This window comes from Flavihumibacter sp., assembly GCF_036676075.1.
In the GTDB taxonomy this organism is placed as follows: Bacteria; Bacteroidota; Bacteroidia; order Chitinophagales; family Chitinophagaceae; genus Flavihumibacter.
In genome coordinates this window covers 115344-173014 of the sequence record NZ_JAKFDQ010000007.1, presented here as the reverse complement: position 1 = coordinate 173014, position 57671 = coordinate 115344, and the positions used below count along the sequence as shown (strand labels likewise).

Genomic DNA, 57671 nt, shown 5'->3' with positions numbered 1-57671 from the left:
CTTTGCCGCCATGGTGCTGGGGGCAGAAGGCGTTCAGGTGGGAACAAGATTCGTTGCTTCTGAGGAAGCATCCAGTCACCCCGATTTTAAAAAGGCAGTGATTAATACGGCTGAGGGCGATACCATGCTGAGCATGAAAAAGCTGGTGCCGGTTCGGCTGATGAAGAATAAGTTCTTCCAGGAGATATTTGAGGCGGAGCAAAGAGGAGCGTCAGATGAGGAACTGAAGACATTGTTGGGAAGGGCCAGGGCGAAGAAGGGTATGTTTGAAGGTGATTTGCAGGAAGGAGAGCTGGAGATCGGGCAGGTGAGCGCCCTTGTAAAAGATATTCTTCCGGCTAAAGAAATTATCCGAAATTTATGGAGAGGCTTTGAAGATGCTGTGAGGACGCCATTCAACTATCAATAAAACGGAGCTAATGAGAATTCCAAAAATCGTGGGACTGTTGGGATTGCTGACCCTTTCACAAGGCGTTTATGCAATAGGTGGAGAAGGTAAACCAAATGAGGGAGTAGTTCATGGTTATGTAGTGGATGGCACTACAAAAAAGCCGGTGGCCGGAGTAGTTGTTTCAGCAAGTTCATCTTCAAAGAGAGGATCATCTGTTGAGGTATCAACCGATGCGGATGGTTATTTCAGATTGAAGCAGGTTCCTCCCGGTGATGTATCACTGCAGTTTGAGAAGAAAGGCTATCGTATGATCCGCAAAGAGCCTGTGGCCGTTAAAGAAGGATTTCTTCATAAGCTCAATGTTGATATGTATACAGATAAATCAGGAATCATACCTGATATTGAAATGGAGTATCCTGCATTGCGATTGATCGATGGGATCTTATGATCCATCATTTCATTTTAATCCATCATTTCCCTTCAATAAAAAATCAGCTTTCGTCTTCCACTTTCCCGGCTCCAGTTGTAGCAGTGTGATCTTATGTGCATTGAACTGCGCTTTGTAATCTATGCTACTGAAATATGCAAATGCATCTTTAAATCCGCTGAGAGGAATATCGCGATTAGCAATAGTTATATGCGGATGGAAAGGTCTTTTCTCCTCCTTAACCAGTTCAGGAAACATGCGATGCATTTCATGAACCAGGTTCTTATAGCATTGGTTGAGCAAATAATTTTCTTTCACTTCCAGGAAGATCACTCTCTTATCAAAGGCGCCGAAACCACCAACGGCAATATCAATCGGACTCAACTCCTGCACAAAATTCTCCAGCAATGCCTCCACTTTTTTTATCGTATCGGGGTCAGTAGAAAAAGGAGCGACCAGGGTTATATGTGCCGGTGATTTCATCGCCACTTTACAACCATAGTGCTCCTTCATCCAATGTTTATATTGGCTGACCTGCTCCTCCACTTCCTCCGAAGCCAAAATCGCTATAAAAAACATTTGCATTTCTTAGTCTCTTCCATCCCTCCATCTCTCCACATCCATCCCTCCATCCCTCTATCCCTCCACATCTATCCCTCCCTTCGCATCGCCCACTTCCACATCTCCTTCCACGTCGGCTTTTTGCCATACATGAGAATAGCGGTGCGATAGATCCTTGCGGCAAGCCAGGTTGTTCCCAGGAAACCCAGCACCAGCAAAGCCAGTGAGAGGGCGATCTGCCATCCCGGAACGCCATAGGGCAGTCGGGCCATCATTACGATAGGAGATGACAAAGGAAATAGGCTGCCGAAAAGTGCGAGTCCGCCATCAGGTTTATTGATAGCCTGGGTCATGATCACGAAAGAAAAAATGATAGGCATGGTGATGGGCAGCATTAGTTGCTGTGCATCCTGCGGATCTTCATTCACGGCACTTCCCACTGCTGCAAACATAGAAGAGTAAAGCAGGTAACCGCCCATGAAGTAGAATATAAACAGCACCAGTATCATCCCGATATTCACTTCGTTGAGGTTGTTCATGATAGAACGCACCATTTCAATTTGTTTGGAATTTCCACCCATGGCCTGCATGCCGCCAGCCTGCGATGCGGCTTGGTCGAGCAGTTGGGGGAATATAACCGGTAATAAAAGTTGCAGGGCCATCATGAGCACTCCCCATATAAGAAACTGAACCAATCCCACTGCGCCGATACCAAGAATTTTTCCCATCATCAGCTGGAAGGGCTTTACGCTGCTCACCATCACTTCGGCAATGCGACTTGTCTTCTCTTCCATCACCCCGCGCATTACCATGGCTCCATAAATAAATAAGATCATATAGATCAGGATGCCGCTGATAAAACCAAGTCCGTAGGCGAAGCCTGTGTTACCGGTTTTACCACCTTCTTTTGAAACCTTCAATGCGATGCCTGCTTTAGAACTATCAACCTGTTGAACTGAAACACCCGGTGCAAGAAGGTGTTGCAGCCGAACCTTATCAAGCGCAGCGTTTAATTTGTCTTCGATCTTATCCTGTGTCATCAATCCAACACTTGATTTGCTGGAGTACACAAGGCTATCACCCTTATTGCCTTTGAAGCCATCCGGAACAACAATGTAGCCGGTATAGGTTTTTGCATCCACTTCCTTTTGCAAGGCAGTCACGTCGGCCGTGGGGAGGAAACTGAATTTTAGGTTGTTGTCGTCTTTCAGGTAATCTTTTAGCTGACCGCTGTTTCCTGCAACGGCAATATGAAGTTTGTCGTCAGATTTTACGCTGAAATAAATGATCATGGCATAGAAGCCAAAGATCAGGACGGGTAATAGTATGGTGGAGAGCAGGAAAGTCTTTTTCTGCACCCTGCTTAAAAATTCCCTTTGTATGATGATGAGTATCTTGTTCATGGATTTCGGTTAGTGTTAAACGTTGGTTGACTGGAATTCTCTTGATGCTACATGACTTCCCTTCACGAGCCTGATGAAGATATCATTCAGGGTGGGGAGTTCTTCCTGGAATCCGCGGATGGGAACGCCGGCATTCATCAGTTGCTTCAACACTTCGTTTGTATTTGCCTGTGGTTGAAGCTGTATCACCCATTCTTCACCTTCCTGCTGCAGGATCTTAAATCCTTCTGTTGCATTCACCTGGTGCGGACCGTCGGTTGTAAGGCGGAATAGGTTTTCCTTGTACTGCTGACGAATGGCATCAACTTTTCCATCCAGTATCTTCTTTCCTTTGTTTACCAGGATGATCTGGTCGCAGATCTCTTCCACCTGCTCCATGCGGTGGGTGCTGAAGATAACGGTAGCGCCTCTTTTAGCGAGTTGGAAGATCTCTTCTTTGATAAGATTAGCGTTCACGGGATCGAGACCGCTGAAGGGCTCATCGAGGATGATCAGTTTTGGTTCATGCAATACGGTTGTTACGAACTGGAGTTTTTGTCCCATGCCCTTACTCAGGTCTTCCACCTTCTTACCCCACCAGCTTTGCATCTCAAACTTTTCAAACCAGTGCTTGACTTTTTCGATGGCTTCTGCTTTTGGTAGTCCCTTAAGCTGGGCCAGGTACACGGCCTGGTCGCCGATCTTCATCTTTTTATAGAGACCTCTTTCTTCTGGCATGTAACCGATCTTGAGGATATCATCGGTAGCATGGAAAGGCTTGCCATCGAAGATTATATCTCCCGAGTCGGGATAAAAGATGCCGGTGATCATCCGGAGCAGGGTTGTTTTACCAGCGCCATTTGGTCCAAGTAAACCAAAGATGGTTCCACGCTCAATGGAGAAGCTGATATCATCCACCGCTTTTTGCGTAGCATAAAATTTCTTGAGGTTGCGAACTTCCAGTAAGGACATAAGCTTGGTTTAGGTTCAAAAGTAAAAGGAACAATCTGTTAGATGCAGAAAGGAAAGATATATTACATAATTGGTCAGGAATCTTTTCTGTTGAAAAGTTCCACCAGTTGAAGGGCGATCTTTTCACCATCCATGGCGGCACTCACGATACCGCCAGCATAGCCGGCACCCTCGCCGGCGGGGTACAATCCTTTAACCTGCGGGTGCTCAAGTGAAAGCGGGTCGCGCGGAATACGAACAGGTGAAGAGGTCCGCGATTCAGTAGCCACTACAATAGCTTCCTGGCTATAGTAACCGCGCATCTTCTGTCCGAAAGCTTTGAAACCTTCTGCCAGGCTCTTATATACAAAATCGGGAAGTACATCCCAAAGGGGGGCAGCATGAACGCCCGGTAGGTAAGAGCAGGGGGGAAGGGTGGAAGAGATCTTCTTATTGATGAAATCGGGCATGCGCAGAGCGGGGGCAACAAATTTTCCGCCGCCGGCATCAAATGCTTTCTTCTCTACGTTCTGCTGAAAATGCATGGCAGAGAGGGCTCCAGTCTTATTGCCATAATCTTTTTCTTCAATGGATACCACCATTCCCGAATTCGCATAAGGGTTGTTTCTTTTGGATGGACTCCATCCATTCACAACCAGTTCACCTGCACTGGTGGCGGCGGGAGCAATGATACCGCCGGGGCACATGCAGAAAGAGAATACCCCGCGACCGCCAACCTGCTGAACAAGATTATAAGAAGCAGGGGGAAGAAATTCGGAGCGGGTGCTACAATGATACTGGATACTGTCGATCAGCTCCTGCGGGTGTTCGATGCGAACGCCCAGTGCAAAAGGTTTAGCCTCTATGAGTATCTGTTGCTGATGGAGCAGTTCAAAAATATCGCGGGCAGAATGACCGGTGGCGAGGATCACTGCATCCCCATCAAAGCGGTTGCCCGATGCTGTTAGTACACCTCTTATCCTTCCCTCATTAATATTGAAGGCGCTCACCTTTTGCTCAAAATGAAATTCCCCGCCGGCAGCAAGGATCTGCTGGCGCATGGCCACCATGATATTGGGTAATTTATTGGTGCCTATATGCGGGTGCGCTTCATACAGAATTCTCTCATCGGCACCAAACTGCACAAAAAGGTTGAGGATGCGGTCGATGCTGCCGCGTTTATTACTGCGGGTATAAAGTTTTCCATCGCTGTAGGTTCCGGCACCACCTTCCCCAAAACAGTAGTTGCTGTCGGGATTAACCTCTCCCTCCTTATTGAGCGCCGCAAGATCGCGCCGCCTCGCCCGCACATCTTTTCCCCTTTCGAGGATGATTGGGCGGATACCTTTTTCAAGAAGTTGCAAAGCAGCAAAGAGTCCGCAGGGTCCGGCACCTACAATAATAACTGAATGCTCAGCCTGATGAACATCTGGAAAAGAGATCCTGTTTATGTTTCGCTGGTGGAAAGGCTCATCAATAAAGGCGTTGAGGGTAAGATTGATGCGCACCTGCCTGCCGCGGGCATCGATAGATTTGCGGAGGATATGATAACCAGTGATGGCTTCGGGTTTTTTTCCAGCCGCAGTGGCCAGGTAAGCGCTGATATGCTGGTGATTCTCTGCTTCTGCAGGAGTCACCTGTATAGTGAATTGTTGTTGCATGGTTAGGTATTTATCCTAAAACAGCAAAATTAACCTTTCGGCGAAATTGGTTGACAGGAAAAAAATAATATGCATAATATTTGTACCTTTTAACACCAGTATGCAATATTCCCTTCGTAAGAAATTTATCGTTTATATAATGCCGTTGGCGGCAATCCTGGTTTCCTGTGGTACCTATTACCAGCCGGCCAGTGTTGCCTATGAAAAAGTGCAGGTAAAGCCTGCTGCCGGTAGTTCAAAAGATATGCAGCAGTTGCTGGAGCCTTATTCAGCTACAGTTGGACAAAGCATGAAAAAGGTTATCGGTCAGATGGGAGAAGTTCATGAGAAGGCATTGCCGCAGAGCAGGCTCGGCAATCTCATGACCGATGCGGTGAAAGCAGAAGCAACGCGACTATATGGAGTGCCCGTTGATGTTGCCTTTATCAATTATGGCGGCATCAGGGTTAACCAGATGCTTCCTGGCAATGTTCATCTTGGTAATATATATGAACTGATGCCATTCGACAACCTGCTTATTATTCAGAAGCTGCCGGGCACGGTATTTAAAGAGATGATGGACAATATCGCTAAGAGAAATGGATGGCCTGCCAGTGGTATCACCTATACAATTAAGGATAAGAAGGCAACAGATATAATGATCAATGGTCAGCCATTTGATGTTTCCAAAACATACGTGGTGGCCAATTCAGATTATGTTGCCAATGGTGGTGATGATATGGAAATGCTGAAAGCCATCCCACAGGAGAATAAAGGATATCTTGTAAGAGATGCGCTGATAAAATACTTCAGTGCATTTGCAGAGCGAGGAGAAAAAATTAATGGACCAGCGGAAACAAGGGTTAAATATGCTGACTAGAAGAAATTTCATACAGAAGACTGCACTCACGGCAGGAGCGCTGGTAGCGGGCAATTCATTAATGAATGAGGTGATGGCGGAAGAAGCATCGCAGCAGTTGGTGATACTGCATACCAATGATGTGCATAGCCGGCTGGAGCCATTCCCGATGGATGGCGGTCGCAACCAGGGCCTCGGGGGTGTAGCTGCGCGGGCTGAGCTGATAAAACAGGTGAGGGCAGAAGGAAAGCAGGTATTATTATTGGATGCCGGTGATATATTCCAGGGAACGCCCTATTTTAATTTCTATAAGGGTGAGCCGGAGATGAAAGCGATGGCAGCAATGGGATATGATGCCTGTACCATGGGCAATCATGATTTTGATGCGGGACTGGAGAACTTCGCCAATCAACTGACGCATGCGAATTTTCCTGTGCTGCTGAGTAATTATGATTTCCGCAATACACCGATGGAGAATAAGAGCATGCCTTATAAGATATTTAAGAAAGGTAAATTAAAAGTAGGTATAACGGGTGTAGGGATTGAGTTGAAAGGTCTTGTGCCCGAGAACTTATATGGTGCAACCGTATATCTCGACCCGGTGAAAGAGGCGACAAGGGTTGCGGAGCATCTTAAGAAGAAGGAGGGATGTGATATGGTGATCTGTTTGAGTCATCTTGGCGCTAAATACAGAGATAATAAAGTGAGTGATGAAGTGTTTGCGAAGGAGAGTGACCACATAGATTTAGTAATAGGCGGTCATACACATACGTTTTTTGATGCACCTGTTGTGTATAAAAATAAAAGTGGGGATGATGTGATAGTGAACCAGGTAGGTTGGGGTGGAATCGTTCTAGGCCGCATGGACTTTGCGTTTCAGCGGAATAAAAGAAAAAATTTGGAGGCTTCGCACACTGTTGTTATTGGCAAAAAAACAAGTGAGTAAAAAATTTTTTTTTCAACGAAAATATTTGATATTCGTCCCCCTACGTTACTTTTTTCTATAACATATTTTGTATGTTGTAGTAGATGAAATTCGGAGAAATAGTTTGCAACACATTATTAAAACTGCTCGTTCAGAAATGACCAAAACCTTAGATACAGTCTGGAATAGTTGTCTGGAGATCATCAAGGATATCGTGGAGTGGCAGCATTTCAAAACATGGTTCGAGCCAATTAAACCCGTTGAACTCAAGAGCACCGTATTAGTAATCCAGGTACCCAGCCAGTTTTTTTATGAGTATCTCGAAGAACATTACGTTAACCTGTTAGCAAAAACATTGCGCAGGGTTTTGGGTAAAGATGCGCAATTGGAATATCGGATCATGGTTGATAGTGGCAATCATAAGAATAAACCTTTGACGATGGACATACCCGCACACGGGTATAAAACTTATTCGAACAATGAGATGGACTTCCCGTTGGTGATCAGCAATCCGGTGAAGAATCCATTTGTTATTCCCGGTCTGAAAAAAATGCAGATCGATCCACAGTTGAATCCTATCTACACATTCGATGCCTATATAGAGGGTGATTGCAACAGGGTAGCCCGCAGGGCCGGTAAAACGGTTGCGGAGAAGCCTGGTGCCAATTCCTTTAATCCGCTGGTGATATATGGAGGGGTTGGATTGGGTAAGACGCATCTTGCTCAGGCCATCGGAAACGATGTAAAGCGATCCAATCCAAACAAGGTGGTATTGTATGTGAGCTCGGAGAAGTTCATCAACCAGTTTGTAGATCATAGCCGCAATAATGCCATCAATGATTTTATCCATTTCTACCAGTTGATAGATGTGCTCATCATTGATGATGTACAGTTCTTCAACCGGGCCGAGAAATCACAGGATGCATTCTTTGCCATCTTCAACCATCTTCACCAGAGTGGTAAGCAGCTGATTCTTACTTCAGATAAGAGTCCAAAGGATCTTGAAGGGGTACAGGAAAGATTGCTGAGCAGGTTCCGCTGGGGACTCTCTGCCGATCTTCAGGTACCTGATTATGAGACCCGTATAGATATACTGGAGCGGAAGATGAAGAATGACGGGCTGGATATGCCGAGGGAGGTAGTGAAGTACCTGGCCTATAATATCAACAGCAATGTGCGGGAGCTGGAAGGCGCGCTGATATCACTTTTGGCACAGTCTTCGCTTAACCGAAGGGAAATAGACCTAGACTTGGCCAAGAAAGTGCTCCGTAACTTCGTGAAGACCTCCTCCAAGGAAATCACCATTGAAGCCATTCAGAAGATGGTATGCGATTATTTCGATGTTCCCTACGATAAGTTATTGCAGAAGACCCGGAAGCGCGAGATCGTGCAGGCCCGCCAGATCACTATGTTCCTGGCAAAATCATTCACCAAGAATTCACTCAAAACAATCGGCGAGCATTTTGGCGGAAGGGATCATACAACAGTGATACATTCCTGCCAGACCGTCAAGGATCTTATGGATACAGACAATGTATTCAGGGAGAATGTGATGGAGCTGCAGCAGAAGGTACAGCTGGCGGCACTATAATTGCAAATACAACTCTCGGTATTTATAATGGTGCAGAGTACTAAAAATATAGCGTAAAATTTTGGGAGATAAATAGTTAAATCCCTATTTTTGCGCTCCCTTGAACCCGTTTCAAGGCAGGTAGGTGAGGTGCCTGAGTGGCCGAAAGGGCCGGTTTGCTAAACCGTTGTACGAGCTTAAACTTGTACCGAGGGTTCGAATCCCTCCCTCACCGCCAGCGACCGCCGAAGCTTTAGCGAAGGCGGTCATTGTTTATCAAACATATCTTCTTTAGAAAGCCTGCAATCAACTTGCAGGCTTACTCTTTTCTATACCCTTCTTCAGAAAAAGCTGATACATTTTAGTTTTAAGGCGTGGCATAATAATTCCGGCAGCTAATAATTGATAATCATTGAATTATCCAGCTTATCTGCATGAAACTTTAATGAAAAATCATTATTCTCTTCTTATTTTTGTACTTTTATGCAAGTAAAAAGTATGCTCCTATGGCGCAAGCAGATTTATTGAGGAAGAGACTAAAACCTGGACACGTGTATCGTCGGGAAGATTTGGAACAATATTCCACATCAATTGACCGTGACCTTAGCAGCCTGGTTGAGGAGGGTGTGCTTTTTAAAGCGGCTCGTGGAGTATATTATGTGCCACGAAAAACTGCATTTGGAATGGCTCCTCCCGATGATAAAGATTTAGTAAGTGGATTCTTAAAAGACAATCGGTTTCTTCTCACCTCAGCAAATGCATATAACAGTCTTGGAGTGGGTACTACCCAGCTATACAATGAGTATATAGTTTATAATCATAAGCGCCATGGTAATTTCAAACTCGGAAACCGTGTTTACAGTTTTAGAATGAAACCACATTTTCCAAAGGAGGTTACTAAAGTTTTTTTGCTGGTTGACCTGGTTAATAACCTGAATCAGCTTGCAGAAAATGAGAAGGATCTTTTAAAGCGTGTTGCAGAAAAAGCAAAAGAAATGGATGGTCCAAAATTAAGAACAGCTGTTCGGCTTTATGGTAATGTGCGCACCAAAAAATTGTTTTCATCCTTTTTGAAGAATGATTCCTGATGGCTTCCCTTTATCTGCACCAACATCCGGAATTCTCAGATTTGATAAGCATTGTTGCTCAGGCCAGAGGAATATTGCCAACGCTGGTAGAAAAGGATTATTGGATCATGCATGTATTGTATGGTCTAAAAAATCAGGGCTTCCAATTTGAACTTAAGGGTGGCACTTCATTATCAAAAGGTTTTGAGATCATACAGAGATTTTCTGAAGATATAGATATACATATACATCCATCGGCAGAGTTGAATGTTGAAATAAATCCAAGGAAAACAAAAGAACAGCATATTCTTTCCAGAAGAGATTTTTATGATTGGCTTGCAGCAAATATGCAGATTGAAGGAATTGTACAGGTAGAGCGGGATACAGTATTTGACAATGTTGATACATATCTCAGTGGGGGAATAAGACTTTATTATGATTCACACACTGTAACAATTGAAGGATTAAAGTCCGGAGTGTTGCTGGAGGCGGGTTTTGATACCGTCTCGCCTAATGTGGAACGAACCATATCATCATGGGCCCTTGATGTTGCCATTGAAAGGGAAGTACCCGGAATAATTAATAATAAGGCGACAGCAATTGCATGTTATCATCCGGGATATACTTTTGTTGAGAAACTCCAAACAATTGCCACAAAGTTTCGAAAAGAAAAAGAAGGTGCTGCTAAGCAGGTAAATTATATGCGTCAGTATTATGATATTTATTGCTTGTTAAATAATTCGGATGTGCAAAGTTTTATAGGAACCCCGGCATATGAAGCGCATAAACAAACTCGTTTTCCAAGAATTGATTTACAGGTTCCGCTTTCCCAGAATGAAGCTTTCCTGTTATCAGATCCTGCCGTTCATGAAGACTTTGTGAAACGCTATAACGCAACAAAGAATCTATATTACCATGGTCAACCTGATTTTGAGGTGGTGCTTGCCCGCATCAGGGAGAGTCTAAAAAGTCTCTAAATACAAATTTGCGGGATGATCTTTTTATACCATTTGGTAACTGGTGCTTCTCATCAAATAACTCACCCCATTTCATTCCGTTGTCCCGCAGTAGCGTCTTATTAATTCATACCCCTCAACCATCTATTCCTGATTCCATCCGGCAGTTGCTGTAATTACCTTGACATCATCAGGGAATTACATTTTTCATTTTAAACCCAACTGTCATGAAACAGGTAAATCTATTTGCAGGAAAACAGGCAATTGTTATCTTATTGCTCCTCGGTTTCCATTACACCATTTCCGGCCAGGGATTTTCGCCCGCTGCGCAGGCAAGGCTGCAGGAGGTGCTGGATGAATTTCAAAACAATCCCGACAATCCCTATGTAGGCGGAATAGCAGCCGCCATCAAAGTGGATGGCTTGGCATTGTGGCAGGGTAGCACTGGCTATGCTGCCAGAAATGTGGATGCGCAGAATAATCTGCAACCCGGTGGAACTGCATTTACTACTGCCACGCTTTCGCAGATCTACAGCGTCACCAAAACATTTACGTCGGCCCTGGTACTGGAGCTGGCAAATGAAGGGAGGCTGAGGCTCGATGACCCGGTCAGCAATTTCCTTCCACTGGCGCAGATCAATGCCGGACTCAATGCATCTGTAACCATCCGCCAATTACTGGCCCATGAAAGCGGTTATTCAGATTACACAGGTGAATTCCAGTTCCAACTAGCGGTCGCCTTCCAGCCCCAACACGTGTGGACGCCCTTTGAAATACTCTATTTTGTTCACCAGGTAAAACAGCCCGGCCTTGATAGAACTTATTCAAGCACCAATTATGTTACCCTGGGAGCAATTGTAGAAATTGTTACCGGAAAATCACTGGAGCAGCATTATCGCGAAAGATTTTTTACTCCGCTTCAATTGGGTTCCATGTACCTGGGCGTGAAAGAGCCACAACCGGCAGGAACCTTACTGGCATCCCCACACGATAATATAAGTGCCTTCAATCCCATCTTCCAGCTTACAGGGCAGCCAACTTTCCCCAATGCATACACGAATATTTCAAGGTTCCCCATGACGGGGATCGTGTCTGCCGCATTTGCTGGCGGCGGTATAGTTTCCAATATTTCAGACCTGGCGGAATGGGGGAATGCATTATTCAGCGGGAGGGCTACCAGTAAAGCCACGCTCGAACAGATGCTGAATTCAATTTCTGCCGTGGGCGATGATGAAGGAGATAAACTTGGCTATGGCATCTGGCAAAGTACCAAAATGAGTGCGGAAGAAAAATTCATTGGTCATGATGGCAATGCGCCTGGCTATCGCTCCGTGATGTTTTATCAACCTGATAAAAAACTAACCCTGGTGATCCTTACCAATTATCATGGAGCTGATATCTATGCGCTGGCCAGAGCCTTGTATGCCGCGGTACCAGCATTTACCTGCGGCAATGAAAACATAAAGGAGGAAAAGATCAGGATTTGTTTCAATGGAAATGATCTTTGTGTAGACCGCTCAGCTGCTGATGGCTTTATAGCAAAAGGCGCTGTACTTGGCAATTGTCCGGAGGTTCTTACCAAGGCGGTAAAGGAGATGCCTGTACAGGAAAGCAATTCAGGGTTCAGTATTTCACCCAACCCTGTAACTACAACCTCCCGCATACATTTCAGGATGGCGGAAGCAGGACGAGTAGTGATGAAGGTGTATAATTTATCGGGACAGGCAATCGCAACACTGGCTGATGGAATGTATGCACCCGGAATGCATACCATCAACTGGAATGGAAGGGATAATAAGCAACAGTACCTGCCGGCAGGAATCTATTTATGCCAGCTGCAAAATGGAAAGAAGGTGGAGACCAAAAAGATCAGTGTTGTAAGATGAATTAAAACGAGAGCTTGCAATTTTATTGCAGGCTCTCTGCATTTTCAGGTGTTTTTACCGTTTAGTTATTCACCCAAAAAAGGGTAAATTTGAATAAATCCTCCATATGGACAGTTCAGCTTTACGTGATAAATTGCATCATTACATTGATGTTGCCGATGAGCAAAAGCTCCAGGCAATATATGTATTGCTGGAAAATGAAATTGATTGGAGCTATACTTCCAAAGATATTGCCTTACTACATCACAGAAGGCAACAACATTTACAAGGCCTGAGTAAATCGTTTACGATCGAAGAATCTCTTGAGGCCATAAGACCTATCACTGATTAATAATCATCTCCTTTTTATTCATCTTGTTGAAAAGCTCCGTCGCCGTTTCCGGACTTATATATTCCAGTAAAACTGCAGCATATTCTACCGGTCTGCCCTGCTCATCTTTTTTTATGATGGAGAGGCCTCCAAGCAGCCATTGTTTCCTGGAGAAAAGTCGCGCCAGGTAAACTCTCCCTGCTTCATAGCGAGCTGTATGGTATAAGCGCTGGTACATGGTGTGGAACCGGTGTTCACCAGTATCGATATAGAGCAGGGAGGCGCGGTTCATTCTTAGGGGAGTTTTTAACCAGCGAACAGGTTTGCCATCTTCATAAAACTCGGCCCGTCCCAAAGGATGCAGGGCTTCGTTTAATATGATCAATGCTGCTTTATTCCTAAGGAGATTTTTATCAAGTGAGACCGTGAAAGCAGGTGGACATTCATCCAGCGATAAGCCCTGGTAGATAATAACCGAACTATCAATGGTGGAACTATCTTTTTGCTGTGCTCTCAATTCAGTGGCAATTAACAAGAGAGAAATGACCACTGACAGGTATTTTCTCATGATCGATTTTGAAGAAAAGGTAAGCCATGTACTAACCCTAAAATATGACCTGGGTCAGCTAAAAGGAGGACTGTGGTTGCCCAGTCCGGAAAAAAAGTATAAATTATACACTTATTCCATCAAGCAAACAAACTGCCATTATGAGATCCGGATTACTATCCATCATTCTATTTGCATCACTGTCTATTGTCTCCTGCCGCGATGAAGCGCCGGTTGTTCAAACTGCCCAATATGATACGGCGTATACCGCGCGATTTGCTGACTCAGTTGGGAATGTCATCAAGCCCCAACTCGAAGAGGGACTATCCATTAGCTTATGGGGAATAGATTCACTCGTTGTATCGCCTATCGCCATTGATATTGATGACCAGGGCAGGCTCTATTACAATAAAACAAACCGCCAGGTCAATTCCGAGTTTGATATCCGCGGGCACCGCGACTGGGAGATCGCTTCCATCAGTCTGCAAACGGTGGAGGATAAACGAAAATTCCTGCGCACAGAACTCGCCCCTGAGAACAGCCATAAGAATGAATGGCTTACCGATGTGAATGGTGACAGCTCCCGCGACTGGCGCGATATGACTGTGGAGCGTGAAAATGTTTTCAGGCTCGAGGATATGAATGGTGATGGTGTTGCCGATCGCTCGCAGCTGGTGGTGGATGATTTTCATGATGAGGTAACCGATGTTGGTGGTGGCGTGCTGGCCGATGGTGATGATCTCTATGTTGCTGTGGCACCGGATCTCTGGCGCATGCGCGATAAAAACGGTGATGGCATCGCCGATGAAAAAACATCCATCTCCACGGGCTATGGAATACATATAGGATTCAGCGGGCATGGGATGTCGGGCGTGGAAATGGGTCCGGATGGAAAGATCTACTGGCAGATCGGTGATATCGGATTTAATGGCCAGGGACCTGATGGACAGAAATGGGAGTATCCCAACAGTGGCGTGATAGCGCGCTCCAATCCGGATGGATCTGATTTTGAAATATTTGCTGCCGGCTTAAGAAATACACATGAGTTTGCCTTTGATGAATATGGCAATTTGATCAGTGAGGACAATGATGGCGATCATGCGGGCGAGAAAGAAAGACTGGTATATATAGTGAATGGTTCTGATGCGGGATGGCGAGCCAACTGGCAATATGGTAAGTACAATGATCCGCTGAACAATAGTTATAAAGTGTGGATGGATGAAAAAATGTACCTGCCAAGGTTTGAGGGACAGGCAGCCTATATCACTCCCTGCATCAGTAATTATGTTAGCGGTCCGGCGGGATTTGTTTACAATCCGGGTACAGCGATGGGCCCTGCTTACAAGAATCATTTTTTTGTGGCCGAGTTTGTAGGCAATGCCGCCAGCTCGGGCGTGCATAGTTTTACGCTGAAGCCAAAAGGTGCCAGTTTTGAATTGGGAGAAACAAAGAAGATCGCAAGTGGCATATTACCAACGGGATTGGATTTTGGTCCGGATGGCGCACTCTATGTGGCCGACTGGATCGATGGATGGGGGACAGGTGTGTTTGGAAGGATCTGGAAACTGGATGATAAGAGTGGTGCAGCATCAGCGGCGAGGAAGCTCACCAAAACCTTGCTGGCAGCAGATTTCAGTGATTATAAAGCAGAGCAGTTGGGCGAATTACTCGCCAATGAAGATATGCGTGTAAGGATGAAGGCACAGTTTGCATTGGCGAAAAAAGGCAATGCCTCAGCAGAGATTTTCAAAAAATACCTGCAGCAAAAAAGCAGTCAGCTTGCCCGGGTGCATGCCATCTGGGGTATCAGCCAGCTTGCAAGAAAAGATGCAGCGCAGGCAGCCATATTATTACCCTATTTAACTGATGCGGATGATGAGATCAGGGCACAGGTAGCAAAATGGCTGGGCGATATCCGTTATAAGCCAGCGGGAGAAAAGTTGTTGCCGTTGTTGAAAGATTCGTTTAGTCGTGCCCGTTTCTTTGCGGCCGAAGCTCTGGGCCGCATCGCCTATGAGCCTGCCGTCCAGCCGATCATTGAAATGCTGAAAGCAAACAATGATGAGGATGCCTATTTAAGACATGCAGGAAGTCTGGCTTTATCACGCATTGGTAAGGCTGAGCCCATCATCGCACTCGCAAAAGACAGTTCCCGTGCACTTCGCATAGCCGCGGTAGTTGCCCTTCGGCGTATGAGCTATCCCGGTATAGCAACATTCCTTTCCGATAAAGATGAATTTGTGGTAACAGAAACGGCGAGAGCCATCAATGATGATCTCTCCATTGTGGCAGCACTACCGGCATTGGGAAATCTGTTAAATACAACTGGATTTAAGAATGAAGCCCTCACGCGCAGAATGATCAATGCCAACCTGAGGGTGGGAACAGACGCTGCTTTGCAGAACCTGGTGAACTATGCAGCGGGGGAGGCAAACCCTGCACCCATGCGGATCGAAGCCATTTCGGCAATCGGCACCTGGGTAAAACCATCCGTGCTTGATCGTGTTGATGGAAGGCTCAGGGGAAAGATAGAAAGAGACTCTGCCAAGACAAAACCTGTGGTAGAAAAAACGCTGATCAATTTACTTGGTCATCGTGATGAGCAGATCAGGATCGGAACAATAAAATCAATCAGCAGGCTGGGTATCAAAACAGCAGAGCCCAACCTGCTTGCACTGTTGAAAAAAGATAGCAAGCCAGCTGTAAGAAAAGCATCACTGGAAGCAATGGCCGATATGAAATATACAGAGGTTGGATTGGCCATCAAGCAGGCGCTATCCGATAAAGAAAAAATGGTACGCATCACGGGTATTGATCTGCTGGGAAAAACAGAACTCCCCACCGCCATGATGGTTGAATTACTGGCAGGTGTTATCGATACAAAATCAGCGGAAGAAAAGCAGGCAGCATTGCTGACGCTGGGTAAATTACCGGTAGGTGATACGAAAGCTGTATTTGATAAGCAGCTCGCAAAAATGGAAGCGGGGAAATTGAGTCCGGAGGTATATATAGAATTATCCGAAGCCATTGACAGTTCACATTCAGCTGAATTAAAAGACCGCTATGCAGCTATCAGCAAGAAGTTATCGCCCGATGAATTGACTGCCTCTTATGCGGGTAGTCTGATGGGAGGGAATGCAGAGCAGGGGGGAAGGATATTTTTCAGGAGCCAGAGTGCCATGTGTATGAAATGTCATGCCTATGATGATTACGGCGGCAATGCCGGACCGAAGTTAAATGGGATAGCCAGCAAGCTCAGCAGGCAGCAGTTGCTTGAGGCGCTGATCAATCCAAGTGCGCGTATTGCTCCGGGTTATGGAGCGGTAACATTGAAGATGAAAGATGGCAGTTCTGTGTCGGGGATATTGATGGAAGAAAATGCGAAGAGCCTGGTGATCAAATCAGGTGATAGCGGCAACGCAACCATTGCGAAAGATAAGGTGGAAACCCGCACCAATGCTGCCTCCAGCATGCCGGAGTTAAGATATGTGCTGAGCAAAAAAGAGATACGTGACCTGGTGAGTTTCCTGTCGACGTTGAAAGAGAATAAAGGTTAAAGAGAATAAGGTTTAAAAAGAATCGGAGCCAGGTTCAATTTTTCGCGCCTTCACGCGGACTCTTGTATCTGGCTTTGGTTTTTCCATCTCCTCATATATGTCTGCCTCATCTCTTTCCTTTGCAAGAGCTGCATCTTCTTCATCGAGTGTATCAACCTGCATGATGCGCATGGCATTGCATCGCATTAAAGGGTCGTGTATATTATCCTTGCCCTGGCAATGCGCGAGGCAGAGCATGAAGAATCTTGTATCCTTCGGGAGGTCAAAGAAGAAATCGATTACCATATCCTTTGCTGTATAGTGCAGCCATTCACTTTCCTGGGAAAAATGAACAGGTTTTTTTACATTATATTGCCAGCAGATCAGCACCAGTTTATAAGAGTAACAGTTGGTATCATGTCGCATGGCCATATTAGCAAAGGCATTTGCCATAACGTTAACCTCTAACCGTTTCTTTTTCAGTATGCGCGCTGTTATTTGGGTATCGCCCAATGCAGTGAGCGGGTAACGGGGATGGATATCCATTCCCCTTAATCGCCTGTAGAGCAGGAAGGGATTGTTGAGCGGTTCTTTGCGCATCTTCGCCTGTGTACGCTGGTAAAAGTTGGAGACCTTATAATGTTCACCGTGACCTTCAAGTATGCGGTTTAAATCAGCAGCCAGATTATTGATAAGGACGGTGCGCGAAGTTTGCTTTTCAAAATCGGGGTTCCTGGAAATTTTGGAAGATTTGTTGGGGCGGCGGGGTTTTCTATTTGGCGGATCGAATGGGTCAAAATCTTTTTTTGCCATCTGCAATAAATTTATTATATTATGACACGGTAAATTGAAAATAATAAAAAAGGATAATATAATCTACTGATCCTTGCCGAATTTAGTCTGAGTTATTCCCGATGGCTCCCTGATATTTACCTGACATTTCCTGATCTCCACCTGACTTTTCCTGACTTATCCCGACTTTTCCTGATTCATCCTGATTCATCCCGACAATCATCTACTTCAGTCATACTTCAGCCATACCTCAGGCATACCTCAGGCGGCTCAGAGAAGGCTTAGCGTCGGCTTTTGCTCGGCTTTTAGTCGGCTTCTAGTCGGCCTAGTTGACCGCTCAAAGACGCTTCCAGCTATACTCAAACCGCATGGCGCTCATATAATTAAAGAGATAACTGCAACTGGGTGGAAGGCACCCTCCTCGCCGGAACCGTCGCTTTGATATTTTCGGCCGCACTTATCCGGTAAACGGGCGTCTCCACATGCCGGGAGGCCACCACAATCTGGATACCATTGGCCTGGGACTCAAAAAGTTCCTTTACCAATTCGGGACAATTATTATTCTGCGAAAGATGGGAGAGAAAAAGATGGCTCATAAAAGCTGGCCGACAAGCCAGGAAAAGTTCCATCGCCTGCTTATTGGAAAGATGTCCCAGTCCACCCCTGATCCGGTTTTTCAGGTGCCATGGATAACTGCATTTCTCCAGCATGGCCTCATCATAATTCGATTCGAGGAAGGCGGCATGACAGTTACTGAAATGATGGGTGAGGGAATCGCAGGGGCGGCCGATATCGGTGAATACTCCCACTCGTGTACCGCCATGTTCAATAACAAAACTATAAGGGTCGGCGGCATCATGGTGTTTGCGGAAAGCATGGATCACCATCTTGCCGATGGCAACAGGACTGGCGTCACAGAAATCGTTCACCAGTTCATGGGCAATGAATAATCGCCCGTTTTGCATGGTGCCCTGGTTGATGTAAACAGGAAGGGAGAACTTTTTAGAGAGGATCGTTAATCCCCTTATATGATCAGAATGCTCATGTGAAATGAAAATGGCCCGCACCTTATTAATGTCGAGCGCAGCGCGCTGCATGCGTTTGAGGATCTCCTTGCAGCTAATGCCGGCATCAACCAGGATGGCATCTTCATCGTTGCCGATGTAGTAGCAGTTGCCGTTGCTTCCGGAATTAAGTGAACTAACGTAAAGTGACATGCAGGCTGAAAATTATGCACGAAAATACAGGAATGAAAATGAATGTACACCCAAGAAACCTGGAGTACCTACAGGCAAAAAAAAGCAGGCGAAATAGCCTGCTTTATTTTAATGCCTCTGCTTAAACTTACGCCGTAGTAAGCGCTTCTTTTTCGCTCCAGACATTCTTTAGTACCGGTGAAGCTTCCACATCAATGATCACTTTGATGGCCTTTTCCTTACCAGCATCACCAAACACTTTATAAGCTTCCAGCATATCATCCAGTACAAAGTGGTGGGTAATCAGTTTATTGGGTTGCAACTTGCCGGAGCTGACCGTCTTCAGCAGCATGGGGGTAGTATTGGTACTTACCAGGCCGGTGGTGAGGGTGATATTACGTATCCACAGGTCCTGCAGTTGCAGATCAACGCTGTGCCCGTGAACCCCTACCACGGCAATATTGCCACCCGGACGGATAATTTTCTGGCAGAAGTTAAAAGTATCGGGAATGCCGACAGCTTCAATAGCCACGTCTACTCCATCTTTGGTGGAAGACATGATCCTTTCCACAACATTATCTCTGGCGGAGTTGATGGTTTCGGTGGCCCCGAATTTTCTGGCCATATCGAGCCGGTTATCGTCGAGGTCGATCATGATGATACGAGAGGGAGAATAAAACTGGGCGGTGAGTAAAGCGGCCATCCCGATTGGACCAGATCCCACGATTGCGACTGTATCGCCGGGTTTAACGCGCCCGTTTATGACACCGATCTCGTAACCGGTGGGCAGGATATCACTTAACATCACCAGGGCTTCTTCATCCGAACCCTCAGGAATATGGTGCAGGCTATTGTCTGCATGGGGGATGCTGACGTATTCTGCCTGGGTTCCATTTATGAGATGGCCCAGGATCCATCCGCCATCTTCGCAGTGGGCGTATAATCCCCGCTTGCAATATTCGCAGGTACCATCGGATGTGATGCAGGAAATGATAACATGGTCACCTTTTTTAAAATTACGAACGGATCCACCCACTTCCTCCACAATACCTACCCCTTCGTGGCCCAGGATGGTGCCGGGTTTAACGGTTGGAACTTTACCTTTTATGATGCCAAGATCAGTACCGCAGATGGTGGTCTTCAGGATTCTGACAAGTGCGTCGGTTGGCTTGTTGATAACGGGAACAGGAACCTCTTTGTATTCAATATTACCGTCACCAAAATATACAAGCGCTTTCATTGTTTCTTTCATGATGAATGATTTAATAACTCTTTAAGGTAGCGAAAGGAATATGTCCGGCAGATGAGGGAAGTCAAGGCGGGAGATGATAGTTTTCATGGTTGAAGTCGAAAAAAGCACGAAATTAAAGGGATGAAAGAAGTTCAACGATTGAAGTTACGCATGCAGGAAATGTTTGACGGCGAACCCTGGCTGGATCTAAGCCTGGTGCCGGTTTTAAGGCAGGTGTCTGCAGGCCTGGCGGCCAAAAAGATCAGGGCCGACCGGAATTCTATCTGGGAGATCGTGAATCATCTCGCGGCATGGAAAGAATCGGTGCTGCGCCGATTAACGGTGGGAAAAGAAACCACGCCCGATCATAATTTTTTCCTGCCAGTAGAAAATAAATCGGATGCAGCCTGGGAGGCATCGCTCAATGCATTTCAGCAGGCACATGAAAAGTGGATGAAGTTTTTGGAAGAACTTGATGATAACGACCTCGACAGAATTTATGCAGGCAATGCACAGAGCTGGCATTACCATATAGAGGGTATGATACAGCACGATGCCTATCATCTCGGGCAGATTGTATTGCTCACAAAACTGTTGCCAACTGATGACCAGATTTAAGAAAGATCACAAACCATAATTCTATTTATATGAGCAAGAAAATTTTAATGCTGACCTTCAAGAACATCACAAAAGAATTTTTCAAAAATGAGATTACTCAGAATTATTACTAAATTACTAATTATATTAGTTTTGATATTTTAGCTTTGAAAAAGAAACGATAATCAGATTATAAAAATCAGTTGACAAGAGTATGCAACGAGATTCCCGATTAGTTTGCTATTTTCGTTTCACTTACACAAACAATGGCTCAATCTGATCTTATAAAAGATATTGCAAAATTTGGCTTGGAAAACGACCAGGTAAACCTTTTAAAATCACTGGCCGAACTGATTGAATATTTTAAGCAACATAAAAAAGTCAACTTTGCAATACAATTGCAATCATTGCTGAAAGATGCTCTTCGTTACCAGGATGCTCCGGGCTTAGTTCCTGTTGGTTCCCCCAAACATCTGCTTCGCGAATCTGATAAGGATTATGACGAGTTTATCATCGAAAAACTCACCTCTGATTACAATTTCGATAATTTAGTATGTTCCGAAACGGTTCGTGATGAATTAACTCTATTTGTTGAAGAGCATAGGTCTATAAAGCTATTAAATCATTACGATCTGCCGGTTTCTAACAAAGTTATTTTTCATGGGCCATCAGGTTGTGGAAAAACTTTAGCAGCTTATGTATTGGCCGGTGAGTTAAACAAGATGATGATCGTAGTCAATCTTGGCGCTATAGTTTCATCTAGACTTGGTGAAACCTCCAAGAACTTAGCAAAGATATTTCGTAGAGCAGCCTCTGAAGAATGCATAATCTTTATTGATGAATTTGACAGCTTGGGAAAGGTCAGAGATTACAGCCAAGATCATGGCGAAATGAAAAGAGTAGTTAACACTATTTTACAATTATTTGATTATCTCCCACAAGACAGTTTAGTGATTGCTGCTACCAATCAAATTGATATGATAGATGAAGCGCTATTACGCCGATTTGATTTACAGGTGAAAATGGACCCACCCGATGAAGCACACATTCGAAAAATCATTCAGAAAACGCTTATGACTGACCGTTTTCGTCTAGACAATCAAAGAAAGTTGAGTACTATCATCCGTTTGTGCAATGGCTTGTCCTATTACACAATTCAGAGAACTTTAATTACCGCTATTAAAAGGAGTCTTTTCAAAGCAAAAGATAAAAAAGGTAAGCCAAATATAAGCACCGATATCTGGAAAGATCTTGTGATTAAAGAAAAAAAGGCAATTCAAAAAGCTTGATCTCTTAGACTTCTGCTTCAAGGTCTTCTGCCTCCAGATCACTCGTTGAAAGCGCTTCTAATTCATTGCAGCTTTTCAATTCTTCATATAAATCATAGGTACTAAGTTCGTCATTTTCTTTTTCACTGATATTAAGGGCAATAGAAAAGGGGTGGGATGAAGAAATGAGGGCTTGTTCTAAAGGAAGGTCAACGTCCTTTTTATAAGTACAACGCACAACAATAGATAATTGGTTCTCAATTTTTTCCAACTCCGTGGCAGTAATTTTCAATGATAGTTGCTGGGTATTAGCAAATGGTTTACTCGATGGTGGGTAAAAATCCTCCGACCAACTTTCAAGGTTCTTCTTGATGCCAAGGGCTTCTTTTTTTGCTTTTGAAATCTTCTTTTGCGATTTTAAATTACCTATGTGTTTTATGAAATAATTGTGATCCCTATCAGCTATAATTTCGGCCGTTGAAACAGGATTGTTTTTTTCAGCACTTCTAATAAAGTTGAAACTGATGTGAAGGGGGTTATAACCGAGATGGTTATTCCAAACTGGTGGAAATTTATAACAAAGCGTCCCTTTTAGTTCTACAATATATCTTTTCTTGCTGTAATCCTTTAAGTAATTTGGTAAATTCAAATTCACGACCTTATGAGAGTTGATCACAATCGTGTCTTGAATAACCAAAGTAACTGATTTGGAAGTTGAATACAATGCCTTTGAAATGTCTGGCATTCCATAGCCAACTATGCGGTGGTATATATCTTCGCTGCTTATCTTTTCATTGATTTGTCGAACTTCATGTTTTGATAACTCAGTATACATTTTCTTGAATTTCACTTGTGCATATTCATCTTTAAGGCTTAATACAAGGTCATCTAAAAAACTCTCATCAAGTAGTTTTGTTGCACTATTAATGATTAATGCTTTTACTGATTGCATATTTAGACTTGGGTAAATTTCCAATATTTTCGCGGCAAGATTGGCAGCTAAGGGTGTGGCTAGGCTCGTGCCAGAGTCTTTAATATAAAAATCTCCCTGATCTCCAAAACCCAAAACCTGCATGGCTGCAGCATGCGCTAGTAGGTCACCACCAGGCATTACTATATCCGGTTTATTGATATTGTAGTTGACTTGGGATCGTTTAAACTCTGTGTTATTAATTTTCTTGGTATAATCGATATTGTGTTTTCGAGTATAATAAGCTGGTAGCTCTTTAAACGGTGCAAGGCCTACCGCCTGTCCAGGAGCCAAATTATCTGCAATTGCTCCAACGGTTATGTTATTAAAACTTTCGGCAGGCATGCAAAGGTTCATTGCTTCACAAACATGGCAGTCAGATTGTTTATTTGGATTGTAAAAATGTAAAGGATACACATGGAAGTCAAGATGCAGGCCGGCACGTACATGTTGTTGCATAGCCTCAATATCTTGTTTGTCAAGATTTCCTGTTGATATAAATAACAAGATATCATTTTCATAGGCCAGCTTGTCCAATAGATACGCAAACTCTGTGACTCCTTCATTATACATTTTACCTGGCCCTGTCACTGATAAATTAAATATTTTTACACCAAGGCGGATAGCACTATTTAGGGCTGTTTCAATGTCATAAATATTAAAGTTTCCTTGATTAAAGTTGAGAATCTTGATCGGGACAATAAGTGCATCACTTGTAAAATCATTTGTAGCCGTGTCAAAAAAACTAACACCCATCGCGGCAAGCGAGGCTACAATTGTGCCATGTGGATGAGAGGCTTGCAACGGGTTAGGACTTTGCTTATTTGTGATATCTAAATTGTGATTTTCAATGATATTTTCTAATGGTGTAATCGGCCTTACTCCATTATCTAAAACACCAATTTTAATGCTAGTTCGAGGTGGCCTAATACGTAGGTCCCAAGTTAAATCAGGTACATTGAATGAATTAGGTCGTATGGTTGGCGTCCTCAAGCTTTGCACTTTGATAAAAATGTCAAAGTTGCGGACAATAGTACGTATTTGATCATTAGTTATGTGCTTTATCTCAATTGTACTCACATTATCAGTTGCAATTTCGATTCGTCGATCATCAGTAGAAAGGGTATTTACATAATTCTTAAGTTCCTGAAGAATTTTCTGAAAAGAAGAGGCAATTGTTTCATCTTTTTTCACTAAGGAGAATATTACATCTCCTTCCGGCTGTCCAACAATGATGCGTTCACTTGAAAGAAATTTAAAATCATAGAGCAGGGTAATTATAGAATATTCGGTACCATGAGGAATATTGATATCCGGACTGTCGATAAACTTCATCAGGAGGGATACGAAAAAGGCAAACTTGGTGTGATCAGCTATAGCGAAATAAACTGTCTGATTAAAGTTAGCATATGCAGCAGGTACTAGCCCAAACTCATTTCGAAATCTAGTTTTGGTTTTAAACTCATCACTATTATTGAATACTACAAAAAAATCGATCCGGATATAATCAATATGATTGGGGATGGAAAGTGTTCTTTCCTTAATTCGGGCAATCAGTTGTGCTGAAAATTGGGTAAGAGAGTTGCGCAGCCGTTGCTTTTGTTGCCGATAAGCCTGGGGTAATGGTAAAATGTCTTCTGGTTGACTCTCAAATCCTCTACTGGCATCAAATTTTAGTTTTTCGCCACGTGGATTATTTAAAAGGAAATGCGTTTTCATCGACTAATCATGTAAGTTAGAGTTTCATAAAAGCAAGTCAACCTTCGATCTTCACCTTATTACAACATTCAGGGCGGGGTGAACTGCAGTAGCAAAGTAAGGGAAATTCTGAATTTAGGCAGATGTGAAAAAAATATTTGTAAAAGCAATCATCCAACCAGGGAGGGGATTTTTTTTCTACAAAAAAAATTGATATTGTTGTTCATCTGGTATTTGATGGATAATCATAAGAAAAAAATTACCAACGTTTAGAAACAGTCAGAAACAGGAAGCAAGTGCTGTTGATATGAAAAAGCATTCCATTGCAAGCAGCAGAACAAAAGATAAAGGTGAGATGTGTCAGTATTAGCTCTATAGGTATAATAATGGTAGGATTTAAAGAAATTGACTAATCACCAGCCAATCTATCAAAGTAGCCTTACTTCGCTGAAATGTAGGCCTGGTAATGATTTCAGAAGGCCACAAAATAAGATCCAGGAATATTTCCATTTTATCTAATAAAGCTTACCATTCCAACTGCGGGGGTACAATTAATATAATGTGAATAGCATTAACGGTAATTAGTGATTTTAATTTTTACTGTCGAGTATGACGGGTGTATTTCCTTTGCCCATAATGATCACTTTTGCATTCTGTGATTTGGCGATCTCCAGTTGAGCCTTGATGCTTTCGTATTGCAGTTGCCTGTCGGTCAGGCTTTCACTGATGATACGCTGGTAGTCGGAGATACCCTGGGCCTCCACGCGTTTGCGCTCAGCTTCCTGTCTTTCTTTCTGTAGCACGAACTGCATTTTCTGAGCATCCTGTTCAGCGTTGATCTTTTGTTCGATGGTAGCCTTTACTGATTGAGGGAGGGTGATATTGCGCACCAGCAGGTTTTCGAGCAACAGACCTCTTTTTTTGAAATCCGTTTCGATGGTCTTGAAGATGCGTTGCTGGAATTCATCGCGCTTGGTGGAGTAGAGGGCAACGGCATCATAATAGACGGCGTTATCGCGGATACGGGTACGCGTTATAGGGCGAACGATCTTGTCTTCATAGTCGGCTCCGGTTTCCTGCAGCAGCATGGGCGCGTCAACAGGAATCACGCGGTAGAGCACGGAGAGGTCGATGGTAACTTCCAGTCCATCGGCAGTGAGTACACGAATGGCATCATCGCCCGGCTTCTGCGCTTCATCCTGGATGCCGCTCATAGTATAGTTGAGGGTCTTCACATCCAGTCTTTCTATCTCCATGAGTGGATTGATAAAATGAAGTCCGCTGGTGAGTACATCCTTCTGCACTTTACCGAAAAGTTTTTTAACGCCAATTTGTCCCACCCCGATCTGGATGATACAGGAGGTGATGATACCAATAACAAAAAGTCCGAGGGCAATGGATCTTAGGGTGCCAGCAAAGCGGCGGATGGGTTCTTCACTTTTAGCGATGCCGAAGGAGGCGAGGAAGAGGATGACCCCGATAATTATAAGTGTCATAATGCATGAATTTAATTTTTATATTTCCATTTCGAAATTATTATATGAAAAGATCAATCGGGGCCAGTCTGGCCATCATGATGTTCCTGCAATATTTTACCTGGAGTGCATGGTATGTAACGATGGGCACTTATATGAAAAGCAATCTGGGTTCATCGGATGTGCAGATCGGTGCGGCCTTTAGTGCGCTGGCCATCGCCACGATGATATCCCCCTTTTTTGTAGGCATGGTGGCAGACAGGTTTTTTGCTGCGCAGCGCATCATGGGGGTGCTGCACCTGGTGGGGGCGGGGCTGTTGGTACTGGCCACACAGGTGAGTGGCAATACTGCGTTTTATTGGGTGATACTGGTGTATTCATTGATGTATATGCCCACTATTGCGCTGAGTAATAATGTTGCCTTTACGCAGATGACGGATCCGGGAAAACAGTTTCCCTGGATCAGGGTATTTGGAACGGTGGGATGGATTGTGGCGGGACTGCTGGTAGGCAATCTCGGCATTGAGAAAAGCGCCAATACATTTTTTTTAGCGGCCATGTGTTCGGCGGCATTGGGACTCTATAGTTTTTTCCTTCCCGATACGCCGGCCAAGGGGAAAGGTGTTGCGGTAAGTGGCGCCCGGGCGTTGGGCAGTGATGCCTTTGTGTTGTTTAAGGATAAGCCCTATTTGGTATTCTTTATAGCGGCGGTGCTGGTATGTATTCCGCTGGCCTTTTATTATGGATTTGCGAATCCGTTTTTGAATGAGATCGGCATGACCAATTCGGCGGGTAAGATGATATTGGGGCAGGTATCGGAGGGACTGTTTATACTGGCGATACCGTTTCTGATAAACCGGATCGGGGTGAAGTATATGCTGATGATCGGCATCATTGCGTGGATCGTTCGATATGTATTATTTGCCTATGGCTATGGCGACCCCAATAGCTGGATGTTGTATACCGGTATTATACTACACGGCGTATGTTATGATTTCTTTTTTGTGACGGGCTATATGTATTCGGAGAAGAAGGCGGGGGAGAAGATCAAGAATTCGGCGCAGGGGTTGTTCACTTTTGCGACCTATGGGTTAGGCATGTTTATAGGAACCTGGTTTTCGGGATTTGTGGCGTCCTACTACCAGCAGGGGGCGGGGCACGACTGGAGGAGTATCTGGCTGGTGCCGGCGGCTATTGCTTTTGCGGTGCTGGTTTATTTCCTGCTCTTTTTCAGGGAGAAGAAAGTTCCTGAGGCTGTTGCGGTGGAGGAAGTTTAAGCTGCTTTCGCCATGCATAATAAGGAAACCATATACAGGGCATTTCTGCAATTGATAAGGGAGAAGGTTGCGGGTCTTCAGACCATATTGGCCGATCTGCGCGAGAGTGCGAGCAATGAAACCAAGAGTACTGCCGGCGATAAACATGAGACGGCGTTGGCGATGCTGCAGATAGAGCAGGAGAATACGAGGAGGCAACTGGCCGAGGCGATGGAGCAGTTATCGGTGATGGAGAAACTGGATTATTGGCATGGGGGAGAGAAGGTGGGGAAGGGGAGTTTGGTGAGGACGGATAGGGGGATGTTCTTTGTGGCGGCGGCGGTGGGGAAGATTAGAATTGCCGAAGTAACCATCGTATCTATTTCGCCTCACTCTCCTTTAGGCAAGGCTTTGATGGGTAAGGGAGTTGGGGATAAAGTAGAAGTTAACAAGTTGGAGTACAGTATAATATCGGTTGAGTAGGGCTGCAAAAATGGTTTCAGATTTTTTTTGGATGAATGGGCTGAAACCCTACCTTTGCAACCTCTTAGAAGGAGACCAACAACTGCTTCTGGGGTCCGGGAAGTAGCGCAGGCCGGTAGCGCACCTGGTTTGGGACCAGGGGGTCGCAGGTTCGAATCCTGTCTTCCCGACATCGATAATCAAGCAGTTACGCATAGTAACTGCTTTTTTTTATGTGCTATATTTTGTGCGATATGTACCAAGAAAATAGCTTGTTCCCAAGCGAGTCATTGTGCGATACTGCCTGATGATTATTTACCTTTTTAAACTAATACATTGATTAATGCTAACTGTTGAACCATTGAATAAAGTCTTGAGGCATGTATTCGGCACCTAACATTTGCCCATTTTCAATAGTCTGAAAACACCTTAATATCTGTTCAGGAACTTCGTTAGTGCTATTAGGGTTTTTGAAATATACCTTGAACGGAAATTCCCCTTGTCTACCATAATCTAATGGATGTCTTGACAAATCGGGCATTGGTTCTTCTATTGTACCCCGTCTGATCGGTAAAAGGTGGCGAGTAAGAATAACACAGTCAACATTCTCGAATTTTAAGATTTGACCTCTTTCATCATGAGCGAAACTTCCTTTAGTGAAAAGTCCTGCAGGTTGACCAACTAATGCAGATATAGGTTCGTAAATAAAGTCATCCCAAACAATAACAAGTAATCCATAAAAATTAGGGTCTGCGGCCTTGAAGGAGGCAAATTTTGCATTAGCACTGATAAGAAAGTCCTTGACCGGGTTGTCTCTTGGAAGCATAGTTTGGTCTTTATCAAGGAGTTTAAGAATGTCAGTACGCGTAGCTACTTGTTGGGGTTTTGTTCCCCGTTCATTATGCTTCTTTACAAATTCAGGCGCTTTTACTTCTACTCCAACCGATAAATCTGCGAGTGAAACAACTATCTCTGGATTTTTAGCGCTGCCCGTCTGTACTGGTTCATAAACATGCCCCTTTAAATTTGCCCAGCCATAGGAAACAGCATGCTGTACAACAAGCATTTCCGCCAGTACCTGAAGTAACTGGTCGTAGTGGGGCGTGTGATTAGCTTTATTACTGAAAGAGACGATTTTATTAATATAGTCTCTACCGGCACCAGTCATTGCACTTTCAATTACAAACAATGCTTCAATCATCGAATCAATGAGCTGTACCCTGCCACCACCTAAAACTTTTCTAACATGGTACTGGAAAAAGTGCCAATTGCAGCTCTGAATGCGTGAAGACAATTCCTGCCATAAATCTTCCCTTGTCATAGAGGTTTTTCCTAAAGGTAAATAGTCCCTGTTATAGCGCCATGGGAATCCCATTTCTGCTATACTGCGTTTGAAAGTGTAAATCAAATGAAAATAATTGAAGCTGCAAACCTTGGTCTTGGGTAGAGGGGAAAGAGTATTTTACATATAAGAAAGTGGAGGATACAGAAAAACAAAGAGTTTCCCAGTTTGATATATTTCTTGAACAAGTCATTATCACGTTAGACCATTTGATTAAAGAAGACCCAAATGGTAAAGTAGTTGAAAATGGACCGTTTAGCAAGATTAAACCTTATGCAATTAGTTTGCTCTTTCCACCTAGCAGTATTTATCACTTGTAAAGGGAAAGAGCTACAAACAACTTATACCATCTACAAGTTAAAATAACTGTACGTGGTACTGAGTGCTGGGATGTTGTTTGTCAGGGTAGTTCTTAAATTGGTAAAACCAGTTGAGAAATTCCGGTTGAAAATTTCTTTAACTGAGAAGGCAACCCCGTTTCTTGTTGGAAAGCCCCAATAATTACCTCCGGACAAGTTAGCGACGCGCTTTACTGCCATTTTAGTCGGATCATACTGGCTCAAGTTATTGGTTGGTACAGTTGCAAAGCAATAAGTGAACCGCCTAAGGTTAGGTAACTGGTGATTGTTTATTCCTACCGTGACTTGGCTCCCTGCCATGAATGTCCTTGTGTTATAAACAAGGTCCCATAGCATTGGTACTTGCGCGGTATCGTTCCAGTTCGTCTTACACTGGATTACAGAGAGGCTAAAATCTGTAAAATGGGTATCAGATAAAGCATCAAATATGTCTAAGCACCTTTGGTCAATAAGTCGCTGTTGATAGTAGGGGTTTTTTTGTTGGCCATTTACTAAAAATGTTGTTGTTGGAGTAAGCGAGTTGGTAAAGTCTTGGTGGTCAGGGAATACAAGTACTACAAGGTCAGACTCAGAATTTGTAACTGTAGTTCCGTAATTTATGCTAAGGGCATCTTGGAATGCTGAAGGAATCATGCTTCTTGATCTAAAGGCAACCACTCTTGTTCCTATCATACACAAATTCAAGTACCAGCACATAAGAGACTCCCAAGCCGTTCCTGCATTTGATAGCCCTGACTGAGTATTGGTTGAATTGCGTGACGCAGATGCTCTAGTTGACAAGAAAACGTTCGAAAGGTTGTCTCCCAAATTTAGAAGAGAGTTCGCAGTTGGTTGGCTGCCTATGCTTTGTTGAATCATGGCTTGCCAACTGGAGTTCCAGCCGCTTGAAAAAGCATTAACTCTAAAAAGCTTGGATACTGCAATTCTCCTTAGGGACTCAATTAAGCTCGACATTTTCCCTGAAAAATATGCAAATTGAATTGATTGGGCAAACTTCTCGCTTCGGTCTTATTGAAGTAAAAACCAATACTGCAAAATCAAGTATCGCCCATTTGAGGTGTAAATTGATGTTTGGTGTTGTATTACTTTGAATGATATATGCTGCAGATGCGGATCATACCTTATATCTGCAAGTGTCTTAGGTTCGAACACGCTTTCCAGTACTCTTGCCATAATTGACGCGGAGTAATGGGGAGGCTGACCATAAATTACTTGTTATACATTGAAATCGCTAGACTACTTACCCCATGCAAGTATTGGTCTAAATAGTCCAACCAAATATGATGGTTAATATGCAATATACCCTACGGGAATTTATTATGGGTGGAGTTGCAATAGAGATATATAATCATAAAAATCAATAACATAAGTTGTGTTTTCATGGTTTGGGACCAGAGGGGCTTAGGTTCAAATCCTATTTTCCCGACAATGCCGCGCCAAAGCTCAGAGAACGAAGGCTGACTTTTTATTCAAAGCTTTTTCTGAATAGCAGGGGGGGCATTTTTATAAGCCTGGCAACTAAAGATTTCAAGTTTATTAGTCTGTAAATTTACACTTAGGTATTGCTTGCTTTCAACACAATTAATAGCCTTTTTCTAATGCGATTTGTTTTTGGCGAAATGACAAAATATGAATCGTTACCAGAATTATTGGATTTGGATGAAACAAGTATTACATTTATGACTATACGTAATATGAATTGTGCCCAGTGAATTCATAGTTGATTAATCCCCTAATTTTGAAGCAATGTTTGGATTTATGAATTATAAATGTTGCCTAATGTCAAGTTCATTTTCAATAGCATTTGATTTTGTTAAATAAGAAAGTGATGGAGATAAATCTTGTCCTGCAAAATATTGACACTGCTATTGCAGAACTTTTAATAAATCAGAACGATATTCTTTTGAGAGGGCTAAATGAGCTAAATCTCAATGGACATCTTACAAGGTATCTGACGCCATTATTTGCCGAATATATTGTCGATCCTGAGTACAACGGAGACAAGCTGAAAGAACATGATCGAAAAGCACTTGATATAGCTAGGGCTCGAATGAAGGAAATTGGAATTAAGCCAAATAAAATCAATAATTACAAGCTTACTCCTGACATTATAGTACATATTCGGAATACAAATGAAGATAATTTGGTTGTACTAGAAGTCAAGAAAGACTCTAACTCAAAAAAAAGTAAAGAATTTGATTTATTGAAACTAGAACACCTTACAATTAATTACGAGGGAAACCATTATAATTATAAATTGGGAATTGCCGTGATATTTGGAACTAAAGATGAAGCTGGGAATTATGAAATAAAGTATTTTCAAAACGGAATATTGACACAGCGTGAAAATCTAAAATGAATAATGCAACAAATTTGGTGTTGCCTAAATGAGGCGATCAATGATATAGATTATGAATCAATACATGCTCAAATTCTGTCTTCGAGATACTGTGCTAAAGAATAAAAATTTTATTGACCGTTAACACAGTTTTTTGCTAGACAAACAACATATAAATTATCATCGCTTTCAGAATTAGGCTCTTGAACAGTTAGATGCAGGCAAATCGCTTGTTAAATTCTTGGGCCTTAGAGTCATGCGATCAGCTTCCTCGATATTGCGACGCACATTATGGAATTGTACGATACGGAGATCTCCGCCAAAACACTATCAACGATTACTGACACGATTATTCCGCTGGGAAAAGAATGGCATAATCGCTTCCGCGAAGCATCGTACAGCATGGTTTTTTCTGAATGCTATGGACTATAAAGTAAAAGAGGAAGGTAAGATTGTACCCGTTGTGTTTATAATATGTTTGGCATTACAGTGGAAGGACGAAAAGCCTTACTGTTTTTCTTGGTTTACCTCTTCTAATTTAATGACAAGCGGCATTATCGACTTGTTCACTTTGTGTTAATAAATATATTGGGAAACCTTGCTAAAAAAATTCGTTTTTGAAAGGTTGTCCGTAAATTTGTCCGTAAATGCCGACAGTAAATTTCTATTTAGATAAAAAGGATAAAAAAGGGTTTTGCCCAATATACTTGAGAGTAATGATCTCTGGGAAACCTTTTAAAGCCACCACGGGTGAAAAGGTTAATTGTCTCGAATGGGATAAGGATGCGCAACAAGTTAAAAAAAATACTCAGAATTCTTCTTCAATAAATAACTACTTGGCCTTTTTAAAAGAAGAGGTTAAAAAGTACCTTAGTAGTCCAAGCAAGAAAAGCTTCTCTGAACTAGAATTAAAATCAATGGTGGTATCACTAACTACCGCATATCGTGAGAAGCAAGAAGTTCAATTAATAAAGGGGGACGGCCATAATCCTAATTATAAAGAATATACTTTCATAGATCTATTTGCTGGTGCAGGTGGCTTTAGCGAAGGATTCTTGCAAGCAGAATTTAGAAATAAGGTATTCAACTTCCTTGTTGGAAGTGACATTAACGAGAATTGTGAGCTTACCCATAGAGTTAGGTACAATTACCAACTACAGTTGGACGCTGAGTTCATAACGCAAGACATTAGTGAGCCAGATTTTCTTGATAACTTACATAAAAAAATTGCTAATAAGCAAGTAGACGTAGTTTGTGGCGGACCTCCTTGCCAAAGTTTTAGCCTTGCGGGTAAGCGTAAGAAGTTTGACAAAAAGGATGACTTATTTGCTCATTACTTGAAAGTGATTAGGCAGCTTCGTCCTAAATACTTCGTAATGGAGAATGTCAAAGGCATTCTTACTAAAGAGGGTGGAAAGATTAAGGATATGATTTTAAAGGAGATCCGGTCGATCGTGGACTTGAACCAGTTTCCTAGTTTAATTGAATTTGTTAATCAACTAAAAAAAGAAGTAAAAGCTAAATCTTTTATTCTTGATTGTTACCTTTTAAGATTGCAGTTTGAAAATGCAATTGACTCAGAGTTAGCTGCACTAAAAGAACATTATATTGATTTGATTGAGACAAAATTTAAGGCGTTATCACGGCAGTTTATTGATTATAAGACTAGCAAGACTGGGGCAGATATATTAACTATACGTCACGGATTTAATTTATTAAAGAGGGACAAAGAATTTGAATATATAAGGAAGAAAGTAATACAAGAAAAGGCCCATAGTGATCTAGATGGTGATTTTCTAGTAGAGGATTTCGACAACTTCTTGGTTGCTATCAACTCGGAATCTATCGTAGAGAAAATAAAGACCTCATTCCACCGACTCAACCCACCAATTGAATTTAAGGCAAGGGTAAAAGAGATTGTTGATGCTCTAAATATTTACATAAATACATTCGATGATAGCATTGAAGGACTAAAAGTTATTTCTAGAGAAGCTGAACTTGAGCAGAAGTTTGTTGGTATCCTCAAGAATTTAAGACTTTACCAGATAGGTGAACCATACGTAGCTAAAGCTGTAGATTATGGTGTTCCACAAAATAGGGAGCGCGTCTTATTTATTGGCTGTAGAAGGGACCAAAAATTAATTACTGAAATACCTGCTACTGCTGCAGGAAAGGAAAAAGTAACAGTGTTCGAAGCACTGCATGATTTAGATTTTGTAGGGAATGATGATGAAGCTAACTACTATGAAAAAGTAGATATTCGGTCACAGTTTAATGGAGCCTCTAAAAAGATGCAATCCCTAATTAGAAAGCGAGAATTGGGAGGGGAAGTTGGTGAAGGTTTAACTTTTGCAGAATGGTCTAGAAGGGGCAGGTTAGGTAATAGGTTTATTGTTCGGCCGCCGGTATACGTGCGGAACTTTAAAGAATATGAAAATATTGCTTCTGTTATCCCTAGGCCTTTACAAAACCACAAGACAAGTAAGCAGAATAAAGACGTACTTCAAAGGCTGAACATCATTCATGGGGAGGGCGCTTACGAGGGAGCCAAGGTCAGACTTAAGGAATGTGGCCTTGATTCCGATAAGCGCCATTATAACCTTTTAAACCCCGAAGGTCAAAGTCCGACAGTACTTACAATGCCAGATGACTATATCCATTACCGTCAACCAAGGGCTCTCACTGTACGGGAAATGGCGAGACTTCAATCATTCGATGATTCTTTCGTTTTTCAAGGCAAGAGAACAACTGGAGGAGATAGGCGTAAAAGCGAGGTACCGCAGTATACATTAGTTGGCAACGCTGTTCCACCTTTGATGGCAAGGGCAATTGCTTTGGAAATTTTGAAAAACATCGACTAAGGATTATTTTGGCCTCAAAAAATAGATGAGGGAGCTCACAAGCTCGGAGATCGACAAGATAAAAATCCTTACCGAAAACTCCGTTGAACTAACACTTATAGAACCTACTGCAACCGGCCTAGAGAAATCCATCATGGATGCTACTGGGCCGGTTCGCAATTACCTCCGGAATAAGCATTTACATGATTATGAGCTACAAGGCCAGGGACCTGAGGAGAAAGTTTTGATTGATTCCTTTTTTGTCAAAGAGGACCAATTACTTCCTTCAGTAGCTTCCCTTTACAGGCCACAAACCAAAAAAGGGGACCCGAGGATTTGGTTTAAAGGCCTTGGTGCTTATGCCAAATCAGGAGACATTATCGGGATAATTGCGTTTGAGAAAAAGCTTTACCTCGTAAATGTTACCAATTTAGATATTAAAGGATTAATAAATGATGTTCCTTCTTCTATTATATGTAAGCCAGGAGAACTTCCTTTCAGTCCAAAAAAACATTTAACGAATAGCCATCTCCTGGAGATTGTGCAAGAAATTAAGCGTTCTTCAAACAAGGTGGCAGAAGAGCTTTTAGCATTGTTAAAGAAAATAGCGGCTAGTGGCCCTATGCCTGCCATGCTTAACGCAGACACCGCAATTGGCAGGACATTAGAAACCCTGCTTGGGATAAGTATTAACTCCTCTAAACAGCCTGACTATCAAGGTATAGAGCTTAAATCCTTTAGGGAAAGTCGGGACAATAGGAAAAACCTTTTTGCTCAAGTTCCAGACTGGTCTATAAGCAAGTTCAAGAGTTCTGCCGAAATACTGAGGCACTTTGGTTACGAGCGTGGCAATGATTACAAGTTATATTGCACTGTTTCTACCTTGAGTCGGAATTCGCAAGGGCTGAAGCTCAAAGTTGATACTTTCGCGAATAAGCTATTTGAAAATTCACAAGATTCTTCAATAGGAGATTTTGTAGTATGGCAACTCGAAACACTTCACAAAAGACTGTTGGAAAAACACAGTGAAACATTCTGGATAGCAGCTGAATCCACTAGAATCGATGGCCAAGAATATTTTACATACAAGAAGGTAGAGCATACAAAGAAACCAATAGTTTCCCAATTTGATATACTACTTGAGCAAGGCATTATTACACTTGATCATCTAATTAAAATGACTCCAAATGGTAAAGTAGTTGAAAAAGGGCCGTTGTTTAAGATAAAACCTAATGCAATAGGCTTACTTTTCCCCCCTAGTAAGATTTATGATTTACGTTAATAGAAATGCTGTAGCAGTGAAATGAACTTTTACCTTTTCAGTTCTTCAATTTGATATGTATATTGTCATCTTTTGTTTCGCTTAATAGGAATAAGATTATGCCAACTGACCGTAACCAAGCATTGGACTTTTTGGAGAGCCAATGGTCACCTAGAAATCTAAATAAAATAAAAGGTGTTGCTGCTGAAATTAGGTTTGAAAGACATTTGAGAAGCCCACATTTAGTTAACCAATTTCAGTATATAGTTCCTGGCGGATGGATTTTTACGCCGACTACTAATGCTTTTGCCAATCCTGTAACAGCCGGTCGCGTTGCTGTTTTAACCGTTCCGACCTCATTTAGTTGGACTATTGGATTAAATGCACCGCCAATACATGCTTTATCTTTAGCCCAAGCATATTTCAATCAAGTCGGCATTCCTACTTATTTTTCAAAGTTTGATACCGGAGGAAATACATTAATTGAATCTTCCTTTAATATTCCCTGTTCTCCAAACTACCCAGTTCCGTATTTACTTGACTTTTTTCAAATAATCGGTTCAGGTTTGACCAGTATTTCTTTAAATAATGGAATGTCTGCGTTTAAGCCCAAGACCACAAGAAGCGGAAACTTTGGATATACAGTCCGGAGAATATATCGGCACAACCCGATATGGAAGGATACTGCGGTTATAACTTCTCTCTTTTGGAAAGAATATACGCGTTATTTTATAAAAACGAAGTTTTCAGGTGGTGCCGCTGACCTGGATTTCTTTATTGTTGGTAACTCTGGCCGGGCGTTTCCCGTGGAATTTAAAAGTAAAAGTGTTGTTATCGATAGCAATTATGGGGATTGGTTTGGAATTGATTTTGCCCCGTTTGCTAAGCTCTCTTTTTTTGTTTCACTTTCCTTAAATATGGAAGCTATTTATTTTGTGGAGGAAGTTGATATTTTGGGCTTGCCAATAGCCTACTGGGGAATAAAATTTACCGAATTATTAAAATGCTGCGATTGGGTTAATGGAGCGGGTGGAGAAAATATGTCAGGGGGTGCCTCAAGCACAGTTAAAATACCAAAAGTTAAGTTTCAATCTTTGCCTTCTTTGCTGAGTTCTTTATAGTAAAGACAAATTGAATTAATCGGGCATACTAGACACTTCGGAATTCTTGCAGTACAAATCAATGCCGCAAAATCAAGTATAGCCCAGTTGAGGTGTAGTGATAATGGGTGCTGTATTACTTTAAGCGATAGCTGCTGTAGATGCGGGTCATACCTTATGTCAGCTAGTTTCCTTGGTTCGAATACTCTTTCGATTACCCTTGCCATATTTACGTCGAGTAATGGGGTGGGTTGGCCAAAAATTATTTGCTCTACAGCATTTGCAATGTATTGTCCCATGAAAGAGATTGCTTCTAATTCACTTCTATTTTTTGGTAAGATGCCTTTTCGGCTTACCATTTCATTTGCAAGTTTTTGCAACCTAGCGGCCCTTTGCCGGTAGAGGCCAATTGGTCTCAACGATTCTTCAATATCTTCTAACCTAGCAGACGCTAGGGAGTACCAAGATGGAAATGTTGAAATAAACGATGGGTAGAACTTTGAAATTGTTTCTGCTCGGGTTCTTTGCAGCAAAACTTCTGCAATAATATATTGGTAGTCTGATAATCCTTTTTCACGCCATAAAAAGCTTCTACCATATTGGCTAAACCATTTTAGGAGTTCAAATTGAAGAATTGCAACTTTTTCGTCTTCTGTCTTCATTCTGCCAAAAATCGTATAAAAATCATCCTTTAAATACGGTTACTTGGTAGTAATTTGAAGCTGCCAACTAGCTAGGCCTGCCTCAAATGGCTTAACTAGGCTTTTATTCTGTGATATATAATAAACAATATAATCTCAAGGAATTTATTCTGCGTGCAGAGATCTTAAATAGTTAAAGTAATAAAAATCAATTACTTCTGTGGTGCTTTCCTGGTTTGTGACTAGGAGTCTCAGGTATAAATTCTGTATTCCCGACATCGCCGGCCAAAGCTCTTAAAGTGCGACGGCGGGATTTTTCTTAACGCAAATCTCCTTATCAAAAATCCCCTAATCTTCAGCGCTCCCATAAGAACCACTATGTGAATTAACGAATTCTCTTTTAATTTTAAATTCAATCAAACTTGGTTGACCAAATTCAGCAAACCGCTAACATGGGGTTTCCGCAATAAGTCTTTTCGATCCAAAGGGTTAATGTATTACCTGCCAGATTGTATTGGAAACAAACTATTATTAAATTTATGCATATGCGCAATATGGAATATGAAGCTTCTTGATTCAAATCAAATAGGTAATATAAAAAGTGTGCATTTCGCAAATTGCTTACTGCAACCTTAGTAGAATCCAACAATTGCAAACAAATTAATTTATAAATCACTCTAACTATAACAATCAAAGTCCAAAACTTCATTGAAAAAATATTGTTGTTTTTAAAAAGGTAGTAAAATATATGAAGTTGAAGTAAAAGATATTCTTGATCATGAAGCCAATTAATTGGTCAAACTGCTTAAGATGGTAATAGACCAACGTCCCTCTAACTACAACTTAGAAACACAGAACTAGTTTAACCCAAATAAATACTATTCCCTAAAATAAAGGTTTAAAGGGGCCTTCAGTCTTAAAGAGAAATTAGTCAGAAAAAATGAAGGATTTAGAATCACTTAAATTGAAAAATTAATGAGCCCAACTAAGTTCAAGGTAAAAAGCCAATTGTTCTTTGAAGTTTAGCTGGATAAAATTGATTTTGAAGCACGGCCTTATAAGATGAAAAATGAGCTTTTTATTTATACAATAGAGATCATCTTTCGATTTGGCTTTGGTATTGAATTACAAATTAAAAGTAAAATCGATGAAGTATGGGGAGATATGGATCATTCTAAACTCACCACCAAGAGAATTGAGGGTAATCAACCTATCTAAAATTATTAAATGATTAATTATATCCACTTATGAAGAAAAAAATTGAGGAATTACTACTGTCCAATTGTTATATTTTTTCATTTTTATAGCGACTAAAATATACAGTTAATGTCAGGAATATTTAATTTGTTATCATTTCAGGATCAGCTTGATTACCTATTTGAACATGGCGAACATCTGGTTAGAATAGATGAATTTTCAGATCTGTATATAATGGAAGAAAGGTTGGTTATCGCTTACCGTAGACCGGATAGAGAAATTTATAGATTTTATATTTTCTATTCCATAATCGGTGAATCATAGATCAATTACTGTGAATAATCTATTAGACAGCAAGCTATAGAACTCATTAATCTATACCGATTGTGATGAAAAATACCCAACACCGGGAAAATTCCCCGTGCTATTACGTGAAAATCACCTTTCTGTTTTGGCTGGTTATTTCCCATTTTTAAACAACGTTAAAAAGCAAATAATTTTTTGCCGCGCAAGTAACGTTCTCCTGTATTCCTTCCCCTTTGAACCATATGAATAGAGCACTTTATTCTTTGAAGGACTACTGTCCAGTCAAAGTCATCATTTTATAAGTTAGACTCCTGACAACACTTATACTGAAACTTTCCGTGCAAGCTGCTGAAGCATATCAAAAAGCCACTAAAGACCTGAAGCGATCCTTCCAGATTTCGGTTGAATTGGAATCTCATCAACTCATTGATTCTAATGACGATACCGTAAAAGAATTAGGGCATCACACCGAAAGGATCACCATTACTGAACATAGTTCCCAGAAACTCGAGCTCGAGGATGTTCAGGGGCAGCTAAACATTATGTAGCTGAAAAGTGAAGATACTGCCGCCAGTTCAAAATTGCTGGATGCTGCAGCGGTGGTGGAAAATGAGATAACAATTGCAGAGATGGAAGAGCTAACTGCCAGTGAACCTGAGGTTACAAACCCTTCCACTTTGCAAATGGAATGTCGTGCGCAATTATTACCTATTGGTACTGTGAAGCCGAATTTCGCAGGGGCCGGACTAGCTATATCCGTTATCAATTCAGAAGAAGATTTGTACTTCGAGTTTTTGAAAAATTTTGCAGATGCCAATTCTGCTCCTGCTACCAATCGCTTACAATGGATTTATGACAACCATCCAATGGAGTTGGTTAATGCATGGGGGCATGCTACAAAGAGTTGGCATAAGCATTCGGCACGTGCAAGGGGAAAGGATGGAAAGCTTTTCAAATTCACGCATTCCGGTGGAACAGTGACTGCAGTTCATATACCTTGATGTGATTTATGAATATGCGGAATAAAATATAAATTCAAGAATGGACGACCAGAAAAAACATCAAAACATAAACGGACCAGGAGCAACGCCTTTTGCACAAACTTATTTTCATGGGACAAAAGCAGACCTGAAAATTGGGGACCTGATTGAAGTAGGTTACAACTCTAACTATGGACAACAGAACAATGCTAAATACATCTTTTTAACTGCAACGTTGGACGCTGCAATATGGGGGGCTGAACTTGCTTTTGGTGAGGGCCGGGAGAGAATTTATTTAGTGGAGCCAACAGGCGCAGTAGAAAATGACCCGGATTTAACTGACAAAAGGTTTCCTGGAAATCCGACTCAATCGTTTCGTTCAGTTGAACCATTTAAAGTAATTGGGGAGGTTACTGTTTGGCAATCACACCCAGCCGAACAAGTCAAGACAATGAAAGAACACCTTGCAAAATTAAAAGAGCAAGGCATTGATTCATTGAACGATTGAACAAATTCGATAAAAAGCTATTGCAATTGGTGTATTTAATGTCTACCTTTATTAGGTAGCTCTTTTTGTGTCCCGCACTCCTCTGATTATTAATCATTTTCGTACCGCGAATTTATTTTGCCAGGTGGTTTTGAGAACCACCGGCAGGGTCAAGCCTTATGAAACGTTCCCACCCCTAAGGCGATCCAGTCCCTTTTCACTTTATTATTTAATCCCCGTTGATTATTCAATGTCCTGATGTGATCCACTCAGAAAGGCCGAATTATTTTCTTTCCTGTTCTCCGCCTGGAGATAGTCATAGGTTTTCTCATTATTTAAATTTTATCTATTATGAAATCACTATTCAAACACAGTTTAAACGTTAAGCTGCTCTGTGCATTATTGCTCTTTGTTAGTATGTACGGCTGTCAGAAGTCGGATCAGCTTTTAGAGCCACCAGCCACGGATGCAGCATCCTTATCCAAACCACCACATCCTCTCAAGCAGAGTGATGAAAGCGCCGAGATAGTGTACCAATGGTACAGATTCATGTCGGTTCTTCAGCGCAATGTTTCCCCTCAGCCGGCACCTTTCGTTGCTGGCAGGGCTTATGCGTACATTGGCGTGGGCTTGTATGAATCAGTACAGCCTGGCATTGATGGAGGATCCAGTTTCGGACCCAAGCTTTTGGAGATGCCGGCTATGCCTAAGCCTGATCAGTCGAAAGAGTATATGTGGCGTGCATCAGCCAATGCGGCGCTGTCAAGCCTGTTTAAATTGTTTTTAGCCAACCTTTCTCCAGCCGATAAAGCAAGTATTGACGCGAATGAATTGGCCGTGTACAACCAATTGAGTTTGACAAGTTCAGAAGAGGTGATGAAACGCTCGGAAGAATTTGGCCGCGCCATTGCATCAGCCATTTACGATTGGTCAACAACGGATAATTTCAGTATCACGAGTGGCACTTATGTGCCACTGAATGAGCCCTGGGCCTGGGCGCCAACGCCTCCTGCTAATGCACCAGCGGCCGGAGATAATTTGCAATATTCAAGGCCGTTTCTTAAGTACAGCCAAACTTCCGTTGCTCCTCTTATGCCGGTGGCATATTCCGAAGATCCGACATCTGCATTTTTCCTGGAGGCAAAAGAAGCGCATGACCTTGGAGGTACAACAACTGCCACTGCTGAAAATAAGGCAACAGCCAGTTGGTGGGCTGATGCAGGTGGGGTAGGCGTAGGCCTTCCGTCACCGTATCACTTTCTTTCTATCATAACCGGCGTATTGGAGAGCCAGCAGGCAGGCTTGTGGAAGGCGGCTGAAGTGTATGCCAAAACAGGCATCGCCATGAAAGATGGACCAATCAATACGTTCCGGTCAAAATTCCACTATAACCTGCTTCGCCCCATTACCTATATACGCAGGCATATGGACGCCAGCTGGTTGTCGCATTTACCCAATCCGCCTTACCCAGAGTATCCCTCAGGACTGGTAGGCTTCTATGGGCCCATCATCCAGGTGTTGATCAATGAGTTTGGCGATATACCGGTAACGGACAATACCTATTCCTGGAGGGGTGATGCGCCACGCCAATTCAGTTCACTTAGCCAATTGAGGCTCGAAGCCGCCCTGTCAAGGGTATATGCGGGCATACATTACCGGTTTACCCAGATGGCCTCTATTGATATTGGCGTAGCCCTGGGCAATGAAATTCATAAGGTGCGGGTAGTAGGACCAGAATATAAATAACTAAATGGTTGGGGTTGTGATAATCCCCGCTAAGAAAGGGTGTTTGCTTGGGCCATGGAACTGCTTTTATGGCTAAAGTAAACACCCTTTTATTTTTTTACGCCAATCGGTTCCTGAATTCACTTGGCGTTACACCCAACAATTTCTTTACGTAACGAGTGAAAAAGGAACGGCTGGAAAACTCCATTTGATTGGCGATTTCAGCAATGGTTAGATTTTTCTTTTTCAACAGCAGTATAATTCTCTCTTTGGCGTACCGCTGTATCCATTCCGATGCCGTAACATCCGTATTTTGTTTACAAACGTAATTCAGATGCTTTGCTGTAATATGTAGCTGATTAGCGTAAAACTGCACTTCGCGTTCTTGCATACAATGTTCATGTACCAATTGCATAAATTGCTCGTACAGCGTTCCACTTTCTACAGTACGTTTCCGGCGTTCATATTCAGCCGCAAAGATATGCCACATGTCAAAAAGGAACAGTTGCATCTGTAATTGCAGTGTTTCATTGTAAAACCGATGTCCGGATTCCAGAAATCTTTTATTCAAAAGTGAAAAGTTCGAAACGACTTTTACTTTGTCATTTTTATCGTATAGGTGCAAAATAGGATTTGCTCTGGAATGTAATATGACATCAATACTCCAGATCTGGTCAGGAATATTATTGTCCAGAAAATCTCTTTCCACAAATAAAACATGCGCTTTAAAATTTGTTGAAAAAGACAGATCTGTCAATTGGCTACCGGCAAACCAAAATACAAATTCACCTGCTTTGGCGGAATACGATTTATTATTAAAAACAAAGTTGATACGCCCCCTGGTACAGAATATGTGGGTATGAAAATGCTGCAAATAGTTTTTTGGAAACTTCACATTCCCGGATGATTCAAGCAAGATGACCTTCTCCATACGTAATATTTGAAACTATATGCGTAATAAGTGTACCATTTAACTTATAAAGGTAGGGTACCTTTATAATGTAAAACCTCGTTTGAAAAAAAATTATGCAATGAAAAAGAATACAGGTAACCAACCGGAAAATATTGTTGCTGACCCTTTAATGCGGAGAACCTTTATAAAGGCAGCCACGTTGTTGGGTTTAGGAACGCTGGGTTCGGGAACGGTTAAAAGTTATTCCAGCGTTCCGCCAAAAAAATCGGCAGGCATTGGTACTATCCTGAACAAGAAGCGCTCCCTTGGCTCCAGGAAAAACCCACTTGTTGTATCCGCCATACAATTGGGCTGCATGGGTATGCACACAGGTCGTGGCATACACCCCGATCACAAGAGCATGGTCAAACTGATAAGGGATGCCGCGGAGCGTGGCTGTAACTTTTTTGATACTGCCGAAGTTTATGGGCCGTACGTTAACGAAGAACTTGTTGGAGAAGCCCTTGCACCCATCCGGAACCAGGTAGCCATTTCCACCAAGTTTGGGTTTGATATTGGAGGTAAAAATGTTTTTAACAGCCAGCCAGAGCATATCCGGAAAGTGGTTGACCAATCTCTCAAACGCCTCAGGACCGACTGGATCGATCTTTTCTATCAGCACCGCGTGGACCCGGCCGTGCCCATTGAAGATGTTGCAGGCGCCGTAAAAGACCTTATTAAAGCTGGAAAGGTGCTGCACTTTGGTCTTAGTGAAGCAAAGGCAGAAACCATCAGAAGGGCACACGCCGTCTGCCCGGTTACGGCGGTGCAAAGTGAGTATTCCTTTATGTTCAGGCTGCCCGAAGATGTTGTCTTTTCCACGTTGCAGGAATTGGAGATCGGCTTTGTCGCTTATAGTCCACTATGCCGCGGTTTGTTGGGTGGAACATTAACAGAATACGCTGATTTGAAGACGAATGACATCCGTGGTGCCTGGCCCCGCTTTCAACCGGAGGCATTAAGAGCAAACATCAGGATTGTAGAGGCGCTGAATGAGTTTGGTAAAACAAGAGGCATGACTTCGTCTCAAATATGCATAGCATGGATGCTCTCAAAATATCCTTTTATAGTTCCCTTGCCAGGCACAACAAAGCTTTCACATCTGGAGGAAGATTTAAGAGCCGCCGACTTTACATTATCTGCAGCCGAAATAAATGAGATTGAAAGTAAAATTGAAAAAATAGGTGTTGTTGGTGCCCGGTATGATGCTTTGCAACAGGCACGGGTAGAGTATTAAGTTAAGAGATACCGAAAATAGTAATGAAGGATTTCACTAATTAGAAAATAAATAATACAGAATTATGGAAAGTAATATAAAAGATAAAGTAGTAGTAATTACAGGAGCAAGTAGCGGCATGGGCGAGGCTGCAGCAAAGCACCTGTCTGCGCTTGGAGCTACGATTGTACTTGGCGCAAGAAGAGCCGAAAGAATTGAAAAACTGGCAAAGGAAATCCAGGAGAATGGTGGAAAAGCCCTTGCCATTGCTGTTGATGTAACACAGCGGGAACAGGTAAAGAACCTGGTGGATGCGGCTGTTGAACAATTTGGACGTATAGACGTCATTCTTAATAATGCGGGTATCATGCCGTTGTCGACAATGGACAGCCTTCATGTTGATGAATGGGATAAGATGATAGATGTGAACATCAAAGGAGTACTTAATGGTATTGCCGCAGTTCTCCCATACATGAAAGAGCAGAAGTCGGGTCAGATTATCAATACCTCTTCTGTAGCGGGTCATAAAGTTTTTAACGGCTCTGCGGTTTATTCTGCTACCAAGTATGCCGTTCGTGCATTAACTGAAGGGTTACGTATGGAAGTGAAACCTTACAATATCCGTACAACAATTGTTTGTCCCGGCGCAGTAAAAACAGAGTTGCTTGAACAAATCACAGATGTAGAAGTTAGAAAAGCGAATGAAGAATATGTGGGAGCTGTAGGCATTAGTCCGGATAGTTTTGCACGTGTGGTTGCTTTTGCCATCAGCCAGCCAGAGGACGTAGACATCAATGAAATTATTTTCCGTCCTACATCGCAGGAGCTTTAGTATAAAACAGCCTTCATGAATAAGATCAACCGGCGTGTATTGGTATTTGTATTGTTAATGGCGGGTCATTATTCCTTTGCACAGTTGCCCGACAGTTCACAAAAGGAGATGACGTTTTCAGGCTCCATTGGCATTACCAATAACGCCTTTTCCATTATTCCCCTTTTTTCTCTAAACAGTCCTTCCGCAATCTTCTTGCTCTCGTGGAGGAAAAACAGATTTAGTATTGAACCTGATATTCGCCTAACGCTTGACGGTAGAAAAGGCAATATGCTCTTTTGGTTTCGTTATACTCTTATTGACAAGCAAAAATTTAGTCTTCGGGTGGGTACACATCCGGGATACAATTTTGCTTTAAGAGAAATTACAGAAAACGGCGTTACTACCAAGATAACACAGGCGAGACGTTTTATAGCCAGCGAGGTGGTTCCCAATTACCAGATTAAACCCAACTGGAGCGTAGGTATGTATTATTTACAAGGCAATGGTTTGCAGAAAGACGGGCCACGCATCAGCCATTTTTTAACGTTGAATAGCAGCATTTCAAATATCAAATTGAGCCGTGATGTACGGTTTCAATTTATCCCTGCCATATACTATTTATATGTTGATGGCGATGCCGGAAATTACTTCACGGCTACCGGTATTTTATCGCATAAAAAAGCACCGTTTACACTTCAATCTACCATTAATCAAACATTCAGGTCAACAATTCCCGGTAATAAATATTTTCTTTGGAATGTTACGCTTACCTATGATTTCAATCAGAATTTTGTTAAGAAATAACCACCCGTGCTGCTTCCATAAAAAGCGGCCGCCTGTTGCTCATGTCATCAGTTTAGCGGGAGGTGCCTTTTTTACACAAATTGTTTCTTTATCGGTTGCCATTTCCAATACGTTGCTGAACGCCATAACCATTCCATCGGTCCGAAACGAAAACGGCTGAGCCACCAATGGCTGAAAATTACCTGGAATATGAATATGGCAATGCCGATCAGCATGAGATAAATCGGTCCTACAGTGGCAAATAATCCCAATCCATAATTCATAAAGATGAAACAACAGATAACAGATTGCATCAGGTAATTGGTCAATGCCATTTTCCCTACCGGTGAAAAGATGTTGAGTAATTTTTGATTGCTGCTACTGATGTATAGAAGGCAAATGGCTGCCGTATAAAAAAGACTCAGGGCAGGCACGCCAAATGCATACACCAGCGGATGAATGATGCCGAGTGGTTCGAGGTTACTGTATGCATTCGTCTCCATCATCATTGCTAGAACAATGTTCAAGGGAATCCCGATCACAGCACCCCAGATCATGATTTTGCGTAAGAGTAATCGGTTATCCTGGAGGTTGGCAAATATCATTTTTCGGGCAGCATAAAATCCAAGCAGAAACATCGCCATTACACGAAAAAACCGTCCGCTGAAAATTAATTCCGGGTAACGCCCGAATATCAATCCACCGATATTGTTTTTTATGATGTCAGCAAAACTTCCTGTCTGGTATTGCAGAATCAGTTGGTCAAAAAACCTGGGTGCATTGGGATCGGCAGGTGGGGGCGGGGCCTCATTACTGGTTAGCACCATGCCCCAGAATACAGCATATTGAATGATGGGAAGAACCATGAAAATGACCGCATTCCGCAGCAGTGTTTTATCAGACGCATTACGGAACAAGAGGAGAAACATCCCTGTAATTGCATAGACGGTAAGTATGTCTCCCACATAAAAGAAAACTGCATGCAGCAGACCAATAATGAAAAGGATAAATAGCCTTCTTCTGAAACGGCCAGAAAAATTTGTCTGCGTAACGCTTGATCGTTTCATCTGAAGCGCAAAGCCAATTCCAAATAGCAGGGAGAAAAGTGAATAGAATTTCCCATCTACCAAAAAATGAAGTATCCACATGATTATATGATCAGTGGGTGCAGTACTGAAGGCATCCTGCTGCGACTCCGATAAAAAGAAGTATCCTGAATGCGTGGACATATTGGCCAGCAGAACACCAAAGAGGGCAAAGCCTCGTAGTACATCGAGAATTTCAATCCGTTCTGAAAGGGGGGTGGGTTGGGCAATAGCAATGCCGGTCAGCGGTTCTGATTTCATTTGAAGGAGGATGAGGCTGTAGGTAGAAAGGTTTTGAACCTTTAAGATAATGAAAATCCTTAATGTTAATGGGGTGCTATTGGGAAGAAAGCAATAATGAGTTTATGCATTTCGCAAATGAAAACGCTGGCTCGATGCTGCCTTCGCAAACACCCGAGCGTTGTGCGATATTTTGTGACAATCCTAACACTGGCTGGATTTTTAGAAAATTATATTCGTAGAAATCAAAACTTATGAGGATTGCTGCGGTGGTCTTATTACTGTTTCTGGCAAGTTGCGCGGAAACGATAAGTAAAAAATCGGAATCTTACAGCGCTGGCTATAAAACGATTCACACTGTTGATAAGTCGAGAAATTACAAACAGAATACTGATACCGCCGATTATCTTCACTACAGACCAATTGATATAGATATGTGGTATCCTGCAGATTCTTCTGCTGCGGACACCGTTCTTTTAGTGCGTGATCTGTTGGGATTGTTGGAACATCGTGCTAATTATTATGCAGCTTCCGCGGTAGGAGATGGAATAACTGCACAACTGGCTCAATACTTTTCTGAGGGGTTCAAGTGTTCAGACTCGGCCACATTACTTCGCTTCAAAACAACAAGTTTAAAAAACGCTGATGCTGTAAAGGGCAAATTTCCACTAGTAGTGTATATGACAGCGTACAACGGAATGAGCTATGAAAATTTTACTTTGTTTGAAGCGTTGGCAAAGAAAGGTTTCGTTGTACTATCAATAAGTTCTATCGGACGTTTTCCCGGTGATATGACAATGAAAAAAGAAGACCTGATGGAACAGGTTAATGATGCAGTAGCTGCTTTAGATCTGTTAAAGCAAAATCAACATATTGACTTCAACAACATTGGGATTGTTGGTTACAGCTGGGGTGGCCTGGCAGGTGCTGTTTTAGCCAGTAAAATCTCTAATGCTAAATGTCTTGTTTCACTTGAAGGTTCAGAGTTTCATCATTATGGAAATGCAAAAAGTGAAGATGCAGATTTCGATTCAATAATAAATAGTAAAGATTTCGAAGATGTACATCTTTCAATTCCGTATTTGCGTTTGGAAAGTGGTCCCACAGTACAACCAGATAAGAAAGATTCAGTTTATGATTTTGCTGCTTACCACACTACTAATGCACAAGTTTTTTCAATTGACTCAGCTCAACATCAGGACTTTGGTTGCTTTTCAGTGATTGTAAAAGAATCAGGTAATTGCGCGATCAATAAAAGTTATCATTCAGCATTAAAACTGACTGCGGGTTTTATGCAGGACCATCTTAAAAACGACAATAGTTTTTCAAATACTGTTAACCAGGAAATGAATAAAACGATCAAAAAGAAATAAAACATACCGCCAGTATATACCATAAATATTCATCTTTGAGTAAAGTTTACTGATGAAAAAACTTTCAATGAAATTGGACGATGATATTTTTCAGGAGGCTGAAGAAATAGCCTCTGAAATGCAGATTGCTCGTAATCGATATATCAATGAGGCAGTGAGAGTATATAATCTCTATTATAAGCGTCGCATGCTCAAAAAGCAACTTGCTAAAGAATCAAATCTTACTAAAGAGGATTCTTTGGGAATTTTAAAGGAATTCGAAAAGCTTATTGGTGAAGTTTAACAGTTTGACATTTGGCTTACTTATTTTAAGCCGACAATTGGAACCAGGCAAAACTCCGTTCGCCTACGCTGAAGCTTCGGCGGTCGGAGCCCGATATTGCTTCAGCGTAGGTGGGAGACCATATTTTAATGTTCCCTTATGGCATTCTAAACCCCTAATTCTTATCTTCATTCCCCATTTTTAATCACGAAACTATAACGGCTTTGGATAAGCTCGATGTTCATTATACCACCCTTTTTGAAGTCATGCCCGGGAGCTGTATTTTATTAGGGAACGACGGGCCTCATTATACCATTCTGGCGGCTACCGCTGAATATTTAAAACAATCCGGAACTACTAAAGAGGGTATCATTGGTAAAGGCGTTTTCGAAGCCTTTCCGGGAAATCCTGCTGACGTCACTGATACAGGTTCCTATAACCTTAAGGCCTCCCTGGAGCAGGTGCTGGAGCATAAGAAACCAAATCATCTCCCTGTTCAGCGCTATGATGTAGTGGGAGATGATGGGGCCTTTTCAGAACGGTACTGGAGGGCTTCCAATAAGCCCGTGCTATCGCCCGAGGGTGAAATTGTTTATATCATTCATTCTGCTGAAGATATTACTGCCGAAGTAAAGGCGGCGGAATTGGAAAAGCATATGAAGGGACTGGAGGAAAGCGAGCGCGAATTACTCAACCTTGTACTGCATGCGCCTATCGGGATCTGTGTTATGGATGCTGCTACCCTGGTAAGTAAAATTGCGAACCAGCGTTTTTTAGAGATCGCCGGCAGGCCAATCAATGAGATCGTGGGAAGGATGTACTGGGAAACATTCGCGGAAGCGAGGCCTTACTATGAAGAAGCATTGAACAGGGTGGTGAAGCATGGCGTTAAATTTTCTGCCAATGAGGTTGAAGTGCCCCTCATCAGGCATGGGAAAAGAGAAATCGTGCATGTCACCTTTATCTATGAGCCACTGAAAGACAGCAATGGGGTGGTGAAAAAAGTGGTGGTATGGGTGCTGGATAATACTCCACAGGTCATCGCGCGCAGAAGGGTGGAAGAGAGCGAGACCAAATTTCGTAACATGGCGGAGAACACTCCCGTGCTGATCTCTGTAGGCGATGAAACAAGCAATGCTACTTATTTCAACCAGGCCTGGACCGATCTCACAGGGAAGCCAATGGAGCAACTGCTGAATTACGGCTGGCTTAATTTAATCCACCCCGACGATATGGCGCGCTATGCCAATATCTACCAGGAGTACTTTGTGGCGAGGGCATCTTTCACGGGAGAATTCCGGGTGCTGAATGCAGCGGGTGAATATAACTGGGTGCTGGCGCATGCGGTTCCCCGTTATACAACCGATGGCGATTTTGTGGGTTATATTATTGCCTGTACCGATATCAGCGAACACAAGCAAGTGCAGCAGGAGTTAAAGACAGCCCTGGAGCAGGTGAGGCTGTCGAAGGAGGCTGCAGAGTTGGGCACATTTGACCTGGATCTTGAAAAAGGTACGATGCATTGGGATGATCGCTGCCGAACGCTTTTTGGCATCAGTCACCACAACACCGTTACCTACGAAAAAGATTTTGCGGGTGGACTTCATCCCGATGACCGTGAACGCATCCTGAAAGTAATTGATAAGCTCTTTATAAGATCTATCAGCAATGGCGACTATGATGTGGAGTATCGGACAGTTGGGGTAGAGGATGGGATCATACGATGGGTAAGGGCGAAAGGGAAAGTCTATTTTAACAACGATGATAAACCTGTCCGCTTTATTGGCTCCGTGATCGATATAACCGAAAAGGTAACAGCCATTCAAAAAATTGAGAAACTGGTAGAGGAACGTACTATAGAACTGGCCCAGGCAAACGAGAGCCTGCAAAACATCAATAAAGAACTTCAACGTTCCAACCAGAACCTCGAAGAGTTTGCCCATGCTGCCTCTCATGATCTGAAGGAGCCGGTGCGTAAGATCGATTATTTCACCAATCACTTAAAGAGCCAGCTCAGTCCCTATTTAAAAGAAGGCGAGCTACGCTCCTTTAACAGGATAGAAAATGCAACGCACCGGATGGGTAACCTGATTGATGATCTCCTGCTTTATTCGCATGTAAGCCAGCGGCCCCATGAAACGGAGGATGTTGATCTGAACCATAATGTGCAGAATGTATTGGAGGATCTTGAATTAAATATCGAGGAGAAAAAAGCAGTGATTGAGGTGGAGGAACTTCCCATTGTAAAAGGCTATAGGAGACAGCTTCAACAGCTCTTTCAAAACCTGCTGAGTAATGCGTTAAAGTATAGTAAGGAAGATGTTGCTCCAAATATTCATATTACGGCGGACAAGGTTAAGGAAAACGGAAAGGAATATCATCGCATAGCCATGAAGGACAATGGTATTGGCTTTGAGAGCGAGTACTACGATAAGATCTTCCAGATGTTTACCCGCCTGCATGGCAAATCAGAATACAGCGGAACGGGGGTGGGATTGTCGATTGTAAAAAAAGTGGTCGAGAATCACGACGGGTTTATTGATGTTGAAAGTACAGTGGGTGAGGGTTCGGTGTTTAAGGTGTATTTGCCGGTGAAGGAGTGAAAGGGCTTTTTTATCAATTGCGGTTATGCCTGTGTTGATCAATATAAGAAGCAGCACCCTGGAACCATGCAATGGCTTCATGTTCCATAACCTTATCCATTTTATCAGGATGCATAACGCCGGTTCTGAAATCAGGTTCAAACATTTGCACTTTTCTGCGGGGAGAAAGAACAACCATCTTCCCATCTTTTACATAGGCAATATCCTGGTAATTAACCAGCAATAATCTTTCACGTCCCTTTTCAAGATGAAATATGTCATAACCAAAAAAGTCTGACTCATATGGGATATTTAGCAATCCCATGATTGTTGGTGGTATATCGATCTGGCTGGTGAGTCGTTCAAATTTCCCCGGCTTTATAAGCCCTGGCGCATATATCCATCCCGGTATATGATATTTATTAACTGGCATATCTGTCTTACCCCCAACGGAAGCACAATGGTCTGCAAGAATTACAAAAATGGTATTATTGAACCATGGCTTCTTTCTTGCCTGCTGAAGGAATTGTCCGATGGCATAATCAGTATATATCAATCCTCCTTCCCTCCTTTTAATGGAAGGAGGGATGACCACTTTACCTTCCGGATAGGTGTATGGCCGATGGTTTGACACTGTCATCAGGTGATTAAAAAAAAGTTTACCCGATCCATAACTTTTATCCATTTCAGATAGTGCCTTCGCATAAAGATCTTCATCACATACCCCCCATGCTGTTTCATGATGAATGCTATCTGCCGAAATATCTCTTTCATCAACAACCTGGTAGCCATTCTTACCAAAAAAATCTCCCATATTATCAAAGAAGCTATTCCCTCCATAAATAAACTTTGTATCATACCCATGTTTCTGAAGCACCTCACCCAGGGTGAACATATTATTGCGGGTTGGAAGTCGTTTTACAATCGACTGTCCAGGTGTGGGAGGCATGGAAGTACTAACTGCTTCAAGACCTCTCACTGTACGTGTTCCTGAAGCATAAAGCTGGGTAAAAAACAAACTTTCATCAATCAGTGAATCAAGATTGGGCGTGAGCTTAGGGGCAATCCCAATTTGCTTTAAAAGATAATCAGGATAATAATAGTTGTGGTATTCTTTAAAATAACTGAGATACTCTGCGCTAAGACTTTCTATAGTGATCAATACCACATTCCATTTATGCGGTTCGCCAACCGGATTAATTCTTCGGGTTATGCTATGTTCATCCTTATTTTCAAAACTAGCAGTTGGTTCCTGCAGAAGCTCATGTAGTTTGTGAAATACGACAGCCTCATCATCTTTTGCATAAAAATCAAGGTAGGGCATTTCGTTTTTCCTGAACGCATTTCCAAATTGGTAGATTCCATTAGCGGCCAGTTCATTGTTCACCTTGTTATTGGAAATATTATGGATATCATCTTCAATAAAATAAAAAATAGAAAAGGAAACCAATAGAACTGTCAGGAGTGTGATGATGCGATTCAAAAGTGGAATTCTTAGGTTGCCGGTAAAAACCTGCTTTCTGATCAACATCCAAATAATAAAGGTTAGGAATAACAACCCGCTTATCACAAGCCCTATTGGATATGATTGCCGAATATTATTGAGAACCTCATTGGTATATATGAGGTAGTCAACTGCAATAAAATTATATCGAACAGAAAATTCATTCCAGAAGAAAATTTCTGATACTGCATTCAAAACCAGTAATAGCAGGTGTATAAGGAAGAATGATTTTTGGAAATAACTACCAGCTTTGCTTAGGAGAAATTTCTGTGGTAGCAACCAAATGACGAGGAAAAGGAAAAAACTGAAATACCATGCCGCCAGTATATCAAAGAAAAATCCGGCAAGAAATGTGCTGCCAATTATCACCGGTTGCAGGGAAACTTCAGGTAACTCATAAAAAAACAGGATGATCCTTGTTACTGTGCTTATAAGTACAAACAAAATGATAAGCAAATACCATAGTCGGTAGCGTTGGAGGGTATCTCTGATGATTTGCATCAGCTATATTACAGTTTTAACCTGCTATGCCAATGTGATAACTGTCACAGTAGATGTTTTATAACAAATTCACAACCGTAATTAAAAGAGTGGCTCAACCGACCGGCAGGAATACATGAAACATAGGTAAATCAGCAATTTTGGTAAGAGAAACCGTAATCTGTATACAATTGTTGCCGCTAAAATCGGTGATCTTAGAGCATTGTAGTAACTTATAGATTAAATAAATTCTCCAACAATGGCCGATCAAAAAACTTCCTTAACCCGGCGATCATTCCTGAGATCTTCAGCACTTGCCGGGGGCGGACTGATGATCAGTTTTAGCTGGCTCTCAGCGTTCAAATTTCCCGATGCAATGGCCCCCGAACTTGCCGATTGGGCAGAGCTAACCGGCTATATAAAAATCACGCCTGATAACCTCATAAAAATTCTAAACCCCAATCCGGAGTTTGGACAGAATGTAATGACATCCCTTCCCATGATTGTAGCGGAAGAACTGGATGCAGACTGGAAGCAGGTGCTGGTAGAAATGGGTCCTCATGATAATGTAAAACTGGGACCGCAATTTACGGGGGGGAGCAACTCGGTGAGGATGTACTGGAAACCACTTCGCGAAGCAGGTGCAGCGGCAAGACAAATGCTGATAGAGGCTGCCTCGCAAAGCTGGGCGGTGCCTGCAGCAGAAATTACGACGAAAGCCGGAATGTTGTATCACGAGAAAAGCGCAAAGCAGGGAACTTATGGCAGCGTAGCAACCAAAGCTTCTACTCTTCCCATTCCAAAAGGGATGAAGCTGAAAGATGCAAAGGATTTTAAAGTTGTGAGGTCATCCACAAAAAATGTAGAGGGCCAGAAGATCGTTACAGGCGCACCTCTTTTTGGACTGGATTATCATATGGAAGGAATGCTGATTGCGATGATTGAACATCCGCCTGCCTTTGGAATGAAACTTAAATCTTTTGATGCATCGGAGGCCCTGAAGATGCCAGGCATTAAAGATGTTTTCTCTCAAAAATTATATGAAGATGATTTTGAGCAGGGAGGCTTCGATACGAGATCATTCAATGATCTGTTGGTTTTAGTAGGGAACAACACCTGGCAGGTGATGAAGGCCCGTAAGAAACTAAAAGTGGAGTGGGAGCCTGCGGGTGAAACAAAAGACATCATTGCCGGTCGTGGACAGAAAAGGGAAGTGGTTGTACCCGCAGAGCTGGAGAGTACTGAGGCCCAGCTAAAGAAAATGCAGGAATGGGCAGCCAAACCCGCCCCACAACTTCGAAAGGACGGAGACCCGGAAGCAGCTTTTAAAAATGCAGCGCAGGTAATTGAACGCATTTATAATGCGCCATTCTTAGCGCATAACTGCATGGAGCCGATGAATTTCTTCGCTCATGTTACGGATGACAAAGCTCTGGTAGCCGGTCCAATTCAGGCACCAGGTTGGTCGGAGCCTACGCTGGCAAAACTTTTAAACCTGCCGGCCGACAAAATTGAAATTCAGATGACCCGAATGGGTGGAGGTTTTGGCCGCAGGGCATATGGGCAATATCTCTATGAAGCCGCACTCATTTCTAAAAAGGTAAAAGCTCCCATCAAGCTTGTTTATAGTCGGGAGGACGATATGACCTATGGCATTTATCGTCCCATGTACACCGCAACTTATAGAGCTGCACTGGATGCCAACAAAAACCTGATCGGCTTTCATGTTAAAGGCGGTGGCATTCCAGAACATGCGATCCATGCGAATAGATTTCCCGCCGGCACACTGGATAATTATTTAGCTGAAGGCTGGGCTATCCCTTCCAATATTACCATCGGTGCTTTCAGGGCACCGCGATCCAACTTCAATGCCGCTGCAGAACAATCATTTTTGGATGAACTCGCAGAAGCAATGGGTAAAGACCCGATTGATCTGAGGTTGGAACTCCTGCAGAAAGGCAAGGAATCTCCCGTTGGTCAGAACAATGATTATGATGCCGACCGATATGCGGGCGTACTAAAATTGGTAAGGGAAAAATCAGGCTGGGGCAAATCGGAAAATAAAAAATACAGTCGCGGTGTGGCTGCCTATTTCTGTCATAATTCTTATGCAGCGCATGTAGTGGATATAGTGATGAAAAATGGGCAACCTTATGTAGAAAGAGTATTCAGCGCTATAGATTGTGGAATCGTGATTAATCCGGATGCGGCAATAAATATGGTGCAGGGTGCTGTTGTGGATGGAATAGGAAATGCTTTCTATGGTGGATTAACACATAAAGAGGGTAGGGTTTCACAAAACAATTTCCATTCGTACCGGATCATCCGAATGAACGAAGCGCCAAAGAAGATAGAAGTGCATTTTGTTCAATCTGATATTGATCCTACCGGATTAGGAGAACCGCCTTTTCCGCCTGTATTCGGGGCAGTAGCTAATGCATTGTACAGGGCTACCGGGCAGCGATTATATCAACAGCCCTATGCGCCACAATTAAACAACCGTCGGGCCTTTTAAACAATCCTTTTACACTAACAATATTCAGAAATGATCAGTTTAACGATTAATAATAAAGCCTACAATGTTGATGTAGATCCTGAGACGCCATTGCTATGGGTACTCAGGGATACGATAGGACTTGTAGGAACAAAATATGGATGTGGATTAGCACAATGTGGTGCCTGTACCGTACACCTGAATGGCGAAGCGGTTCGATCCTGTGTTACCAAAGTAAGCAGGGCCGTGGGACAAAAAGTTGTGACAATTGAAGGTTTAAGTGAGAAGGGCGATCATCCTGTACAAAAAGCCTGGCTTGAATTGGATGTGGCGCAATGTGGCTATTGTCAGACCGGTCAGATCATGTCTGCGGCAGTGTTGCTCAAAGAGAATAAGAATCCTACCGACGCGGATATTGATGCGGCTATGGCGGGTAATATTTGCAGATGCGGAACTTATTTAAGGATCCGTGATGCCATTAAGTTAGCAGCGCAGATAGAGCGTAAGGAAGCATAAATAAAGTATCTATGAAGAAATATATCATTGTCTTAGCAGCCATCGTATCATTTGTGGCGCTCTTAAGTTTCAGTTTGAAAGATCATCCGGTCAGTGATGCGAACGATGAATTCTTTCAAAAAGACAGTATTGCATCGGTTATGGCCTTTAAAGATGTATATAAAGTGTTGATCAGTCCGCGCTGCGTGAACTGCCATCCATCGGGTGATGTGCCCTTGCAGGGAGACGATAGTCATCTCCACTCGATGCTTCCACAAAGAGGTAAGGATGGTAAAGGAATCAATGCTATGAAATGTGGCAACTGTCACCAGGCCACAAGTATGGAAGGCTTAAACCAGCCTCCTGGTCATCCAGACTGGCACTTGCCTCCTGCTGATATGAAAATGGTTTTTGAGGGGAAAACAGCGGAGCAGCTTGCAAAGCAATTAGTTAATCCAAAAACAAACGGTGGTAAAACGATGAAGCAGTTGATAGAGCATGCGGATGATGGCCTGGTAAAAATTGGTTGGAATATGGGAGAAGGTAGAACTGCGCCTCCAATTAGTCATGCAGAATTTAAGAAAGCCTGGATCACCTGGATTGAAAAAGGAGCCTATGCTCCAGGCAGCAATAAATGAAACGTCGCCCCCTGCTCGGGTTCTGAAACAGCGTAGATCAGACCCTTATGGTTAAGCGCTACCTTCTTTACCAGGGAGAGACCAATGCCGGTTCCTTCAAAAGCTGTTTTGGAATGTAGGCGCTGGAAGATGGTGAAGATCTTATCTGCATATTTTTGTTCGAAGCCGATGCCGTTGTCTTTGATCGTGATCTTGCAATACTGTTTAAAAGGGACGAGTTCAGA

General features: G+C 42.6%; 47 protein-coding genes, 2 tRNA genes and 2 pseudogenes (2 of these 51 cut by a window edge). 35 read left to right on the top strand and 16 right to left on the bottom strand.

The genetic code is table 11. The features are described 5' to 3' along the window. Both V6M43_RS03585 and V6M43_RS03580 read left to right on the top strand, forming a co-directional pair. Nucleotides 1-409, top strand: partial view of an NAD(P)H-dependent flavin oxidoreductase gene (locus tag V6M43_RS03585; RefSeq protein ID WP_332732667.1) — the end only. It extends 545 nt beyond the left edge of the window; 409 of the gene's 954 nt are visible here — the last part of the coding sequence; the start codon falls outside the window, past its left edge; it ends in the stop codon at nt 407-409. Nucleotides 410-419: 10 nt separating this feature from the next. Next, entirely contained in the window at nt 420-839 is a 420-nt protein-coding gene (locus tag V6M43_RS03580; protein WP_332732666.1) for a carboxypeptidase-like regulatory domain-containing protein, read from the top strand. Between the two features lie 9 nt (nt 840-848). Here the strand turns inward: V6M43_RS03580 and thpR are convergent, their stop codons facing one another. The 4 genes from thpR to V6M43_RS03560 form a co-directional block, all read right to left on the bottom strand. Further along, a complete protein-coding gene (gene thpR / locus V6M43_RS03575) occupies nt 849-1397 on the bottom strand; it encodes an RNA 2',3'-cyclic phosphodiesterase (RefSeq protein WP_332732665.1) in 549 nt (182 codons plus the stop codon). A 71-nt stretch (nt 1398-1468) separates the two neighbouring features. Continuing rightward, nucleotides 1469-2782: an ABC transporter permease gene (locus V6M43_RS03570; protein ID WP_332732664.1), complete on the bottom strand. Its 1314-nt coding sequence runs from the start codon at nt 2780-2782 to the stop codon at nt 1469-1471. A 15-nt stretch (nt 2783-2797) separates the two neighbouring features. Then, a complete protein-coding gene (locus tag V6M43_RS03565; protein ID WP_332732663.1) occupies nt 2798-3733 on the bottom strand; it encodes an ABC transporter ATP-binding protein in 936 nt (311 codons plus the stop codon). A 74-nt stretch (nt 3734-3807) separates the two neighbouring features. Then, nucleotides 3808-5373: an NAD(P)/FAD-dependent oxidoreductase gene (locus tag V6M43_RS03560; RefSeq protein WP_332732662.1), complete on the bottom strand. Its 1566-nt coding sequence runs from the start codon at nt 5371-5373 to the stop codon at nt 3808-3810. A gap of 100 nt (nt 5374-5473) precedes the next feature. Here V6M43_RS03560 and V6M43_RS03555 point away from each other — a divergent pair, with 100 nt between their 5' ends. From V6M43_RS03555 to V6M43_RS03520, 8 genes are all read left to right on the top strand, one after another. Beyond that, nucleotides 5474-6232 carry a 5'-nucleotidase gene (locus tag V6M43_RS03555; protein WP_332732661.1) on the top strand — a complete coding sequence of 253 codons (759 nt, stop codon included), beginning with the start codon at nt 5474-5476 and terminating at the stop codon, nt 6230-6232. Next, entirely contained in the window at nt 6222-7157 is a 936-nt protein-coding gene (locus V6M43_RS03550) for a metallophosphoesterase (RefSeq protein WP_332732660.1), read from the top strand. The genes V6M43_RS03555 and V6M43_RS03550 overlap by 11 nt, the downstream gene beginning before the upstream one ends. A gap of 136 nt (nt 7158-7293) precedes the next feature. Further along, entirely contained in the window at nt 7294-8727 is a 1434-nt protein-coding gene (gene dnaA / locus V6M43_RS03545; RefSeq protein ID WP_332732659.1) for a chromosomal replication initiator protein DnaA, read from the top strand. A 123-nt stretch (nt 8728-8850) separates the two neighbouring features. After that, nucleotides 8851-8944 (top strand) — tRNA-Ser (locus V6M43_RS03540). Nucleotides 8945-9212: 268 nt separating this feature from the next. After that, the gene (locus tag V6M43_RS03535; protein ID WP_332732658.1) at nt 9213-9794 is read left to right on the top strand and encodes a DUF6088 family protein; all 582 of its coding nucleotides are present in this window, start codon (nt 9213-9215) and stop codon (nt 9792-9794) included. Further along, nucleotides 9794-10750 carry a nucleotidyl transferase AbiEii/AbiGii toxin family protein gene (locus tag V6M43_RS03530; protein WP_332732657.1) on the top strand — a complete coding sequence of 319 codons (957 nt, stop codon included), beginning with the start codon at nt 9794-9796 and terminating at the stop codon, nt 10748-10750. Before V6M43_RS03535 ends, V6M43_RS03530 begins: the two co-directional genes overlap by 1 nt. 206 nt (nt 10751-10956) lie before the next feature. After that, nucleotides 10957-12615, top strand: coding sequence for a serine hydrolase (locus V6M43_RS03525; RefSeq protein WP_332732656.1), 1659 nt, complete (start codon nt 10957-10959; stop codon nt 12613-12615). Between the two features lie 106 nt (nt 12616-12721). After that, the gene (locus V6M43_RS03520) at nt 12722-12946 is read left to right on the top strand and encodes a hypothetical protein (protein ID WP_332732655.1); all 225 of its coding nucleotides are present in this window, start codon (nt 12722-12724) and stop codon (nt 12944-12946) included. Here V6M43_RS03520 and V6M43_RS03515 read toward each other — a convergent pair. Then, a complete protein-coding gene (locus tag V6M43_RS03515; RefSeq protein ID WP_332732654.1) occupies nt 12936-13493 on the bottom strand; it encodes a hypothetical protein in 558 nt (185 codons plus the stop codon). The genes V6M43_RS03520 and V6M43_RS03515 overlap by 11 nt on opposite strands. A gap of 140 nt (nt 13494-13633) precedes the next feature. On the opposite strand from V6M43_RS03515, the gene V6M43_RS03510 reads away from it, so the two are divergent. Beyond that, a complete protein-coding gene (locus V6M43_RS03510; protein WP_332732653.1) occupies nt 13634-17029 on the top strand; it encodes a DUF7133 domain-containing protein in 3396 nt (1131 codons plus the stop codon). A gap of 12 nt (nt 17030-17041) precedes the next feature. Here the strand turns inward: V6M43_RS03510 and V6M43_RS03505 are convergent, their stop codons facing one another. The 3 genes from V6M43_RS03505 to V6M43_RS03495 all read right to left on the bottom strand — a co-directional run bounded on the left by V6M43_RS03505 (nt 17042) and on the right by V6M43_RS03495 (nt 20248). Beyond that, nucleotides 17042-17821: a hypothetical protein gene (locus V6M43_RS03505; RefSeq protein WP_332732652.1), complete on the bottom strand. Its 780-nt coding sequence runs from the start codon at nt 17819-17821 to the stop codon at nt 17042-17044. Nucleotides 17822-18183: 362 nt separating this feature from the next. Next, on the bottom strand, nt 18184-19017 hold the full coding sequence (locus V6M43_RS03500) for an MBL fold metallo-hydrolase (RefSeq protein WP_332732651.1): 834 nt from the start codon (nt 19015-19017) through the stop codon (nt 18184-18186). A gap of 127 nt (nt 19018-19144) precedes the next feature. Then, entirely contained in the window at nt 19145-20248 is a 1104-nt protein-coding gene (locus V6M43_RS03495) for a zinc-dependent alcohol dehydrogenase family protein (protein ID WP_332732650.1), read from the bottom strand. 120 nt (nt 20249-20368) lie between these two features. Here V6M43_RS03495 and V6M43_RS03490 point away from each other — a divergent pair, with 120 nt between their 5' ends. Continuing rightward, entirely contained in the window at nt 20369-20845 is a 477-nt protein-coding gene (locus tag V6M43_RS03490) for a DinB family protein (protein ID WP_332732649.1), read from the top strand. A gap of 245 nt (nt 20846-21090) precedes the next feature. Then, nucleotides 21091-22113: an AAA family ATPase gene (locus tag V6M43_RS03485; protein WP_332732648.1), complete on the top strand. Its 1023-nt coding sequence runs from the start codon at nt 21091-21093 to the stop codon at nt 22111-22113. Nucleotides 22114-22117: 4 nt separating this feature from the next. Here the strand turns inward: V6M43_RS03485 and V6M43_RS03480 are convergent, their stop codons facing one another. Beyond that, nucleotides 22118-24781, bottom strand: a complete 2664-nt coding sequence (locus V6M43_RS03480; protein ID WP_332732647.1) for a S8 family peptidase — start codon at nt 24779-24781, stop codon at nt 22118-22120. A gap of 569 nt (nt 24782-25350) precedes the next feature. Further along, nucleotides 25351-26256, bottom strand: a complete 906-nt coding sequence (locus tag V6M43_RS03475; protein ID WP_332732646.1) for a prohibitin family protein — start codon at nt 26254-26256, stop codon at nt 25351-25353. Between the two features lie 44 nt (nt 26257-26300). On the opposite strand from V6M43_RS03475, the gene V6M43_RS03470 reads away from it, so the two are divergent. The 3 genes from V6M43_RS03470 to V6M43_RS03460 all read left to right on the top strand — a co-directional run bounded on the left by V6M43_RS03470 (nt 26301) and on the right by V6M43_RS03460 (nt 28144). After that, nucleotides 26301-27512, top strand: coding sequence for a nucleoside permease (locus V6M43_RS03470; protein ID WP_332732645.1), 1212 nt, complete (start codon nt 26301-26303; stop codon nt 27510-27512). Between the two features lie 12 nt (nt 27513-27524). Continuing rightward, on the top strand, nt 27525-27974 hold the full coding sequence (locus V6M43_RS03465; protein WP_332732644.1) for a GreA/GreB family elongation factor: 450 nt from the start codon (nt 27525-27527) through the stop codon (nt 27972-27974). A gap of 96 nt (nt 27975-28070) precedes the next feature. Beyond that, nucleotides 28071-28144: transfer RNA gene (locus V6M43_RS03460), tRNA-Pro, on the top strand. A gap of 155 nt (nt 28145-28299) precedes the next feature. On the opposite strand, the gene V6M43_RS03455 is transcribed toward V6M43_RS03460, so the two are convergent. Beyond that, entirely contained in the window at nt 28300-29361 is a 1062-nt protein-coding gene (locus V6M43_RS03455; protein ID WP_332732643.1) for a hypothetical protein, read from the bottom strand. A gap of 50 nt (nt 29362-29411) precedes the next feature. On the opposite strand from V6M43_RS03455, the pseudogene V6M43_RS18290 reads away from it, so the two are divergent. From V6M43_RS18290 to V6M43_RS03430, 6 genes and pseudogenes are all read left to right on the top strand, one after another. After that, nucleotides 29412-29615: pseudogene (locus V6M43_RS18290) on the top strand (MvaI/BcnI family restriction endonuclease); the annotation flags it as partial. A gap of 1867 nt (nt 29616-31482) precedes the next feature. Next, nucleotides 31483-32013, top strand: a complete 531-nt coding sequence (locus V6M43_RS03450; RefSeq protein WP_332732642.1) for a hypothetical protein — start codon at nt 31483-31485, stop codon at nt 32011-32013. Between the two features lie 234 nt (nt 32014-32247). Then, a pseudogene (locus V6M43_RS03445) lies at nt 32248-32505 on the top strand (transposase); the annotation flags it as partial. A gap of 134 nt (nt 32506-32639) precedes the next feature. Further along, nucleotides 32640-34853 (top strand): DNA cytosine methyltransferase, encoded by a 2214-nt coding sequence (locus tag V6M43_RS03440; protein ID WP_332732641.1) that lies wholly within the window; start codon nt 32640-32642, stop codon nt 34851-34853. Between the two features lie 25 nt (nt 34854-34878). Continuing rightward, on the top strand, nt 34879-36114 hold the full coding sequence (locus tag V6M43_RS03435) for an MvaI/BcnI family restriction endonuclease (RefSeq protein WP_332732640.1): 1236 nt from the start codon (nt 34879-34881) through the stop codon (nt 36112-36114). Nucleotides 36115-36212: 98 nt separating this feature from the next. After that, the gene (locus V6M43_RS03430; RefSeq protein ID WP_332732639.1) at nt 36213-37214 is read left to right on the top strand and encodes a hypothetical protein; all 1002 of its coding nucleotides are present in this window, start codon (nt 36213-36215) and stop codon (nt 37212-37214) included. On the opposite strand, the gene V6M43_RS03425 is transcribed toward V6M43_RS03430, so the two are convergent. Further along, entirely contained in the window at nt 37181-37855 is a 675-nt protein-coding gene (locus V6M43_RS03425) for a hypothetical protein (RefSeq protein ID WP_332732638.1), read from the bottom strand. The genes V6M43_RS03430 and V6M43_RS03425 overlap by 34 nt on opposite strands. A 1820-nt stretch (nt 37856-39675) precedes the next feature. On the opposite strand from V6M43_RS03425, the gene V6M43_RS03420 reads away from it, so the two are divergent. The 4 genes from V6M43_RS03420 to V6M43_RS03405 all read left to right on the top strand — a co-directional run bounded on the left by V6M43_RS03420 (nt 39676) and on the right by V6M43_RS03405 (nt 42550). Beyond that, complete coding sequence (locus V6M43_RS03420; protein WP_332732637.1) at nt 39676-39885, top strand: hypothetical protein; 210 nt, start codon at nt 39676-39678, stop codon at nt 39883-39885. A gap of 33 nt (nt 39886-39918) precedes the next feature. Then, on the top strand, nt 39919-40338 hold the full coding sequence (locus tag V6M43_RS03415) for a hypothetical protein (RefSeq protein ID WP_332732636.1): 420 nt from the start codon (nt 39919-39921) through the stop codon (nt 40336-40338). 40 nt (nt 40339-40378) lie between these two features. After that, nucleotides 40379-40825 (top strand): NAD(+)--rifampin ADP-ribosyltransferase, encoded by a 447-nt coding sequence (arr, locus tag V6M43_RS03410; protein ID WP_332732635.1) that lies wholly within the window; start codon nt 40379-40381, stop codon nt 40823-40825. 330 nt (nt 40826-41155) lie between these two features. Next, nucleotides 41156-42550, top strand: a complete 1395-nt coding sequence (locus V6M43_RS03405) for a vanadium-dependent haloperoxidase (protein ID WP_332732634.1) — start codon at nt 41156-41158, stop codon at nt 42548-42550. A gap of 97 nt (nt 42551-42647) precedes the next feature. On the opposite strand, the gene V6M43_RS03400 is transcribed toward V6M43_RS03405, so the two are convergent. Further along, complete coding sequence (locus V6M43_RS03400) at nt 42648-43460, bottom strand: AraC family transcriptional regulator (RefSeq protein ID WP_332732633.1); 813 nt, start codon at nt 43458-43460, stop codon at nt 42648-42650. 100 nt (nt 43461-43560) lie between these two features. Here V6M43_RS03400 and V6M43_RS03395 point away from each other — a divergent pair, with 100 nt between their 5' ends. The 3 genes from V6M43_RS03395 to V6M43_RS03385 all read left to right on the top strand — a co-directional run bounded on the left by V6M43_RS03395 (nt 43561) and on the right by V6M43_RS03385 (nt 46315). Then, complete coding sequence (locus tag V6M43_RS03395; protein WP_332732632.1) at nt 43561-44718, top strand: aldo/keto reductase; 1158 nt, start codon at nt 43561-43563, stop codon at nt 44716-44718. Nucleotides 44719-44782: 64 nt separating this feature from the next. Then, nucleotides 44783-45529, top strand: coding sequence for an SDR family oxidoreductase (locus V6M43_RS03390; protein WP_332732631.1), 747 nt, complete (start codon nt 44783-44785; stop codon nt 45527-45529). Nucleotides 45530-45544: 15 nt separating this feature from the next. Further along, the gene (locus tag V6M43_RS03385) at nt 45545-46315 is read left to right on the top strand and encodes a hypothetical protein (RefSeq protein WP_332732630.1); all 771 of its coding nucleotides are present in this window, start codon (nt 45545-45547) and stop codon (nt 46313-46315) included. Between the two features lie 71 nt (nt 46316-46386). Here V6M43_RS03385 and V6M43_RS03380 read toward each other — a convergent pair whose 3' ends face one another. Beyond that, the gene (locus V6M43_RS03380; protein WP_332732629.1) at nt 46387-47640 is read right to left on the bottom strand and encodes a DUF418 domain-containing protein; all 1254 of its coding nucleotides are present in this window, start codon (nt 47638-47640) and stop codon (nt 46387-46389) included. 233 nt (nt 47641-47873) lie between these two features. On the opposite strand from V6M43_RS03380, the gene V6M43_RS03375 reads away from it, so the two are divergent. From V6M43_RS03375 to V6M43_RS03365, 3 genes are all read left to right on the top strand, one after another. Next, complete coding sequence (locus V6M43_RS03375; RefSeq protein ID WP_332732628.1) at nt 47874-48992, top strand: dienelactone hydrolase family protein; 1119 nt, start codon at nt 47874-47876, stop codon at nt 48990-48992. A gap of 52 nt (nt 48993-49044) precedes the next feature. Beyond that, the gene (locus V6M43_RS03370) at nt 49045-49275 is read left to right on the top strand and encodes a hypothetical protein (RefSeq protein ID WP_332732627.1); all 231 of its coding nucleotides are present in this window, start codon (nt 49045-49047) and stop codon (nt 49273-49275) included. 203 nt (nt 49276-49478) lie between these two features. Beyond that, complete coding sequence (locus V6M43_RS03365) at nt 49479-51857, top strand: PAS domain-containing sensor histidine kinase (RefSeq protein WP_332732626.1); 2379 nt, start codon at nt 49479-49481, stop codon at nt 51855-51857. A 13-nt stretch (nt 51858-51870) separates the two neighbouring features. Here V6M43_RS03365 and V6M43_RS03360 read toward each other — a convergent pair whose 3' ends face one another. Next, on the bottom strand, nt 51871-53841 hold the full coding sequence (locus V6M43_RS03360; RefSeq protein WP_332732625.1) for an LTA synthase family protein: 1971 nt from the start codon (nt 53839-53841) through the stop codon (nt 51871-51873). A 238-nt stretch (nt 53842-54079) separates the two neighbouring features. Here V6M43_RS03360 and V6M43_RS03355 point away from each other — a divergent pair, with 238 nt between their 5' ends. From V6M43_RS03355 to V6M43_RS03345, 3 genes are read left to right on the top strand one after another with little or no spacing between them, the layout of a single operon-like run. Then, nucleotides 54080-56335, top strand: coding sequence for a xanthine dehydrogenase family protein molybdopterin-binding subunit (locus tag V6M43_RS03355; RefSeq protein ID WP_332732624.1), 2256 nt, complete (start codon nt 54080-54082; stop codon nt 56333-56335). Nucleotides 56336-56365: 30 nt separating this feature from the next. Further along, nucleotides 56366-56830, top strand: coding sequence for a (2Fe-2S)-binding protein (locus tag V6M43_RS03350; protein WP_332732623.1), 465 nt, complete (start codon nt 56366-56368; stop codon nt 56828-56830). Nucleotides 56831-56841: 11 nt separating this feature from the next. Next, a complete protein-coding gene (locus tag V6M43_RS03345) occupies nt 56842-57447 on the top strand; it encodes a hypothetical protein (RefSeq protein WP_332732622.1) in 606 nt (201 codons plus the stop codon). Here the strand turns inward: V6M43_RS03345 and V6M43_RS03340 are convergent. Continuing rightward, nucleotides 57423-57671, bottom strand: the end of a protein-coding gene (locus V6M43_RS03340; protein ID WP_332732621.1) for a sensor histidine kinase. The gene runs 1623 nt beyond the window's last position; 249 of the gene's 1872 nt are visible here — the last part of the coding sequence; its start codon lies off the right edge, out of view; the stop codon is at nt 57423-57425. The genes V6M43_RS03345 and V6M43_RS03340 overlap by 25 nt on opposite strands.

Coding starts and splice junctions, on each gene's coding strand:
- V6M43_RS03580 (WP_332732666.1), top strand. CDS start 420: ATGAGAATTCCAAAAATCGTGGGACTGTTGGGATTGCTGACCCTTTCA.
- thpR (WP_332732665.1), bottom strand. CDS start 1,397: ATGTTTTTTATAGCGATTTTGGCTTCGGAGGAAGTGGAGGAGCAGGTC.
- V6M43_RS03570 (WP_332732664.1), bottom strand. CDS start 2,782: ATGAACAAGATACTCATCATCATACAAAGGGAATTTTTAAGCAGGGTG.
- V6M43_RS03565 (WP_332732663.1), bottom strand. CDS start 3,733: ATGTCCTTACTGGAAGTTCGCAACCTCAAGAAATTTTATGCTACGCAA.
- V6M43_RS03560 (WP_332732662.1), bottom strand. CDS start 5,373: ATGCAACAACAATTCACTATACAGGTGACTCCTGCAGAAGCAGAGAAT.
- V6M43_RS03555 (WP_332732661.1), top strand. CDS start 5,474: ATGCAATATTCCCTTCGTAAGAAATTTATCGTTTATATAATGCCGTTG.
- V6M43_RS03550 (WP_332732660.1), top strand. CDS start 6,222: ATGCTGACTAGAAGAAATTTCATACAGAAGACTGCACTCACGGCAGGA.
- dnaA (WP_332732659.1), top strand. CDS start 7,294: ATGACCAAAACCTTAGATACAGTCTGGAATAGTTGTCTGGAGATCATC.
- V6M43_RS03535 (WP_332732658.1), top strand. CDS start 9,213: ATGGCGCAAGCAGATTTATTGAGGAAGAGACTAAAACCTGGACACGTG.
- V6M43_RS03530 (WP_332732657.1), top strand. CDS start 9,794: ATGGCTTCCCTTTATCTGCACCAACATCCGGAATTCTCAGATTTGATA.
- V6M43_RS03525 (WP_332732656.1), top strand. CDS start 10,957: ATGAAACAGGTAAATCTATTTGCAGGAAAACAGGCAATTGTTATCTTA.
- V6M43_RS03520 (WP_332732655.1), top strand. CDS start 12,722: ATGGACAGTTCAGCTTTACGTGATAAATTGCATCATTACATTGATGTT.
- V6M43_RS03515 (WP_332732654.1), bottom strand. CDS start 13,493: ATGAGAAAATACCTGTCAGTGGTCATTTCTCTCTTGTTAATTGCCACT.
- V6M43_RS03510 (WP_332732653.1), top strand. CDS start 13,634: ATGAGATCCGGATTACTATCCATCATTCTATTTGCATCACTGTCTATT.
- V6M43_RS03505 (WP_332732652.1), bottom strand. CDS start 17,821: ATGGCAAAAAAAGATTTTGACCCATTCGATCCGCCAAATAGAAAACCC.
- V6M43_RS03500 (WP_332732651.1), bottom strand. CDS start 19,017: ATGTCACTTTACGTTAGTTCACTTAATTCCGGAAGCAACGGCAACTGC.
- V6M43_RS03495 (WP_332732650.1), bottom strand. CDS start 20,248: ATGAAAGAAACAATGAAAGCGCTTGTATATTTTGGTGACGGTAATATT.
- V6M43_RS03490 (WP_332732649.1), top strand. CDS start 20,369: ATGAAAGAAGTTCAACGATTGAAGTTACGCATGCAGGAAATGTTTGAC.
- V6M43_RS03485 (WP_332732648.1), top strand. CDS start 21,091: ATGGCTCAATCTGATCTTATAAAAGATATTGCAAAATTTGGCTTGGAA.
- V6M43_RS03480 (WP_332732647.1), bottom strand. CDS start 24,781: ATGAAAACGCATTTCCTTTTAAATAATCCACGTGGCGAAAAACTAAAA.
- V6M43_RS03475 (WP_332732646.1), bottom strand. CDS start 26,256: ATGACACTTATAATTATCGGGGTCATCCTCTTCCTCGCCTCCTTCGGC.
- V6M43_RS03470 (WP_332732645.1), top strand. CDS start 26,301: ATGAAAAGATCAATCGGGGCCAGTCTGGCCATCATGATGTTCCTGCAA.
- V6M43_RS03465 (WP_332732644.1), top strand. CDS start 27,525: ATGCATAATAAGGAAACCATATACAGGGCATTTCTGCAATTGATAAGG.
- V6M43_RS03450 (WP_332732642.1), top strand. CDS start 31,483: ATGGAGATAAATCTTGTCCTGCAAAATATTGACACTGCTATTGCAGAA.
- V6M43_RS03440 (WP_332732641.1), top strand. CDS start 32,640: ATGCCGACAGTAAATTTCTATTTAGATAAAAAGGATAAAAAAGGGTTT.
- V6M43_RS03435 (WP_332732640.1), top strand. CDS start 34,879: ATGAGGGAGCTCACAAGCTCGGAGATCGACAAGATAAAAATCCTTACC.
- V6M43_RS03430 (WP_332732639.1), top strand. CDS start 36,213: ATGCCAACTGACCGTAACCAAGCATTGGACTTTTTGGAGAGCCAATGG.
- V6M43_RS03425 (WP_332732638.1), bottom strand. CDS start 37,855: ATGAAGACAGAAGACGAAAAAGTTGCAATTCTTCAATTTGAACTCCTA.
- arr (WP_332732635.1), top strand. CDS start 40,379: ATGGACGACCAGAAAAAACATCAAAACATAAACGGACCAGGAGCAACG.
- V6M43_RS03405 (WP_332732634.1), top strand. CDS start 41,156: ATGAAATCACTATTCAAACACAGTTTAAACGTTAAGCTGCTCTGTGCA.
- V6M43_RS03400 (WP_332732633.1), bottom strand. CDS start 43,460: ATGGAGAAGGTCATCTTGCTTGAATCATCCGGGAATGTGAAGTTTCCA.
- V6M43_RS03395 (WP_332732632.1), top strand. CDS start 43,561: ATGAAAAAGAATACAGGTAACCAACCGGAAAATATTGTTGCTGACCCT.
- V6M43_RS03390 (WP_332732631.1), top strand. CDS start 44,783: ATGGAAAGTAATATAAAAGATAAAGTAGTAGTAATTACAGGAGCAAGT.
- V6M43_RS03385 (WP_332732630.1), top strand. CDS start 45,545: ATGAATAAGATCAACCGGCGTGTATTGGTATTTGTATTGTTAATGGCG.
- V6M43_RS03380 (WP_332732629.1), bottom strand. CDS start 47,640: ATGAAATCAGAACCGCTGACCGGCATTGCTATTGCCCAACCCACCCCC.
- V6M43_RS03375 (WP_332732628.1), top strand. CDS start 47,874: ATGAGGATTGCTGCGGTGGTCTTATTACTGTTTCTGGCAAGTTGCGCG.
- V6M43_RS03370 (WP_332732627.1), top strand. CDS start 49,045: ATGAAAAAACTTTCAATGAAATTGGACGATGATATTTTTCAGGAGGCT.
- V6M43_RS03360 (WP_332732625.1), bottom strand. CDS start 53,841: ATGCAAATCATCAGAGATACCCTCCAACGCTACCGACTATGGTATTTG.
- V6M43_RS03355 (WP_332732624.1), top strand. CDS start 54,080: ATGGCCGATCAAAAAACTTCCTTAACCCGGCGATCATTCCTGAGATCT.
- V6M43_RS03350 (WP_332732623.1), top strand. CDS start 56,366: ATGATCAGTTTAACGATTAATAATAAAGCCTACAATGTTGATGTAGAT.
- V6M43_RS03345 (WP_332732622.1), top strand. CDS start 56,842: ATGAAGAAATATATCATTGTCTTAGCAGCCATCGTATCATTTGTGGCG.